Here is a 43,279-nt window from a genome sequence, read left to right as displayed (position 1 = left end):
AGGCAGTCGAGCACGTCTTTCGGTATGGCCATCGGTTCCTCCAGTGGTTACGGGTTGTAACCGACGATGACCATTTACACAAAGTTTTTTACACCCTCAAAGCAAGCTGGCTGCTGCCTTGTTTGCTTTGTTCCTGGGGAGTTTCGGCATCCACAAGTTTTACCTGCGCCGTGTCGGCTTGGGTATTTTGTATCTGCTCTTCTGCTGGACCTTTATCCCGTCGCTCCTGGGTTTCATCGACGCCATACTCCTGCTGATCATGAGTGACGAAGATTTTAATCGGAAGTATGGCACCATCTGACATCTTGGAGAGGGTTGTATATGGCACTATCGACTGTGGAAATCAGTGACCTTCGCGCCGCAAAGAATATCCTCGAAAATCCCGGCCTTGCTGCCAAGGTCAGCAATTTCGTCGGCTCTCCCATTGAAAAGGGGCTCAAAAAACTGCCGGAATCGTGGAGTGCGGCGGTCAATGACGTCGCGCGTAACTCCATCGAGAAGGCCCTCGATGTCGCCCTGTTGACCATGGATAGAAATGAGCGAACCTCCTCATCGAACTGGTGGCATAAACTGGCCGTGGTTGCTACCGGCGCCGGAGGCGGCGCCTTTGGCTTGCCGGCATTGGCCATCGAGCTGCCGATTTCGACAACGATTATGCTGCGATCCATTGCCGACATTGCTCGCAGCGAAGGAGAGGATTTGCATTCACCAGACACCAGACTGCAATGTGTTCAGGTTCTGGCCCTTGGCGGTCCCTCCAGGCGTGACGACGGGACAGAGTCAGGCTATTTTGCCGCCAGGGCCGCCCTCCCCAGGTCGATCTCGGAAGCGGCGGCGCATGTCGCCAAGAAAGGGCTGTCACAAAAGAGCGCTCCCGCACTTGTCAAATTGATTGCGCAGGTTGCATCACGATTTTCGATGGTTGTCTCGGAAAAAGCGGCGGCTCAGGCCGTTCCTGTGGTTGGGGCATTCGGTGGTGCAGTCATAAACAGTTTGTTTATAGATCATTTTCAGGACATGGGACGGGGACACTTCATCATTCGCAGGCTGGAGCGACTGCATGGTCAGGAAGAGGTCCGTCGGCTTTACGGGGAGTTGTGATCAATGCCTTGCGAGGGCCTTCCCACATCAATCACGCGAATCTCATCCTGCAAATCATTCATTTCACTCCTCCCCTCAATGGAACACTGTCCCGACCCCCAATCCAAAACCAAAACGGACACGTGATGCGTCCGGACTCTCCTCCGGTTTCCAGAGATGGAGTTCCTGCGCCGTCAACAGCGGGTAGAGATAATCGATCTCGTCGAGGCGGGCCTGCACCTGGCCGGCGACCTTGCCCACCAGCGTGACCAAGCGCCCTTGATAGACGGCCGGTTCGCTGAAGGTGGCGACCTGGACAAGGAAGCGTCCGCCGGAGTTGTCGGTGGCGGTGATCCTGCCGTTACGGTCAGTGGCAAATTGCACCACCTCCAGTTCACTCCCGGCACTGCTGTTGCGCACCGCGACGATTGCCCCGCCGAGGAGAAGATAGCGCCCCATATAGCGGTCGGGGTCCTGGCGCAGGGCCGTGAAGGTGATGTCGCGGTCCACCAGTTCGAGGGAAGGCTGGCTGATCGGTAAGGTGCAGGCGGTGCAGCCAAGCAGGGCGGTGATGAGCAGGGCGAACAAACGGCGCATGGCAGACCTCCAAAAGATTGAGTTAGTAAAAGGCATTTTGCACACCACTCTTCGCTTTATCTGTCTTTATCCGTGTCATCCGTGTCATCCGTGTCATCCGTGTCATCCGTGTGAAATTGCCTTTTCAGGTTTCTCTCAGTCTGCCAGTCGTCGCGCTGCTGTCAAGTGCATCTTGAAATCCGCAGCCGGCAATGGCATGTTAGCTGTCACGTAATCTATTACATCATTCTCACCGTGACGGGAAATCCCATGAGCGAAAAAGACATCCGCTACCAACAGATCTGGCCGGAAGAATTATCCCTCGCCCTCTGGCTTGCTCCGGTCTCCATGCTCCTTTTCTGGAGCGCCTGGGCGGCGGAGGTGTCCCTTTTGATCCGTCTGGCGATCGGGGGTGTCGCCTTGTTGGCTCTGCTGATTGCCGGCGCGGCGCTGATCCGGACCTCGGTCCTCGTAACCACCGATGGCCGTCTGCATCTTCGCAAGAGCATCGCCGGCCTGCCGGTCACATTGATCCATCTCGACGCCGCTGCCATCATCCGGGTTGAACTGACGCGTCAGGTCACCGGTCATTCCGCTACGCCAAGATTTCGTATGGATGTTGTCCATGCAAAAGGGAAGGCTTTTGTGGTGGCGGGTATCAAAGGTGGCGGGTTGAAGGATCAAGCCGTTTGCCTGGCTGAGGCGTTGCATTGTCCGATGCAAAAGGTCGGCGATTAGGCGCTGTTCCGGCCAAAATCTTTACGCCCGGCAGCCATGCAGGTCGATGACGATGGCGGAACAGTCGTCCTCAGGGGGGTCGGAGACGCCGAAATCGCTGAGGGACTGGAAGAGGAGGCAAAGAAATTCGTGGTGATCGGTGCCGGCGGTTGTTTGCAGCAGTTCTTTCAAACGTTCGAGACCAAAGGGCTCGCCACTGGCGTTGGCGGTTTCGATGATGCCGTCGGTATACAAAAGGAGGCGATCTCCCCGGGCAAAGCTGTAGGATTGCAGCTGGATCTCCGGCATCTCGAAGAAACCGATGGGCGGGCCGGTGGAGTGCAGTTCTTCGACCTTTCCATCGCGGAGGACCAGAGCAGGAACCTGGCCGGCATTGACATAATGCATGGCGAAGGTGCGTGGATCGATGATCCCGTAGAAAAGGGAGGAGGAGAAGTACTGGTCGATGGTCTCCGAGCGGCGGGCAAACTCGATGAGGAAGCGGTTGACCTGCTGCACCAGTTCGAGTGGCGCACAGCTGCCGACGGCGACGGGATGAATGAAACCATAGATCAGGGACATGACCATCGACGCATGCAGGCCATGGCCGGTGACATCACCGATAAAGAGGGTTTGGCATTCATCGGGCATATTGATGATATCGAAGTAGTCGCCGCCGAGTCCCGACGCCATCCGGTTCTTGACGCCGCTGCGGCACCAGTTGCAGGAAGGTGAACTTTTTGGCAGCAGGAGCTGTTGGACCTTCTCGGCCAGCTCCATTCCTTCACTGAGAAACTTTCCCCGCACCCGGCTGTCCTTGAAGGTACTCGGAAGATTCAACGCACTCCTGGCTAATCCGTCATTGTATGCCATGGCACACCTCGTCACATGAGCATTTTTTTTTGTTCCTTACCACCCGGCCGCACCGATCAGGGGGACGAAGCGGACCGGGCAGAGTTCTTCACTGTGGTAATCATTTTCACCGCGCCGCCTGACCCGGACCAGCATCTGCAGGAAGGAGGTCGGGCCGATGGGGATGACCATCCGTCCGCCCGGGGCGAGTTGCTCGAGAAGTGCTTCCGGCAGTTTCGGCGCCCCGGCGGTGACAACGATAGCATCGTATGGGGCATGTTCCGGCCAGCCGAGGGTGCCGTCCCCTTCATGGACGACAATATTGCTGTAGCCGAGTGCTGTTAATCGTTCTCGAGCATTAGCGGCTAATCTCCCCAGCCGTTCGACGGTGTAGACCGTCGTGGCAATCCGGCTCAACACTGCGGCGGCGTAGCCGGAGCCGGTACCGATCTCCAGCACCCGGTCGGTGGGGGACAGCTCCAGCGCTTCGGTCATATAAGCGACGATGTAGGGCTGCGAGATCGTTTGCTCTTCTTCAATCGGCAACGGGTGATCGGCATAAGCATGGGCCGCAAGTTCCGGGGCGACAAATTCCTCCCGCGGCACCTCGCGCATCGCCCGCAGCACCGCTGTATCCGTAATGCCGCGGCCGATCAGATCCTCGCGGAACATGACGTCGCGCGCTTCTTCCTTTCTCGTACTCCAGGGCACCCGGATCGTCACACTCTCCCCTCTCTTCAGCGTTTGTAGCCGAGCCGGCGCATCAGTGCGTGGCGTTCCTGTCGATCGAAATCGGTCTCCACCCCCTTGGGCGGCGCCCCGTCGATGACGCCGAGAATTCCCCACCCCTGAAGAGTAGAGGCGACGATGACCTGCAGGGGGTTGGCGGTGGCACAGTAGATGGTGCAGACCTCAGGGCAGTGCTTGATCTGATTGAGGACGTTGATCGGAAAGGCCTCGCGCAGCAGGATGCAGAAGACATGGCCGGCGCCGATCGCCTTGAGGGCGGTGATGCAGTCCCGGGTCAGATCGTCGTCATTCCCTTCCGTGCGGATCAGGCAGGGACCGGATGCCTCGGTAAAGGCGATGCCGAAGCGGGCCTGCGGTACCGCCGAGACGATGATTTCATAAAGATCTTCCGCGCTCTTGATGAAGTGGGTCTGGCCGAGGATGATGTTGCATCCTTCCGGATACTCGATCTTGACGTTATGGATTTCGAGTTGCATAACTCCTCCTTGGCCGGTAACTTTCCGGCCGGTTCGGGATCACATACCGATGCCGGCAATGGCAGTGCCACAACCGGGGCAGACCCCGTTGCGGATGCGGTTGGTGCCGATGGCAAAGCCGTAGCGTTCGATGAGCAGGGCGGCACAGGACGGACACCAGGTGTTCTCTCCCCCCTCGCCGGGGACATTTCCTTCGTAGACATAGCGCAGACCGGCGGCGCGACCGATCTCCCGCGCCCGGCGCAGGGTGGCGAGGGGGGTGCGGGGGCGGTCCATCAGTTTGTAAGTGGGGTAGAACTGGCTGACGTGCCAGGGGGTGTCGACCCCGAGGTTGGCAACGATGAAGCTCGCGAGTTCCTGCAGCTCCTTTTCATCGTCATTGAGGCCGGGGATGATCAGGGTAGTGAGCTCGATCCAGATCCCCTGTTTGCGATACTCGATAATCGAATCGAGAACCTCAGACAGGCGGGCATGGACGATGTCGCGGTAGAAGTTTTCGGAGAAGCCCTTAAGATCGATATTGGCGGCGTCGAGCCAGGGAGCGATGGTGGCGAGGGCTTCGGGGGTGATGTAGCCGTTGGTGACGAAGATGTTCTTTAGGCCGGCTTCATGGGCGATTCGGGCGGTGTCATAGGCAAATTCAAAGAAGATGGTCGGTTCGGTGTAGGTGTAGGCAATGGAGGCACAGCCATGCGCCATAGCTTTTTTCACCACTTCGGATGGAGTGCGTGCCATCCCCCGGATCGGCGTCTCCTTCTCAACCTGCGAGATTTCGTAGTTTTGGCAGTGGCGGCAGCGGAAGTTGCACCCCACCGTGGCGATGGAGTAGGAACGGCTTCCCGGCTGGAAATGAAAAAGGGGTTTCTTTTCGATGGGGTCGACGTTCTCGGCGCAGAGCTTGCCGTAGACGAGACTGTAAAGGATGCCGTCCTGGTTCTCGCGGACCCCGCAGTGACCGCGGGCGCCGTCGGCAATCAGGCAGCGGAAGCGGCACAGGCCGCAACGCACCCGATTGTCCTCCCGTTCTTCGTAGAACATCGCCTCCTGCATGAACTCCTCCTGTCAATCTTGATTGTATTTAACCAAAGCTTAACAGTGAAATGGTCAAGAGCAATCACCCCAAAGTTGCAAAGATGGGGAGATCGTAAAAAACAGTTGTGCGGCGGCACCTTGCCTTACGCCAGTATCCCCTTGACGATCACCTCCACCGCTTCTTCGGGGGTGAGGCCGTGCGCCATCAAGGTCTCCAGCTGACGTTGATCGACACTGCCGATCGCCGCTTCGTGGGTGACCTTGGCGCCGGGATGGGTGACGTGAACAATGGGGATCGCCTTGGCGACGGCGCGGTCCTTGACGATCTCCAGGCAGTCGACATGGCCGCGCGCTCCGGCGGCATGCCCTTCGGTGATGCCGGTCACTTCCCCTTGTGCGTCATCCTCCAGCGCGATGCGGGTTTTGATCAGGCCGCGGGCATTCCGGCCGGCGAGGACGATCTTCTCCGTGATCTGCACCTGGTCGTTGGCGTGGGCAAAGACCCGCGCCAGCAGTTCGCAGACGGCAGCCTCGCCAACCTCCACGCTGTAGTCGATGGCGAGTACCCCGACACGGCCGACAATCAGGGTGAAATCGGATGAGTAGCGGCCGGCGCGGGCGATCTTGACCTGCGCCTTAGGCACCACCTTCACCCCGCCGTGCGGGCCGTGGTAGTGGGTTTCTCTGTAGCAAAGCTGCGCCTCTTCGCCGATCTCTATCTGCGCCTCCATGAGGTGGCGCACTTTGACGGCATCCGGCAAGAGGCAGTGGGCGATAAAGGTGGCGCTTGCCCCCTTCTCCAGCATCACCTCCATGGCGATACGCTGGGTACCGCGCTTATGGAGGACGCCGAAACAGAGGTGGAGAGGGTTGGTCAGCTTCACTCCGGCGAGGATGCGTACCCGAGCGCGGATGCCGTCACGTTGTTCTTCAGTTTCGACCTCCAGTCCCGCTACCGAACGGGCGCTGAGAATGCTGTGTCCCACCGCCAGCAGATGGGGGGTCTTTGTATCGCCAAGGATCGCCTGATCGCCGCCGGCGACGCCAAAGGCGCTCATCAATCGCTCGAAATCAGTCATGGCTGCACACTTCGCCGTCACAGAGCTGACAGCGCCTTTCTTTGTAGAAGGTCGTCACCTGTGCCGGTGTTCCGGAGTAAACGATCCTGCCGCCGCAGAGTTGCGAGGCGCGGTCGGCCTGCAGGGCGATCTCTTCGCGGTGGGTGATGAGGAGGACGGCTGCCCCCATCGCCCGGAAGGCGTTGATGACATTGAGGAGATCGGCAGTGGAGAGCATGTCGATGCCGGAATCGGGTTCATCAAGGATGGCGCATCGCGGCTGCAGGGCGAAGATCGAAGCGAGTTCAATGCGCTTGCGCTCACCGCCACTCAGTGATTTGTCGACTAGTCGCCGCAGGTAGAGCTCCGGCTCCAGTCCGACCAGTCGCAGGGCCGCACCGGCATCGCCTCCCTTGTCCCGCAGCAGCAGATAATCCCGCACCGACAGCCCCTCGAAGCGGACCGGTTCCTGCCACGCCAGGGCAATGCCGAGACGGGCGCGCTCATGCAGCTTGAGTTTGTTGATCCTTTGCCCGGCAAAGATGATCGCTCCACGGTTCGGCGCATATCCTTCGCAGCCCATGATCAGATAAGCGAGGCTGCTCTTTCCGGTGCCGTTGGTACCGAGGAGGGCATGGACCTCGCCGGCTTCGACGGTCAGTGACAGGCCGGCAAGGATCAGCCGTTCCGGGGTGCGATAGCTGATGTCGTGCAGTTCCAGCAGGGCCATAAATCTTTCCTCTGCTCAGGATTGGGGGGGCAGGGTCGTCAAGGAAGTATAGCGGGCTTTCCTCCTTCTGCCACTGCTGCACCGGGGGTGAAAACAGCAACGCCGCCATTCAGCATGATGCTGGATGGCGGCGTTGTTGAGAAGGTGTGTGTGGGGCGATTATTTCATGCGGCTCACCCGCCGACCGACCTTGATCGCCGGTTTCTCTTCCACGACTTTTTTCTTGCGGGGAGGGGTCGCTGACGGAGCATTGGCTTTCGCCAGCGCGACGCGCTTCTTGGACTTGGTTGGTCCCGCCGCTGTCTTGACCTCTTTGGCCTTGACGCTGCGCCGCACCGCAATCTGGGGAAATTCGGCGATGGTTTGGCGCGGGATGGTGTATTTCAGCAACTTCTCGATGGCGGTCAGCAAGGGCTGCTCTTCGCGACAGAGCAGAGAGAGGGCGACGCCGTTCTCGCCGGCGCGACCGGTGCGGCCGATGCGATGGACATAATCTTCCGGAACCTGCGGGAGATCGTAGTTGACCACATGCGGCAGATGTTCGATATCGAGTCCGCGCGCTGCCACATCGGTCGCCACCAGAACGCGGAATTCCCCCTTCTTGAACTCCGCCAGGGTGCGGGTGCGGATCGACTGGCTCTTGTTGCTGTGGATGGCGGCGGCCTTGATGCCGTCGAAGAGGAGTTCTTCGGTGAGTTTGTCGGCGCCGTAGCGGGTGCGGACAAAGACCAGGACCTGATTCCATTCCCCCTTGCGGATCAGATGCGACAGCATCTCCCTTTTGCGGCTCCGCTCCACCGGATAGATCGTCTGGACCACGGCATCGGCGGTAATCTGCCGGCGCGCGACTTCGATCCGCTTCGGTTTGTCAAGGAGTTCGTCGGCTAATTCCTTGATACTGTTCGAATAGGTGGCGGAAAAGAGCAGGGTCTGGTGGTTCTCCGGCAGATACTCCGCCACTTTGAGGATAGCGTCGATAAAGCCGAGATCAAGCATGCGGTCGGCTTCGTCGAGGACGAGAAACTCGACAATGGAAAGATCGATAGTTTCGCGTTCGGCATGATCGAGGAGGCGTCCCGGCGTGGCCACGACCATATCGACGCCGCGCTCCAGGCGTTCGATCTGCGCCTGGATGTTAACGCCGCCGTAGATCATCGTCGAGCGCAACGACAGGCGCCGTCCGTAAAATTGCAGATCTTCACTGACCTGGGCGGCGAGTTCGCGGGTCGGCACCAGTACCAGGGCGCGGGGCCGACGGTGTTTCTCCTTGGGGAACTCCTTACCGAGCATCTGCACGATCGGCAGGGCAAAGGCCGCGGTCTTGCCGGTGCCGGTCTGGGCGCCGGCGAGGAGGTCGTGGCCGGCAAAGATCACCGGGATCGCCTGGGTCTGGATCGGGGTGGGGGTGGTATAGCCCTGGGTGGCAATGGCGCTGAGGAGTTCGGCGCGCAGGCCGAGAGATTCAAAAGACATGAAACATAATCCTTAAATTAAACGATGCGTTGGCAACGGGGCGGCAGGCTGGCGTCGTCCAGGGTAAATTCAGGGAGACGGAGACCACACTGTAACCCTGATAGCGTAACTTTCCAATTTTATTTCGCACGTTTTTAGTTGATTTATGCTTTAACAGCGGAAGGTCGCCAGTTTTTTGTATCCGCAGCTTACATTAACGAAGAAATATGATGATTTACTTGTTTTAACTGTTGATTCAGCGCAAGAGGAAAGGCATATTGTGCGGTAGTGAATTTTCGTATGAAGTGGTTTTGGATCAGTCCGGTTATATTCCGGGACTGTTTGAGTGAATAGAATTTTCGAAGAGGATGATATGGCTTCTTCGTCCCCTTCCCTGGTAAGGCGCATATGACGGTGGTTTCTTCACACATCAGCGCGCGGGAGATGAGGTCTCTTCTTTCGTCTCCGCATGTGGCCGCCCAGTTACTCGGAGCGTGTCAGGGGGAAGCCTTTTCTCCGCAGGACCTGCAGCAGATCATTTTGCAGGATAGTGTTTTTTGCGCCAAAGTTCTTAACGCTGCTGTCATTACCTGCCCCGACCGGATCGATCCGGGAGCGCCTCTCTCCTCAGCCCTTGCGGGTCTCAGCCTTCCTGTTATCAAAAATCTTGCGATTCAGTCCGCCAAGCACTTGGTGGAAACCAGCTTCACTGCCAGGCAAGTTCAGTTTATGCGGGAACTCTGGTTCTATTCGCAGGTCGGAAGTATTTCCGCCCGTTGTCTGGCAGAAGCGATTTCCTACCCCGATCCGGAAGAAGCGCAACTGACCGGTCTGCTTCTGAATGTCGGGATGATGACACTCTTTTCGCAGCATCCGGAAAAGTATCTGCACGATATCGGCAGTTCCCTCAGCAGCAAGGAGGTCCGGGGTCAGGAGCAGATCAGCTTTGCAACAGACCATCTGCAGGTTGCCGACGCGCTGATTTCCGGTTGGCAGCTTGAATCATTCATGGCCGATGCCGTCAGTTTTTTGCATCTGGATATTGCCCGCTGTCAGGAAGCGAGTCCCCTGATCCGCATCGCCCGACTGTCTCTGGAGATTTGCCGCAGTCCCTTTGTGCTGAACGAAAAGATTCTGTCGGCCGCTGATCAGCTTTTCGGTTTTAACAAGAGCGCGACGAAAGATCTTTATACCCTGGCCGGGAAGAGCTATCGCAGCTTGTCACCTTTCAACGGCGATGAGGAAGATGGGCTAAAAGAGATCGGTCGAATGCAGAAACGTTTGACCTCGCTGGTCTTTAACCTTGCCGAGCAGGAAGGGATAAGTACGCAGCTTTTCGATGCTGCCGGAGTTGAATCTTTTGTCGCGACCGCCCGCCATCTCTATCTTCATAATACGACGGCGCAGGAAGCGGTTTTCTTTACGGTCGAAGCGAAAAGTTCTAAACTCATCGGGTTGCCGTCCGCTAAGCAGGCTCGTCTTGTCGGTGAGCTGACGACATCATTAAGCTCCGGAAGCTTGCTCGCTGCCGCTTTACGCAGCGATAAAATCCGCCATTCCTTCGACTTTGACAGCTTCAATCTTTCGCTGTTCGACCGCCAGCTCATCCGCGTCTGCAAGGGGCAGGGGGTGGTCTGCCTGCCGTTGCGACTGGGGGGGCAGCTGCTCGGAGGCATCGCTCTCGGTCTGGAGAATAAGTCGGAAATAGAATTTTTCAATTCATCCCGGATACAGATGCTCAACGCTGCTGTCGCCAGGGCGCTGGCGTCCTTGCTGGCAGGTCGAGCGGCAACGTCCGGGGCGCAAACGGCTGGCGATGATGCCAACCTGATCCCCAAACTGGTCCATGAAGTCAGCAATCCCCTGACGATTATTAATAATTACATGAGTGCTGTCGGCACGCTGTTGACCGGGACAGAGCATGAAGAGATTTTCCCGGCCATCGAAAATGAAATTAAGAGAATCGGAGAAATTCTAAAGTATTACAGCCAGTTGAAAGACACGCAACAAGTGCCTGAGTCAGCCGTCGACCTCAATGCACTGCTCTCTTCTGTGGTTGAAAGTCTGAAGCCGACCGTCTTCTCGCCGAAAAAGATTGAAATTTTCACGGATTTCGATCCTTCCCTGTGGTCGGTTAAAACCAAATCCCTGCTGATCAAACAGATTTTTGTCAATCTTTTAAAGAACGCTGCCGAGGCGCTGGATAAAAACGGAAAGATATCATTGGTGACGCGTCTTTATACCACTGCGAATGGCCGGCATTATGTCGATATCAGGGTGCAGGATAACGGACCGGGGATCGCTGCCGAGGTCAAGGAGAAGCTCTTCTCCCCCGTGACCAGCACCAAGGGTGAAGGGCATGCCGGTCTCGGTTTAAATATTGTTAAGGGGATGGTTGATGATATCGGTGCAACGATCAGTTGTCACAGTTCCGCAGAATTCGGCACCAGTTTTAATCTGGTGATACCAGCGATTGATGGGTGAAATTTTTTCTGTTTTGACAATTATGGTGGAATGTAATTTATGAGTGAAATACAGGCGATTGCCTCCGGGGCACAGCTAAAACCGAAAATTCTGATTGTCGATGATGATGCCGCGATGCTGTCCAGTCTGCGACTGCTCCTCAAGGCCAATGGCCATAACGCAGAAGCTGCGCAGGGAGGGGCGGAAGCCATCGCGCGGTTGCAGACTTCGGATTACGATCTGATGCTGCTCGACCTGCAGATGCCCGGTATTTGCGGTCACGAGGTCCTTACGCATATCAGGAACAACAAAGTCGATACCAAGGTGATCGTCGTCAGCGGAGAGACTTCTTTCACCATGGTCAAGGATGCCTTGACCGAAGGGGCTTACGATTTTGTTCGTAAACCGTATGATGCCGGGGAACTTTTGACCACCATCAACAACGGTTTGCAGAGCCGCACCCTCGAACAGCAGCACAAGGCCATGGCTCGGTCTCTGGAGGAATCGGAAAAACTGCACCGTTACATTGTTAACAACTCACCGGATATTGTTTATGTGCTCGATAACAACGGGCTCTTCACCTTTATCAACGATCGCATAGAGATCCTGCTCGGTTATAAACGTGAGGATCTGATCGGAAAGCACTATTCGGTGCTGGTTCATGAGGAAGATCTTGCCGAGGCCAATTATGTCTTCCATGAGCGGCGCACCGGAGCGCGAGCCAGTAAAGATGTCGAACTGCGCCTGAAGATCAACGATGAAGCAAAGGAGTCTCGTTACTTTGAGACGCATGTGCTGCCGATTGCGCTGCATTCGATGGGGATGTACAACCCCCAGGGGTTGAATGGTGAAAGAGAATTTATCGGGACCTATGGCTGTGCCCGGGATATCACCGACCGCAAGCGTCACGAGGAGCTGATAAACTACCAAGCCTACCATGATTTGTTGACGAGCCTGCCGAATCGTGCCCTCTTTGAAGACCGGATCACCCTGGCGATTGCGCATGCGCGCCGCTACAGCGAGAATCTGGCGGTCATGTATCTGGATGTGGACCGGTTCAAGCTGGTCAACGACTCTATGGGCCACAGCATGGGGGACAAACTGCTCCAGATTGTCGCGGAGCGGATTACGCTGTGTCTGCGCGCTTACGATACTCTGGCCCGTTTTGGTGGTGACGAGTTTACCCTGCTTTTGCCGCGGATCAGGACAAAAGAGGATGCCGGTGCGGTGGCCCAGAAGATTCTCGATAACATCAGGGCTCCTATCTTTATCAACAATCAGGAAATATTCATCAGCGCCAGTATCGGCATCGCCATGTATCCGCATGGTGGTGAAACGATGGAAACTTTGGTGAAGAGCGCCGATATCGCCATGTACCACGTCAAATCAAATGGAAAGGACGGTTTCCGTTTCTTCTGTGAAAAGATGAACGATTCCTTTGTCAGCCATCTGGCAGTGGAGCGCGACCTGCACCGGGCCCTTGAGCAGAAGCAGTTTGAAATCCACTTCCAGCCGAAAGTCAACTCGCTCACCTGTCAGATCGTCGGCATGGAAGCACTTCTCCGCTGGTTCCATCCGGAAAAAGGGCTGGTGATGCCTAATGATTTCATTCCCCTGGCGGAGCAGACACGGTTGATTATTCCTATCGGCGACTGGGTGTTTCGCGCCACCTGTGAAGAAATCTGTCGCTGGCGCGAACAGGGACTGCCCAAGATTAAGGTCTCTATTAATATTTCGGCGATCCAGATTGAGCAGGATGATTTTGTCAAGAAGATCATGGGTACTTTGGAGGAACTTAATCTCAGCGGCGATTATATCGAAATCGAAATTACCGAGTCCGGGCTGATGAAAAACAGTGAAAGCGCCATTCAGAAGCTGTTGCGCCTGAGAGCCAGTGGCCTGACCATTGCCATTGACGATTTCGGAACCGGTTATTCATCCCTGAGTTATCTGCACAAACTGCCGGTCAATACCATCAAGATTGATCGGTCGTTTGTCAAGGATATCGAGCCGGACACCAGGCAGACCTGTATTGTTGATGCCATCGCTGCCATGGCGACGGGGCTGAAACTGCACATGGTGGCGGAAGGGGTCGAAACGGTTGCACAACTGACCTATCTGAAAAATCTTGGCTGTGTCGAGGTTCAGGGGTTTTTGTTCGGTAAACCGCAGTCGGCACAGGCGACTATGGAGTTAATGGCCGGGCGGCCGGACGGGAAGTTGGAGGCCTGTCTGGTTTGTTAACAGTGGCTGTTGTCCACTGTTTTTCGAAGGAACAGCAGGGGAATTGCCAAATTCTTTCGTTGTTCAGGAGGCGTTATGCCCTTTTCGCTCTCTCCCGCTCTGGCCGCCATTCAGCCTCCGCCGATTACCGAGGTTAAATCGTGGATCGCCGATCACACCTTCCCTCCGGAAAAACCACTTATTGACCTTTGTCAGGCCATCCCCGATTATCCCCCGGCCCAGACGATGATGAAGGCGCTGACTCCTCTGCTGCACGATCCGGATATTGCCAAATACTCCCCGGATGAAGGGCTCACCGCAGTCCGGCAGTCCATTGCCAACTGGTATGAACGCCGCTACGGCGCCGGGCCGCAGGCAACGGAAATCTGTTTGACGGTCGGTGCCAGTCAGGCCTTCTGGTTGGCGATGCTGACCCTTTGCCGGGCCGGGGATGAAGTCATCGTCCCTCTTCCCGCGTACTTCGATCATCCCATGGCCTTGGCTGCTTACGGGGTGGTGCCGCGTTATCTCCCTTATATTGAAGGTTCCGGCGGTCTCCCCGACCCGGCGCAGATTGCTGCGGCGATCACTGCAAGGACCCGTGTAATCCTCCTGGTTTCACCGAGTAACCCGACCGGTGCCATCCTGCCCCCGGCCCTGCTACGCGAACTTTTTGAGCTGGCGCAACGCCGCAATATTGCCCTGGTCCTCGATGAAACCTATAACACCTTTGTCCCGCCTGTCTCCCGCCACGACCTCTTCAGCACGCCGGAATGGGGCGATCACTTCGTTCAGATCGCCTCCTTCGGCAAGACCTACGCCCTCACCGGCTACCGCGCCGGGGCACTGGTCGCCAGTGAAACGGTAATCCATGCCGCCCTCAAGGTACAGGACAGCATGGTCGTCTGTGCGCCGCGTCTCACCCAGCATGCCATTGCCTGGGGCTGCGACCATCTCGATGCCTGGGTCGATGCCAATGCCCGCATGATGCAGGAGCGTCACGATCTTTTCAGGACGTCCTTCACCGTTGCCGGAAATCGTTTCTGCATCAGCGCCAGCGGTGCCTTCTTTGCTTGGGTGCGCCATCCCTTTACCGGCCAAAGCGGCCGGCAGGTGGCGCGGCGTCTCGCTCTCGAAGAGAATCTCATCTGTCTCCCCGGTGAGGCCTTCGGCCCCGGACTTGAGGGCTATCTTCGGCTTGCCTTCGGTAATATCACCGCCGGTGCGATTCCGGCGGCGGTGCAACGTTTCTGCGCGCTGTAGATCGCTCACCTTTTTGTTTTTATCCGGATGAAAACAGCACTGGGCGGTTTATTCTGGACATCACCCGATTGCCGCGTAGAATTAAAATCATCCTTCCCTGCCGGGATGGTAGCGCATCTAATCTGATGGGTGACTGCCGATGTCGTTAATCCTCCCGCCGCAAGGGCCTCGTAATCTCACTAGCCGTTTCTTCGCCCGCTTTCGGCGCAGTATCGACGCGAGCTTTTCCTCGGGGAATCGTGTTGTCCTGTTGCGAAGCGGCAGTGACTTTTTTCGTGATCTCTTTGCTTCCGTCGAGGCGGCGACGACCTCGATCTCTCTGGAATTTTATATCGTCCGTGCCGACCGCACCGGTCGTTTGCTGGCGGCGAGTCTGAAACGGGCAGTGCAGCGAGGGGTCATGGTCGAGTTCCTTTACGACTACATCGGCTCTTTCGATACTCCCGCCAGTTTCTTTGCCGTCCTCGAACAAGACGGTATCCGCTGCGCCGCTTTTAATCCTCCCCCCTTTCGGAACGGTCTCAGCTGGTTTGATAAACGTGATCATCGCAAAATTGCCATCATTGACTGCCGCCTGGCATACGCCTGCGGCCTGAATATCGGTGATGAGTACGCCGGGGACGATCCACTGCGAAGTTGGCGGGATATGGGGTTGCGCCTTGAGGGGCCGGCGGCCAAGGAACTCCATCAACTCTTTGCGGAGAATTGGCTGAGCACATCTGAGATCTTACCCATTTCCTGCAGCTGTTCGCTAGTTCCCCCTGCTGGTGGCGACGCCGCTGTGGCGATTGTCAGCGGCGGTCCACATCATAATCGTTCACGAATTCGTGACGCTTTTATGTTGGGGATGGCGAGTGCCGGCTCCAGTATCCGCATCGAAACGCCTTACTTCGTCCCCGGACCGCGCTTTCTGCGCGCGATGTTCCGGGCGGCGCGGCGCGGGGTGGTGGTGGAGATAATCCTCCCGGCGCGCAGTGATGTTCCGTTGCTACGGCTGGTAAATAGGAGCTATTACGGGGTGTTGCTCAAGGGGGGGGTCAAGGTCTACGAACGGCAGGGGGCGATTCTGCATGCCAAGGTGATGTTGATCGACAGCTCCTGGGCGGTGATCGGTTCGGCGAATCTCGATCAGCGCAGTTTTCATCGTAATTACGAAGTGAGTGTGATCGTCGCCAGTCAGGATTTCGGTCGTCAGGTGGAGGAGCTCATTGTAACCGAATTGGCGGCATCACAGCCGATTGAACTGTCGAAGCACGAGCGTCGCAGCTGGCTGATCCGCGGTCTGGAGTGGTTGCTGTTGCCTCTTAACTGGTTTCTGTAGGGGCACGGCGCGCCGTGCCCCTACGAAGGATTTACGCTTGCAGATGGGCGAGGACGGCGTCGGCGACCTGATTGGAGGCGTTGACGCAGTCGTTAAGCCCGACACCGAAGAAGGCATTGCCGGTGAGGAAGAGCCCCGGCGCCAAGGCGGCGCGGGCGCGCAGGGCCTCGACGCGGCGGCTGTGGCCGACGGTATACTGGGGGATGGCCTGGGGGTGACGGAAGATACGGACAAAGTCGGGGGCGGCGCTGATCCCCATGATCTGCTGGAGATCGCCCCGGACTTTCGTCAGGACGTCGCTGTCATTGAGGTTGATGGCGCCGGGATTGGTGGCGCCGCCCATCATCGAGCGCAGCAGGACCTTTCCCTGCGGGGCGCGATTCGGGAAGATGCTTGAATCCCAGAGGGTGCCGAGGGTGGCACGCCCCTCTTTCTTGGCGATGAGATAGCCAAAGGCGTCGAGGTTGCGGGAAATCTTTTCCCGCTCATAGCCACAGCAGATGACGTTCATCGGCGCATAAAGGATCTCGCGGAGGATCCGCGCCATCTCGGCATCGAAGCTGTCGGTTATCCCGGCCAGGGCATAAGCGGGGGCGGCAAAGATGACGATTTCGCTGTTGACGCTGCTGCCGTCGGCGAGGGTGAGTTCGAATCCGGCGCTCTGGCGGCGGATCGCCGTTACGGTTGTCCCGGTGCGCACCGGCCCGCTCAGGGAAGCGGCGGTGGCGTTGGTCAGATCCTGGATGCCGCCGACAAAGGAGGTGAGGATGCCGGCCGGACCGGCGGCGCTGGCCACGGCTTTGCCGGCCTTGACCTCGGCTTTCTTCTTCTTGGCGAGAAGAATCATCGCCTTGAGCAGGCCGCCGTACTGCTGTTCAAGTTCGCAGATGCGGGGGAAGCAGCTCTTGAGGCTCATGGTCTCGGGATCGCCGGCAAAGATGCCGGAGACCATCGGGCCGATGAGTTTGTCGAGGGCTTCAGGGCCGAGGCGGCGGCGGGCAAAGGATGCCAGGGTTTCGTCAACGCCGTCACGGCGCGGCGGGATCAGGAGTTCAGCGGCCAGGCGCATCTTGCCCGGCCAGCTGATCAGCTGCGATTTGAGAAAACTCGGCCCGTTCTCCGGGAGGCTGTGCAGTTGCCCGGTCGCATAGATGAAGCGCTTGCGGGCGTTGTCGTCAGAACGGAGCAGTTTTTCGCTGATGCCGAGGTGAGCGCAGAGCTCCAACGTCATCGGTTTGCTGTCGAGAAAGCCGTTCGGGCCCCATTCGCAGAGGAAGCCTTCTTCGTGCAGACTCCAGACCTTGCCGCCGGTGCGCTCTTCTTTTTCAAAGATCGTCACCTGAGCGGCAATGCCGGCGGCTCTGCTCAGTCGTTCTATCGCATGGGCGGCGGAAAGTCCGGAAATTCCCCCGCCAATAATGGCAATCTGTCGCATCGCATGGTCTCCAGGGTTTCTTAAAGAATTCCGAGGAAACTACCGCAGCGCGGGGAAAATGTAAAGGGAGCAAAAAAGACAAAAAAAGCCGGAAGAGCAGGAGGACCTCTTCCGGCAAACTTTAAATTTTGAGCTTCGCCTGTCGGGGTCAGGCGACTTTTTTCAAACGTTTGTGGTAACGCGGACGTTCGGCAAAGATAGAAAGGATCTCTTTTGTTTCCGGTATCCGTCCAGCGATGCGAACGGCATCATCAATCATCAGGGCCGGAGCAATATAAACACGGTGATCAATCATTTTGTGAGCATCATGATAAATATGAACTTCCGCTTCGATATCAGTCCGCTCCAATGCCTCTTTGACGTTTTGTAATACCCGGTCACCGGCTTCAACGCTCTTGGCATTAACGAGAATTTCGATCTTCATGATTCGCTCCTTTCTACCCTGCGGGCATAATTGCTGATTCATTTAGTAGTATATTATCACTTTTTTTCCGGAGTGCAAGGGAAAAATAACTAAAATAGTCGGTTATTCGTCGCCAATCTAAAGAGTGGATTAATTCCTTGGAAAAACTTACAGAAACTGGCTATAGTGCCGCAGCTTTTTTGACTACTCGCGCAGGATGTCACGCTTATGGATGATCAGGTTACCGAAAGTACGCCGAGCAACTTTATCCGCAATATTATCAGCGCCGATCTCAAAGAGGGGCGGCATCGCTCCATCGTCACCCGCTTTCCGCCGGAACCGAACGGCTATCTCCACATCGGCCACGCCAAGTCGATCTGTCTGAACTTCGGCCTCGCCCGAGATTTTGCCGGCTGCTGTCATCTCCGTTTTGATGACACCAATCCGGCCAAAGAAGAGGTCGAATATGAAGAGTCGATCAAGCGCGATGTCGCCTGGCTCGGTTTCGATTGGGGGGAGCACCTTTATTACGCTTCTGACTATTACGAAACGTTTTATCAGTGTGCTGAGGCGCTGATCAACGCCGGCAAGGCTTATGTCGACAGCCAGAGCGCCGAGGAGATGCGGCAGCGGCGCGGCACCCTCACCGAACCCGGGGTGGCCAGCCCCTACCGCGAGCGGAGCAGTGCTGAAAGTTTCGACCTCTTTCGTCGCATGCGGTCCGGTGAATTTGCCGATGGCACTCATATCCTCCGCGCTAAAATCGATATGGCGGCGCCGAATATCAACCTGCGTGATCCCGCCCTGTACCGTATCAAGCAGACCGAACATCATCGTACCGGCGCTGCCTGGTGCATCTATCCGATGTACGACTTTGCCCACCCGATCTCGGATGCCCTCGAAGGGGTGACCCACTCGATCTGCACCCTTGAATTCGAGGACCACCGTCCCCTTTACGATTGGGTCATCGATAATCTCACTCTGCCGGCGCGCCCGCGTCAGTACGAGTTTGCCCGCCTCAACCTGACCTATACGGTGATGAGTAAGCGCAAGCTCCTTGAACTCGTCAGTGACGGTCATGTCGCCGGCTGGGATGATCCGCGCCTGCCGACCCTGTCGGGACTACGGCGGCGCGGTTATCCACCAGCAGCGATCCGCACCTTCTGCGAGCGTATCGGTGTCGGCCGGAATGATAACTGGATCGATATGAGTGTTCTGGAAGATTGTGTGCGCGAGGAGCTCAACGACAGCGCGCCGCGGGTCATGGTAGTGCTGCGTCCCCTCAAGGTGGTGATCGAGAATTATCCGGAAGGGGAGGTTGAGCTGATGGAGGTGGCCAATCATCCGGCCAATCCTGACTTCGGTGTCCGTACCGTCCCCTTTGGCCGCGAGATTTATATCGAGCAGGACGACTTTGCCGAAGTGCCGCCGAAAGGCTTCTTCCGGCTGGCGCCGGGGAAAGAGGTACGGCTGCGTAACGCTTACTTTATCACCTGCACCGGGGTGGTGCACGATCCGGCCAGCGGCGCTATCGTCGAGCTGCGCTGCAGTTATGATTCTGCCAGTCGCGGTGGCTCTTCGCCGGACGGGCGCAAGGTCAAGGGGACGATTCACTGGGTCTCGGCCCGCGACAGTGCTGCGGCCGAGGTGCGTCTTTACGATCGCCTCTTCAGTGTACCGCAGCCGGGCGTCGGCAAAGAGGTCGATTATCTGCAGCAGATCAATCCCCATTCAGTGGAGATCCTGCGCGACTGCCGCTGTGAGCCGGGGCTGGCCACAGCTGATCCGCTGATCCGCTACCAGTTTGAACGCCAGGGCTATTTTTGTCTTGATGCGGCAGTGTCGGCAAGCGGCGTGCCGGTCTTTAATCGTATTGCTACCCTGCGCGATTCGTGGAGCAAGAGCGTTTAACAGCTCTTAGCCTTAGCGACTCTGAACGACGAAAGGCTCCGGCAAATACCGGGGCCTTTCGTCGTTCTCATCAGACAAGCTGCGGTTACAGGGACTTGTAGGCCTTGCGAGCTGCAGCGATGGTCTGATCAAGATCATCCTGACTGTGTGCGGCACTCATGAAGCCGGCTTCAAATTGACTCGGGGCGAGGTTGATCCCCTGATCGAGCATGGAGCGGAAAAACTTGCCGAAAGCGACAGTGTCGCTCTTTAACGCTTCAGTGAAGTTGGTGACGGGGCCTGCGGTGAAGAAGGAGCAGAACATGCCGCCGACCCGGTTCCAGCAGGTCGGAATCGGTGATTCCTTGGCAGCGTCTAACAGTCCCTTTTCCAGATAGTCGCTCTTCTCTTCGATAAGGTTGTAGAAACCGGGCTCCTTGAGGAGCTTCAGGGTGGCTATCCCTGCGCTCATCGCCAGGGGGTTGCCTGAGAGGGTGCCGGCCTGATAAACGCCGCCGAGGGGGGAGAGTTTCTCCATGATCTCGCGTTTGCCGCCAAAGGCACCGACCGGGAGTCCGCCGCCGATGATCTTGCCGAGACAAACGAGGTCACCCTGAACCTTGAAGCGTTCCTGGGCGCCGCCAAAGGCGACGCGGAAGCCGGTCATAACTTCGTCGATGATCAGGACGATCCCCTCTTCGTTACAGAGTTGCCGCAATCCTTCAAGGAAACCAGGGCGGGGGGCGACGCAGCCCATATTTCCGGCGATCGGCTCAACAATAATGGCGGCGATCTGACCGGAATTGACCCGAACTAGGTTGCGGGTCTCTTCAAGATCATTATAGGTAGCGGTGAGGGTGTGTTTGGCGAGGTCAACCGGAACCCCGAGGGAGGTCGGAACCCCGAACGTGGCAGCGCCGGAGCCGGCCTTGACCAGGAGGGAATCGGCATGGCCATGGTAGCAGCCGTCGAATTTGAGGATTTTATCCCGCCCGGTGTAGCCGCGCGCCAGACGGATGGCGCTCATCGTCGCTTCGGTGCCGGACGAAACCATGCGCACCATCTCGATATTCGGGTAGGCCTCGCAGACCATCTCGGCCAGTTCGATTTCAAGCTTGGTCGGTGCGCCGAAAGAAGCGCCGTTGCGCGCCGCCTTTTCGATGGCGCTGACAACCTGCGGGTGGCAATGGCCGAGGATCATCGGCCCCCAGGAGCCGACGTAATCAATATAAGCATTGCCGTCAATATCATAGATTTTTGAGCCGGCTGCGCGTTCGATGAAGATCGGCTCGCAACCGACCGAGCGAAAGGCGCGGACCGGGCTGTTGACACCGCCGGGGATAATCTGGTTGGCTTCTGCAAAGCATCGGGATGATTGATTGTGAATCATGTGACCCCCTGTTTCGGGTTGAAGTTAAGGCCGGAGTCGCCGTGAGGAAAGTTTTGATTAGCATGCAGTCAGTGTGCTGTCAAGGAGTTCTTCCTGTTGTGTAACTTGAATGGATTCAGCGGTACCTTAACAAGCACGCCGTCAAGTGTGGATAGGTCCAATTCAGACTCAGCGGGATTAGCTTTAATGATTTAAAAAAAACAAATCACCCGATATGCGTTGATAACTATATGTAAATACAGGTTAAATCAAGGTTGGATGGATGGCATTTTTTCCTTGACTTCAAGGATGAATTATCCTAACTTTGCTCCGCCAAAGCCGCCGGCAGAGGTGCGGTGTCAGCACGGAGTTTTGTTCTCGTGCTGACGACCGCTGCGATATAAATAATCCAGGAGGACTAAGATCGCATGTTGGATACTTATCTACCGATACTAGTGTTGCTCGGTATCTCTATGGCTTTTGCGCTGGGGTCGCTGGTCTTTTCGGGGCTCATCGGCATGAAGAAGCCGTCCGCGGTCAAGTTGGCACCGTATGAGTGCGGTATGCCGCCGGTCGGTACGGCTCGTGAACGTTTCCCGATCAAGTTTTATATTATTGCCATGCTCTTTATTGTCTTTGATATTGAGACGGTCTTTATGTATCCCTGGGCTGTTGTCTTCAGGGAGTTGGGGATGTTCGGTTTTGCTGAGATGGGCGTCTTTATTGCCATTCTTGTAGTCGGTTATGCTTATGTCTGGAGAAAAGGAGCGCTCGAATGGGAGTAGAAACGCTGGGCGATAACGTCATTACGACCTCTCTGGACAAGGTGGTCAACTGGTCCAGATCCCGTTCCCTTTGGCCGATGACCTTTGGTTTGGCCTGTTGTGCCATTGAGATGATGTCGACGGGTGCTGCACGTTTCGATCTTGACCGTTTCGGGATTATTTTTCGTGCATCTCCCCGGCAGGCGGACTGCATAATTATTGCCGGTACAGTTACCAGGAAGATGTTGCCGGTTATCCTGACTGTCTATGAGCAGATGCCTGAGCCGAAGTATGTCGTTGCCATGGGCGCCTGTGCTTGTTCCGGTGGCGTATTTGACACCTATAGTGTTGTGCAGGGTATTGATGAATATCTTCCGGTCGATGTTTATATCCCCGGATGTCCGCCGCGCCCTGAAGGCCTGTTGTATGGGCTTATCAAGTTGCAGGAGAAAATTATGCGCGAGCGTAACTCCTTTGGTGCAGCCATCGGAATCGGCGAAGTCATTAATGACGCATGATCGGTTCGTTGTGGCAACTTTAGTGACGATAAGGACAAGCAGATGAGCGTAGAAGCTATTGTCGAAAATTTAAAAGGAAAGTTTTCTTCTTCGGTACTTGAAGTTCTTGGGTTCCGTGGAGAAACAACGGTCATCGTCAAGAAAGAGCAGATCGTTGCCATCTGTCTTTACCTGAAGACAAGCGAAGGTTTCAACTTTTTGTGCGATCTTTGTGGTGTTGACTATCTTGGCAAGAAGGATGACCGGTTCATGGTTGTCTACAATCTTTACAATATCACGACCCATGAGCGTCTGCGCTTGAAGGTTGCTGTTGCCGAGAAAGATGCGACGGTCGATTCGGTCACATCAGTCTGGGGGACGGCAAACTGGCATGAGCGTGAGTGCTGGGATTTGATGGGTATTTCTTTTAATAATCATCCTGATCTCCGTCGTATTCTTATGCCCGCAGATTGGGTAGGGCATCCGTTACGCAAAGATTATCCGGTTCAGGGTCCTGGCCGCGCGCTCTATCAGGGCGGGCTCTCCTGATCAATCTTCCGCAGATCTAATTTAGACTGAAGAGGCAAGCGATGGCATCGACCGAAACCATGACAGTTAACATGGGTCCGCAGCACCCCTCCACACACGGAGTTTTGCAGCTGATTCTTGAACTTGACGGCGAAACTGTTATCAAGGCAACACCACATATCGGTTTTTTGCACCGCGGTGTAGAAAAACTTTCTGAAAACCGGACATATCATCAGGTGCTTCCCCTGACTGACCGTCTCGATTACCTGGCGCCGATGCATAACAATCTTGGTTATGTGCTGGCGGTCGAGAAGCTCTTCGGTATTACCGATATGATTCCGGAGCGTGCACAGACGGTTCGCGTCATGATGGCGGAAATCACCCGCCTGAAGAGCCACCTCGTCTGGCTTGCCTGTCATGCCCTTGATATTGGTGCTATGACGGTCTTTATCTACTGTTTTCGCGAACGCGAAATGATCATGGATATGTACGAAAAGCTCTCCGGGGCCCGTATGACATCCAATTATTTTCGTGTCGGCGGACTCTCTGCCGACCTCCCGGACGGTTTTGAAAAAGACGTACGCCACTTCATCGATGTTATGCCCGGTCATATTGATACCTACGAAGGTCTTCTCACCGGCAATATAATTTGGCAGAAGCGTATCCAGGGTGTCGGTGTCATCGATGCTGAGGCTGCCATTGATATCGGCTTGAGTGGACCGTCTCTTCGTGGTTCCGGTGTCGATTGGGATTTGCGGCGTGACAATCCCTATAGTGGCTATGAAAATTATGACTTCAAGGTCTGTGTAGAGCAGGGGTGCGATACCTGGGCGCGTTACCGTGTCCGTCTTGATGAGATGCGTGAATCGGTCAAGATTATTCGCCAGGCGCTCGATCGCTTGCAAGCCGGACCAATTATGGCTGACTGTCCGAAGATCTGTCTCCCGCCGAAAAAAGACGTCGTCAATACCATCGAAGGCCTGATCCATCAGTTCAAGATCATCAGTGAAGGTCCGAAACCTGAAGCCGGCGAAATTTATCAGGGTGTTGAAAACCCAAAGGGTGAGGTCGGTTTTTATCTTGTCTCGGACGGTTCAAGTAATCCCTATCGGATGAAGGTCCGCCCGGCTTCCTTTGTCAATCTTCAGGCCTTGCCGCAGATGGTGCAGGGACGCTTGATTGCTGACGTTGTTGCGATTATCGGAACACTCGATATCGTCCTTGGTGAAATTGACCGCTAAATCCCGGCGTTAAAGAGGGCTCTTATGAGTAATGTTGCGGAACAACAAGAGCAGGAACTAGAAATAGATCTCGCTGGTGCGAATGAAATTCTCGATCACTACGAGTTTATGCAGGGTGCTTTAATGCCGGTTTTACAGGCGATTCAAGAGCATTACGGCTACATTCCCGAACCGTGTGTCGATCTCGTTGCCGAGCGCCTTAATGTTTATCCCAGCCAGATTTACGGGGTTCTGACATTTTATGCTCAGTTTCACCTGGAGCCGCGCGGTAAATATATTATTCGCGTCTGCAAAGGGACTGCTTGCCATGTCAGGGGCGCCAACCGTATTGGAGATGTTGTCACCGAGCGACTCGGGATCGGCCACGCCGAGACGACAGCAGATCTCAAGTTCACCGCCGAGTACGTGGCCTGCATCGGTGCATGCGGCATGGCTCCGGTCATCATGGTCAATGATGCCACTTATGGCAGCCTGAATGTGCAGAAGATGAACGAAGTCATCGATAAATACCTGGCGAATGACTAGGCACGACGGGAACGAACCACTACCCAAACCTGTAGCGGAGATAGACGAGATGGCCGCACCTTCAGAACAAATTCAAGTACAAATCTGTACCGGAACCGGCGGGATCGCTTCCGGTTCCCTCGAAGTCGCTGCGGCCTTTGAGGCCGAATTCGCAAAGCATGGCGTTGAAGCCAAAGTTGGCAAGCGTTGTGATGTCAAACGTACCGGCTGTCGTGGCCTTTGTGCCAACGACGTCCTGGTCGATATCGTCATCCCTGGGCAGGGAGCGGTGACCTATGATTTTGTGACCTCCGACATGGTGCCGCAATTGGTTGAGGAACATATCCTTGCCGGCAACCCGGTTGTAAAGAAGGTCGCCGGTAAGTACTATACGGATTTTCTTGCCAAGCAGCAGCGCATTGTCTTCTCCCGTTGCGGGACGATCGATGCCGAAAGTTTTGACGATTTTATTGAGCATCAAGGCTTTAACGGTATACGTAAAGCAGTGACGATGAAACCGGAAGAAGTTATCGAGGAGGTCAAGAAATCTGGACTTCGTGGTCGTGGGGGCGGCGGTTTCCCGACCGGAATGAAATGGTCTTTCTGCAAGGCGACTCCCGGTAACCTGAAATATCTCATCTGTAATGCGGACGAGGGCGATCCCGGGGCCTTTATGGATCGTTCGGTCCTCGAAGGCGACCCGTACGGTTTGATCGAAGGGATGATGATCGGTGCTTATGCCATCGGTTGTACATACGGTTACGTTTATGTCCGTGCCGAATATCCCCTGGCAATCAAGCGGCTGCAAAAAGCGATCGACACCTGCTATGAAAAGGGAATTCTCGGTAAAGACTGCATGGGGCTTGGCTTTAAGTTTGATCTGAAGATCAAGGCCGGCGCCGGTGCCTTTGTCTGCGGTGAAGAGACGGCATTGATGGCCTCCATCGAAGGTCAGCGCGGTATGTCCCGTCCCCGCCCTCCATTCCCAGCCGTGCGCGGCTTGTGGGGGAAACCGACCAACATTAACAACGTTGAAACATTCGCCAACATTTCCTACATCTTTTATAACAGTGCAGAATGGTATGCCTCGATCGGAACCGAAGGGACCAAGGGGACCAAAATCTTTGCTTTGACAGGAAAGGTAAAACATACCGGTCTTGTCGAGGTCCCCGCGGGAACGACTGTGCGCGAGGTTATCTACGACGTTTGCGGTGGTATCGATAAGAACCGCAAGTTCAAAGCAGTACAGGCCGGTGGTCCTTCTGGTGGCTGTCTCCCTGCTGATGCCCTGGAAGCGCAGGTCGATTATGACTCACTGATCAAGGCCGGAGCGATGATGGGGTCCGGCGGTCTGGTGGTTATGGACGAAACGACTTGCATGGTCGACGTCGCGCGCTTCTTCCTGAACTTTACCCGTGTTGAATCTTGTGGCAAGTGTATTCCCTGTCGGATTGGTCTGAAGATCATGCTCGAAATCCTTGAGCGGATCTGCGCCGGAGAAGGGCGTGAAGGGGATATTGAGCTGCTGCTCGATATGGCCGTCGATATCAAGAAGAGTTCACTCTGTGGTCTCGGACAGACCGCCCCGAATCCGGTTATGTCGACCATCCGTTATTTCCGTGATGAGTATGAAGCGCATATTAAAGACAAATACTGCCCGTCCCATGTCTGTAAGCCGTTGCTCAAATTTTCGGTCATGGATAACTGTAAAAAGTGCGGTATGTGTAAAAGAGCCTGCCCGGTGGATGCCATCACCTGGGAAAAAGGGCAGCTGGCAGTGATCGATCTTGATAAATGCACACGGTGCACAACCTGTTACGATGCCTGTCCGTTCATGGCTATTGAGTAGCGCTTACCAGTAGAGGATACGAGGTCGATAATGGTAACTCTTACGATTGACGGTAAACAGATTACGGTTCCCCGGACCGCGACCATCTATGAGGCAGCGAAACAGGCCGGTGTAGAGATACCGGTACTCTGTTATGCAAAAAAGCTCCTCCCTTATGGGGCCTGTCGTGTTTGTCTGGTTGAAGTTGAGCAGATGAAGGGACGTCTGATCCCCTCCTGTACAACGCCGGTGACTGAGGGTATGGTTGTCCGTTCCACTTCCGATGAAATTAATAAAGTTCGCAAAACGGTCCTTGAATTCCTTCTGGTTAACCACGTCCTTGATTGTCCTGTCTGTGACAAGGCTGGCGAATGTGATCTGCAGGATCTTGCCTACGAATTCGATTGTAGCAGCAACCGTTTTGAGGGGGTCAAATTTGATCTTCCGAAAGATGAAGTCAATCCGTTGATCGAACGCAACATGAACCGCTGCGTCCTGTGCGGTAAATGTGTGCGCGTCTGTGATGAAATTGTCGGCTACGGTTCCTACTCCTTCATTAATCGCGGCTTCGAGACCAAGATCGCTACGGCTTTCGATCGCGGACTGAACTGTGAATTCTGCGGCCAGTGTGTGTCAATGTGTCCGGTCGGCGCCATTTTGCCCCGCCCCTTCAAGTTCAAGGCCCGTCCCTGGCAGTTAAAAGAAGTTGATTCTGTCTGCGGTTATTGCGGGAACGGCTGCACGGTTACCTTTGGCGTCCTCAAGGACAAAGTTGAAACCATCCGCTTTAACGATAAAAACGGTGTTAACGACGGTAACCTTTGTGTCCGTGGCCGTTTTGGTTACTCTTTTATTAACAGCAAGGATCGTTTGACCCAGCCGTTAGTGCGCAAGAACGGTAAACTCGTTCCTGCCTCGTGGGAGGAAGCACTGGCGGCTGTCGCCACCGGTCTGCAGAAAGCGCAAACGGGTAAGGGGATTGGTATTCTCGCCGGTGCCCGCCTCACTAATGAAGAATTCTTCCTGCTGAAAAATCTTGCCAAAACTCTCGGCACCGAAAATATCGACCACTCCGGCGGTGAATGCTACAAGGGGGTGACCGAAGGTCTCTTTGCAACTCTCGGGGTGACAGCTTCGACCGGCACCTATCCGCAGGTTGAGGAAGCTGAAGCGGTCCTGTGTATCCGTTCGGATTTTTATGAGACCCACCCGGTCTTCGGCATGGTTGTCAATCAGGCTGTCAAGCGTCGCGAAGCAAGCCTCTTTGTTATCTCTGATAAAAAAGGAAAGTTTACCAAGCTTCCCGGTGCCAAAACACTGCTGACCAAACCGGGGACCGAGGTGAATATCCTTAATGCTATGGCCTTTGTCCTCCTCGATGAAAATATTGCGGTGACAGAAGGGGTAGAGGGCATTGCCGAGCTGAAGACGGCATTGGCTGCCTATAGCCCGGAAGCCGTAGAGGCGCAGACCGGTGTTGATGCCGAACTGATCCGTGCTGCTGCCAGGCGGATGGTTACAGCAAAACGTGCAGCGATACTTCTTGCTTATGGCCTTCCTTATGCCGCCCAGAGTCGCGAAACTGCCATCGCTGCAGCAAATCTCGCACTGCTGACCGGGATTGCCGGCCGGGAAGGAAGCGGTCTTTACCTTTGCGGCGAAAAAGCCAACAGTCAGGGTGCCATCGATCTCGGGATTCTCCCCGGCTCCGGTGCCCTCGGTTCGAGCGCAATGCTTACCGGACAGGTGGATGCGCTTTATGTGATTGCTGAAGATCCGCTGAGTGTCTACCCAAATCGAAGTGCTCTCGAAGCGACTCTCAAGGAGTTATCCTTCCTTGTTGTTCAGGATATCTTCCTGTCACCAACCGCCGAGCTGGCGCACGTTGTCCTCCCCGCCACTAGTTATGCTGAGAAGGACGGAACCTTTACCAATGCTGAGCGCCGCATTCAGCGGGTTCGTCCCGGAGTCTCCTCGCCAGGCGAATCGCAGACGGATGGAGCGATCTTTGCTCAACTTGATTCCCGTTTGGGCGGCAAGATTGCTTATGCTGGAACTGAAGCGATATTCGCGGCAATAGACCTCTATAACGGGATCGATTTTGCGGGGATTGGTCCTCAGGGGACGGTCTGGGGCGGTGAGATTCTTTCGCTCCCCCGCCGTAAAGTCCAAGCGGTTCAAGGACAATCTCCTGTTGACGGCTTAGTGTTAGTGACCGGTAGCGCCCTTTATCACAACGGTACACTCTCGACTCATGCCAGCGGTCCTAATGCCGTTGAACATGAAGCGTACCTCGAGTTTGGTCGTGAAGATGCTGCTGCCTTGCAGGTTAAAGAGGGAGAAATCGTCACTCTTAAAGGCAATGGATCAGAAATAAGGATAAAAGTGAAAATCGGACAACGCCTCCCCAGGGGAGTCCTCTTTGCCCCTTATCACTTTGCTTCTGCCGGCCTCAATCGTATCTGGCACGGCGCCGCGGTCACGCCGGTGCAAGTCAGTAAATAAAGTTATTGCTGCGTATACCCTAAAGTACAGCGAAGGAAGAGGATAGACATGACACCTGAACTGTTGAGCCTGTCAAATGCACCCGGAATGTTCGTCGCAGTCATGCTGGTAAAGATTCTGGCTGTCTTCGGCGTGGTGATGCTGATGATTGCTTACGCTACCTGGCTTGAGCGTAAATTAATCGGGCATATGCAGACCCGTCTCGGTCCGACGATGACCGGGTGGTTTGGTCTGCTCCAGCCGATCGCGGATGGTCTTAAACTCTTCTTCAAGGAAGACATTATTCCGTCACAAGCGAGCAAGTTCTCTTTTGTTCTTGCGCCGATGATGATGGTTGTCCCTGCCCTGGTGACAGTTGCAATCATCCCCTTCGGTCCGGATATCACCCTCCTCGGCTACATTGTCCCGATGCAGATAGCTGACCTGAATGTCGGTATCCTCTTCATCCTGGCGATGGCTGGACTCGGTGTTTACGGTGTCGTCCTTGCCGGCTGGAGTTCAAACAGCAAGTATGCGCTCCTCGGCGGCATTCGCTCCACCGCCCAGGTCATTTCCTACGAACTTGCTGCCGGGATGGTAATTGTTGCGATCTTCATGCTCTCCGGCACTCTGAGCATGCGCGGTCTTGTCGCTGCACAACAGGGACCGCTCTGGGGGATTACCTCGCTCCCTTCCTGGATTCATAACTGGTACATCTTCTCGCAACCCCTTGCTTTCGGTATTTTTGTGATCTGCTCCCTTGCCGAAATCAACCGGACGCCTTTCGACCTTCCCGAAGCAGAGACTGAACTTGTTTCCGGTTTTGCAACGGAATATTCCTCAATGAAGTATGCACTGTTCTTCATGGCGGAATACGCGAACATGATCGTTCTCTCCGCGGTCATTTCGACTCTTTTCCTCGGTGGCTGGGACGGTCCATTCTGGGGCGTAGTCAACATTCTCATCAAGGTCGTCGGCTTCATGATGTTCTTTATGTGGATTCGCGCCACCTGGCCACGTGTCCGCTATGACCAGTTGATGTATCTCGGGTGGAAGATTTTTATCCCGCTGGCATTGTTGAATATCGTTGTAACCGGCTTCTTCATTCTGCTGTAGCAGTATCCAACCTAGAGAACGAGGATTGACCCATGTTCAAAGAATTTGCGCAAGGTCTGTGGATCACCTTCAAACATATGGCGCCGAAATACACAACGACGGTTGAGTATCCCGCGCAGAAGTTGCAGCCCTCTGAACGTTTTCGTGGTCTGCACCGCCTTGTGTTGCAGCACGACCGGGAAAAATGCGTCGGCTGCTACCTCTGCCCGACAGTCTGCCCGGCCAAGTGCATCACTGTCGAGACGGCGGAAAATGAAAAAGGTGAGAAATATCCGAAGGTCTACAAAATTGATCTGCTGCGTTGCATCTTTTGCGGTTACTGCGTAGAAGCCTGCCCGGTTGAGGCAATTGAAATGACCGGAAATTACGAGCTTGCCAACTACAAGCGCGAAGATTTTGAATTCACCAAAGAGCGCCTGCTCAAGTAACGATAGGAGCACTACCGATGGAGATCCTCTTTTTTCTCTTTGTAGCGTTTGTCGCGGTTGGTTCCGGCATCTTCGTCGTTACCTGTAAAAATCCGGTGAACAGCGCCATTGCTTTGGTGAATACCTTCTTTTGCCTGGCGACCTGCTACGTGATGCTCGATGCCCCGTTTATGGCGGCAATTCAGCTGATTGTTTATGCCGGGGCGATCATGGTTCTGATCATATTCGTCATCATGCTGCTTAATATCGGCACGGTTGATGTCGTCAAAAGCTCCCATGCTGTTGCCGGTGGCGCCCTGATGGCAGTGTTGATCGGTATTCAGGCTCTCTACATGCTGAATCGCGGCGAAGTTGCAAATATTGACGGGCCAATGACAGAGAGTGCCCTTCGCGAATTTGGTCATACCGAGCTTCTCGCCAGATCGCTCTTTACTGAATTCCTACTACCGTTTGAAGTGACTTCTATTCTGCTTTTAGTTGCGATCGTCGGCGCAGTTGTGCTGGCAAAGCGCGAAGTCTAAAGTCGAAGGGCAACAGGAGAGAGACCATGATATCTGTTAACTATTTTCTGGTGTTAAGTGCCATCCTTTTTTCCCTCGGCGTCTTTGGCGTCCTGACCAGAAAAAATGCAATCGTTGTCTTCATGTGTGTCGAGCTCATGCTCAATGCCGTGAACCTGACCTTTATTGCTCTGTCCCGTCATCTTGGTAATATGGATGGCCAGATCTTTGTTTTCTTTGTCATGGCCGTCGCTGCGGCTGAAGCAGCTGTCGGGCTTGCGCTGATGATTACATTCTTCCGTAATCGTGAGAGCCTCGATATCGATGATGCTAACACGTTGAAATGGTAACCGCGACCCGCTGCATTTAGGGACTTTGCGCTCGAAGGAGTTTTAGATGTACGACTATCTCTGGCTCATACCGTTCTTTCCGCTGGTGGGTTCCATCATCAACGGACTGTTCGGCAAAAAGATCAAGAACGAAGCGGTGATTGGCGGTTTTGCGACAGCCATGATCGGTCTTTCCTTTGTGGTCTCGGCAGGCTGCTTCTTCAGCTTGCTGAACGATCCGGTCAAGGTTCACGAACAGATCCTTGGCTCGTGGATGTCGGTCGGCCATCTGCAGGTTGAATGGGGTTTCCTTCTTGATCCCCTTTCGGCTTTGATGATCATGGTCGTCACCGGGGTCGGGACACTGATCCATCTTTACTCCATCGGTTACATGCATGGCGAAGAAGGCTTTTATCGCTTCTTTTCCTACCTCAACCTGTTCTGCTTCTGCATGCTGATGCTGGTTCTTGGCAACAATGCATTAGTGATGTTTATCGGCTGGGAAGGGGTCGGCCTCTGTTCCTATCTGCTGATCGGTTACTACTTCCACAAGAAGAGCGCCGGTGACGCCGCCAAGAAGGCCTTTGTTGTCAACCGGGTTGGTGACTTCGGCTTCCTCGTCGGTCTCGGCATCCTCTTCTGGACCCTCGGTTCCCACGGGGTCTGGACGGTGAAATTTACCGAAATCGCCGCCAATGCCCATCTCCTTGGTGCCGGCAGTACGGTAGTGACAATCGTTACCCTTTGCTTCTTCCTCGGTGCCACCGGCAAGTCGGCGCAGATTCCACTTTATACTTGGCTGCCGGATGCGATGGAAGGCCCGACACCGGTCTCCGCCCTCATCCATGCCGCGACGATGGTCACCGCCGGCGTCTACATGATCGGCCGCATGAACATCCTCTTTGCCATGTCGCCGACAACCATGCTGATTGTGGCGATGGTCGGAGCGGCAACCGCGATCTTTGCAGCCAGCATCGGTTTTGCCCAGAACGATATCAAGCGAGTCCTTGCTTACTCAACTGTTTCCCAGCTCGGTTTCATGTTCCTGGCGATGGGGGTCGGTGCCTTTACCGCCGGTATCTTCCACCTGATGACCCACGCCTTCTTCAAAGCCTGCCTCTTCCTTGGCTCCGGTTCGGTCATTCACGGTATGCATCATGGTCTGCACCATGCTCACAGTCATGATGATCCCCAGGACATGCGGAATATGGGCGGCCTTTCCAAGAAGATGAAGATCACCTACTGGACCTTCCTCATCTCGACCATCGCTATTTCCGGTATCCCCTTCTTTGCCGGATTCTTCTCCAAGGATGAGATCCTCTGGTGGGCCTTCGGTTCGACTCGCGGCCACTGGCTCCTTTGGTTGACAGCCACGGCGGCAGCGATGATGACAGCATTCTATATGTTCCGTCTTGTCTCCATGACCTTCTGGGGTGAGTGTCGTGCCAATCCCAAGGCAAAAGATCACATTCCCGAGTCCCCCTGGACGATAACTGTACCGCTGATCATCCTAGCCGGTCTGGCTGCGTTTGGTGGTTTTGTCGGTGTACCCAAGATTCTTGGTGGTTCGAATCACCTGGAACACTTCCTTGAGCCGGTCTTCGGCCATGCCCAGGAGACCTTCAACCTTTCAGCTCACGGTAGTCACGCGACTGAGTATGGCCTGATGTTCCTTTCCGTCGTTGTTGCGTCCATCGGTATCGGCATAGCCCTTTACATGTACAACAAACGTCCGGATCTCCCCGGAAAGTTTGTTGCGAAGTTCCCGGGCCTGCATCGCGCCGTCTTCAACAAATGGTATGTCGACGAAATTTATGATGCGCTCTTCGTCAATCCGACCAAAAAACTCGGCACCTTCCTGTGGAAAGGCTTTGATGTCAAGGTGGTTGACGGTGTGGTTAACGGTGTCGCAGCGACGGTCGAAGCCTGTGCCCGGGGTATGCGTTATACCCAGTCCGGACTGATCGCCAGTTATGCGATGACCATGGTCATCGGTGTCTTTGTCATCATCGCGTATTACGTCTTTAAATAGTTGCGTCTGGCAGCTTTCGATAGAGAACCAAGGAGCTGATACCCCATGCAAAATCTTCTCAGTTGGATGACTTTCTTCCCGCTTGTAGGACTCGCCATCCTGCTTTTCATGCCGGGTGCGAAAGAGAATGCCCTCAAGGTCTGGACCTTGGTGGTGACAATCATTACCTTCATGATCAGTCTGCCACTCGCATTTGACGATGTCTTCAAGACCTCGGCGGCGATGCACTACACTGAATTCAGCAAGTGGATCAGCATCGGCGATTTCTTCCAGATGAATTACAACGTTGGCGTCGATGGCATCAGCCTCTGGCTGGTGATGCTGACAACCTTCATCATGCCGATCGCCGTTCTCTCGACCTGGCATGCGGTCGACAAGAACGTCAAGGGTTTCATGGCAATGCTCCTGCTGCTTGAAACCGCGATGCTAGGCGCCTTCGTCTCCATCGATCTCTTCCTTTTCTACATCTTCTGGGAATTGATGCTGATTCCGATGTACTTCCTCATCGGTATCTGGGGTGGAAAAAACCGTATCTATGCAGCGGTGAAATTCTTCCTCTACACGGCCGTCGGCTCCCTGCTCATGCTGGTCGCCATCATCTATGTTTATTACTACGGGGTAAAGACCGGTATTGCCACGGACGGCTTCTCGATCGTCGAATTCTACAAACTCGGCATACCGGGCAATCTCCAGACCTGGCTCTTCCTCGCCTTTGCCTTCAGCTTCGCCATTAAAGTACCGATGTTCCCCTTACATACCTGGTTGCCGGATGCGCATACCGAAGCTCCGACCGCCGGTTCGGTCATCCTCGCCGCCGTTCTGCTGAAGATGGGTACCTACGGATATGTCCGCTTTGCTATCCCCCTCTTCCCTGAGGCGATGCAGACCTTCACGCCCCTCCTCGCGACCCTGGCCGTGATTGGCATCATCTACGGTGCCTTGGTGGCGATGATGCAGGACGATGTCAAGAAACTCGTCGCCTACTCGTCCGTCTCGCATCTCGGTTTTGTCATGCTCGGTGTCTTCGCCATGAACCTGCAAGGGATGGCGGGCGGCATGCTGCAGATGATCAATCACGGTATCTCGACCGGTGCACTCTTCCTTATCGTCGGCTTCCTATATGAGCGTCGCCATACCCGTGAGATCAACGAATTCGGCGGTCTGGCCAAGAAGATGCCGATCTTTGCGACGATCTTCATGATTATGACCTTCTCCTCAATCGGCCTGCCCGGGACGAATGGTTTTGTCGGTGAATTTCTTGCGATCCTTGGCGCCTTTGAAAGTGAGCTCCGCTGGTACGCAGTTGTCGCCACCACCGGGGTCATCTTTGCAGCAGTTTACATGCTCTGGATGTATCAGCGCGTTATGTTCGGTGAGTGCAACAATCCGAAGAACGCCGATTTGAAAGATCTCTCCGCTAGAGAGATTACCCTGATGGTGCCGCTGCTGGTCTTTGTCTTCTGGATCGGCGTTTATCCCAACACCTTCTTTGACAAAATGAATCCGGCTCTGGAGAATCTGATCAAGCAGGTCAAGAGCCAGCAGGTGGCCATGGTTATCCCGGCCAGTACAGGTGGACATTCTCTCGGTAATCCGCGCTTAACACATCCTGGTATGCCGCCGCAGGGTCACCAGTAACATTTACTGATCTGGAATTTATCGACTCCGGAGGAGCTCTTTCATGGAAAATCTGGTCCAAATCGCCATGCAGAACGTGAATTTCGATGCGATACTCCCTTCGCTCGTCCTCTGTTCTTTCGGCATGGTTCTATTGCTGATGAATGCTTTCATGCCCCGCGGCAAATCAACTCCGGCGGCATGGTTCAGCCTCGTTGCTATCGTTGTTACCGGCTTTGTCTCTATAGCGGCCTGGAATAAACCCGAATTCGGCTTTGCCGGCGGGGTGGCTCTCGACAATTATGCTACCTTCTTCAATATCATCTTCCTGGTTGCCGCCGGTTTGACAATCCTGATGTCGGATGATTATCTCAAGCGGGAAGGCTACCCGGTTGGCGAGTTCTACACGCTGATCCTCTTTGCAACCGCCGGTTCGATGTGGATGGCCTCAGGGACCAACCTGATGATGATCTTCCTCGGATTAGAGGTTCTTTCGGTCTCCCTTTATGTCCTTGCCGGTTTTTTCCGCGGTCAGCTCAAGTCAAATGAAGCAGGCCTCAAGTACTTCCTGCTCGGCGCATTCTCTACCGGTTTCCTCCTGTACGGAATTGCCCTCCTTTATGGCGTGACCGGCACGATCGATCTGGCACGTATGGGCGAGTTTATCTCTGCCAACCCGGGTGCGATCACCAATCCGATGGCAGTGGCCGGTCTCCTCCTCCTCTCCACCGGCTTCCTCTTCAAAATTGCCGCGGCTCCCTTCCACATGTGGACCCCGGATACCTATCAGGGAGCGCCGACCCCGATCACCGCGTTCATGAGTGCCGGTCCGAAAGCGGCTGCCTTTGCCGGTTTCATCCGTATCCTCATCCTCGGCCTTGGCGGCATGAAAGCAGAGTGGACATCCCTCCTCTGGATCATTGCTGTTCTGACCATGGTCGTCGGTAACGTTATTGCCATCTATCAGACCGACATCAAGCGAACCCTCGCTTATTCGTCGATTGCGCATGCCGGTTATGCACTGGTCGGGATCGTCGCAGCCAATGAGATCGGTGTCTCGGGCATCCTCTTTTACATGCTCGCCTACACCTTCATGAATCTCGGCGCCTTTGCTGTCCTGGTTCTGGTCGGTAAAAAGGGTGAAGAGAATCTGACCCTCGACGGCTTTGCCGGTTTTGGCTACAAGCGTCCGTGGCTGGCGATCGCCATGGTTATCTTCCTCTTCTCGCTGATGGGGATTCCGCCGACGGCCGGTTTTGCCGGTAAGTTTTATATCTTTGCCGGCGCGGTCAAGGCCGGTTATATCTGGCTGGCGGTCATCGGTGTCCTTAACTCCGCGGTCTCCCTTTATTACTACCTGCGGATCATGGTCGCCATGTACTTCAAGGCCCCGACCGAAGAGTTCGAGTGGGTCAAGATGTCGGCTCCGGTCGTCGCCTCCATCGTAATCGCCGTGGCCGGTGTCCTCTACATGGGAATCCTGCCGGGCGGTGTTATTGCTCTGGCGAAGAACGCGCTTTTCTAAAAGTTAACGGATTCAATGTTCCATCAAGCCCCTGACGCCCAGTTCAGGGGCTTTTTTTATCGCACAACTCTTGTCAGCATCATCCCTGCATGTTATTTAATGCCCTGCTGCTTAAAGGAGAGACTCTATGAAGATCACTGCGGATGAGGTGAAAAAGGTCGCCAAACTGGCGAAACTGACCCTCTCAGACCCTGATATCGAGCGCATGGCTGCGGATATGGATGCCATGCTCGCATATGTCGCGACCCTCGCCAATCTCGATACCGACGGGATTGTCCCGACCGCCCATGCCGTGCCGATGGCGAACGCTTTCCGCGCTGACCAGCTGCGCCCCTCACTGGAGCGGGATGCGGTTATGGCGGCGGCGCCGAAGAGTGCAGACGGCACCTTCCGGGTGCCGAAAGTTATTGAGTGAACGGATGAAACCTATGCCATTAATCGATTACAGTATTTCTCAACTGCAGACTCTGTTGCGCAGCGGCAAAATCAGTGCCTCGGAGCTGTGCGACGCTTATCTCGCCCGGATCGACGATGTTGACGGTGAGATCAACGCCTACATCACCGTTGCTGCTGAAACGGCCCGTACCGCCGCCCTCGCTGCGGATCGCGAACTGGCGGGCGGCGCCGCCCGGCCCCTGACCGGCATCCCGCTGGCGCTGAAGGATATCTTCGTGACCAAGGGGATCCGCACCACCTGCGCTTCGAAGATTCTTACGGATTACCTTCCTCCTTACGACGGGACAGCGGTACAGCGTCTCTACGACAGCGGCGCCGTTCTCCTCGGCAAGGTCAATATGGATGAGTTCGCCATGGGGAGCTCCAATGAAAACAGCGCATTTGGCGTGGTGCGCAATCCCTGGAACCGTGACTATGTCACCGGCGGTTCCTCCGGCGGCTCTGCTGCCTGCGTCGCCGCCCGTACCGCTGTGGCTGCCCTCGGTACCGACACCGGTGGCTCGATCCGTCAGCCGGCCGCGCATTGCGGCGTCGTCGGCCTCAAGCCGACCTACGGCCGCGTCTCCCGCTACGGCGTCATCGCTTATGCCTCCTCCCTCGACCAGGTCGGGCCGCTGACCCGCGACGTGCGCGACTGCGCGATCCTGACCCAGGCGATTGCCGGCTATGATCCCCTTGATTCGACCTCGGTTAATACCCCGGTCCCCGACTATCTCGCCAGTCTTGAGACGGGCGTCAAGGGGTTGCGCATCGGCCTCCCCCGCGAGTATTTCGGTGCCGGACTCGATCCCGAGGTCAAGGCGGCACTGGAGGAGGCGCAACGCGTCCTTGCCGGACTCGGCGCCGAGTTCGTCGAGATCTCACTGCCGCATACCGAGTATGCAGTCGCCTGTTACTACCTGATCGCCACCGCCGAGGCGTCGAGCAATCTCGCCCGCTACGACGGGATCCGTTTTGGATTGCGCGTCGATGAAGGGGAGGGGCTCAACGCCCTTTACTGCCGCAGTCGTGCCGCCGGTTTCGGCGCCGAGGTCAAGCGTCGCATCATGCTCGGCACCTACGCCCTCTCTGCCGGCTATTATGACGCGTATTACCTCAAGGCGCAGAAGGCCCGCACTCTGATCCGCAAAGACATCATCGACGCTTTCGATCAGGTTGATGTTCTCCTGTCGCCGGTGGCGCCGACTCCGGCTTTTCGCCTCGGCGAAAAGACCGCCGACCCGCTGCAGATGTATCTCTCGGATATCTTCACCATCCCGGTCAACCTTGCCGGGACCTGCGCCCTTAGCCTCCCCTGCGGGTTCTCGGCCGGCGGACTGCCGATCGGCCTGCAGCTGATCGGTCGGCCCTTTGCCGAAGCGACCCTGCTCCAGGCCGCCTATGCCTATGAACAGGCGACCGAGTGGCACCAGCGTCAGGCGATTTTGTAGGGGCGACTCGTGAGTCGCCCAGTCATTTGCCCCTGCAATGAAAAGGATTCTTCCCATGTCATCCAAATATGAAGTCGTCATCGGACTGGAAGTCCATGTCCAGCTCCAGACCCAGACCAAGATCTTCTGCGGCTGCTCGACTCGTTTCGGCAGTGAACCGAATACCCAGACCTGTCCGGTCTGCCTCGGCCTCCCCGGCGCCCTGCCGGTCCTGAACGAGAAGGTTGTCGAATTCGCGATCATGGCCGGGCTGGCGACCAATTGCACTATAGCCGAACGCTCGATCTTTGCCCGCAAGAACTACTTCTACCCCGACCTCCCCAAGGGGTACCAGATCTCCCAGTTTGAAGAGCCGATCTGCATCGGCGGCTGGCTCGATATCGAGACGGAAAAGGGGAGCAAGCGTCTCGGCATCACCCGTATCCACATGGAAGAAGATGCCGGCAAGCTCCTGCACGGCGAAGGGGCGGCAACCGGGCGCGACAGCTACGTCGATCTCAATCGCGCCTGCACGCCCCTCCTCGAAGTCGTCTCCGAGCCGGACATGCGCAGTGCCGACGAAGCCATCGCCTACCTCAAGCAACTGCGCCAGATCGTCATCTATCTCGGCGTCTGTGACGGCAACCTCGAAGAGGGCTCCTTCCGTTGCGACGCCAACGTCTCGATCCGTCCCTGGGGACAGCCGGAGTACGGCACCCGCGCCGAGATCAAGAACATCAACTCCTTCCGCTTTATCAAGCAGGCGATCGAATACGAGGTCGAGCGCCAGGCCGAGCTCATCGAAGACGGTGGCCGGGTGGTGCAGGAGACCCGCCTTTACGACGCCGAGAGCGGCACCACCCGCTCCATGCGCGGCAAGGAGGAGGCGCACGACTACCGCTACTTCCCCGATCCCGACCTCGTCCCCATACAGATCTCCCGCGAGCGGGTCGAAGAAGTGCGTGCTGCCCTCCCCGAACTGCCGATCGCCAAGATGGAGCGTTTCGTGAGCGAGCTCGGCCTTCCGGCGCGCGATGCCGAAATCCTCATTGCCGAACAGGAGATCGCCCGTTACTTCGACGCCTGCGTCGCTGCCGGCGCCCAGCCCAAGGCGGCGGCCAACTGGATCCTCGGCGATCTCAGCCGCAATCTCAACAACGCAGGGATCAGCATCACCGCCTGCAAAGTGACGCCGGCCCTCCTCGTCGGTATGCTCCAGCGCATCGACGATGGCACCATCTCCGGCAAACAGGCGAAGATCGTCTTCGAGAAGATGTGGGAGAGCGGGACAGAAGCCGACACCATCATCGACAGCGAAGGCCTGCGCCAGGTCTCGGACAGCGGCGCCATCGAAGGCTTTATCGCAACGATCATTGCCGCGAATCCCGCCCAGGTCGCCGATTACAAAGGCGGCAACGAAAAGATCTTCGGTTTCTTCGTCGGACAGGTGATGAAAGCGAGCAAAGGGCAGGCGAATCCCGCCGCGGTCAACGAACTCCTCAAAAAGAAGCTGGCTGAATAGTCAATAGAAGCAAGGGTAGTTTCACGCGACGACGCAACGGCGCAACGAAGGGCAAAAAGCCAACGGTCTAATGGCAGGCATGAATCATAAGCTCTCAGATTTCAGGATTCTCGTTGCGACGTAGCGGCGTTGCGTGAGGCGCTTTTACAGGAGCTAAGACGTATGCATAAGATCAAGGCCTTCTTTGACGAACACGACCACTTTGCCCGCCACGTCGGCATCGAACTCCTTGAGATCGAGCCGGGGATGGCGCGGGCCCGGATGGCGATTGCTCCGCACCACTTCAACGGCGCCAACACCGTGCATGGCGGCGCCATCTTTACCCTCGCCGATTTTGTCTTTGCCGTTGCCTCCAATTCCTACGGCCCGATGGCGATGGGGATCAACACCAGCGTCTCCTTTGTCAAGGCCGCCATCAGCGGCACCCTCTACGCCGAAGCCGAAGAACAAAGCCGCAATCCCAAACTTGCCACCTACACCGTCAACGTCACCGACGATAGCGGCGATCTCGTCGCCCTCTTTCAGGGGATGGTCTACCTGAAGAAGACACCGATCATCAGCCAGGACGCTCCTCAGGGATAACACCATGACTGAGCCCATGCCGGCCGAACTGCAGCAGGCCATTCAGCTGCTCTTTGCGGATATGACCTTTAAAGCCTCCGGCCCCTCTTTCTATCGCCTCGGCATGGTCGATATCAAAAAGGAGTACCGGAAGAAGGCGCTGCTTCTCCATCCCGACCGCTCCGAGCTCCTCGGCGAGAATCGTCGGACCCTCGAAGAGAAGTTCAAGCAGATCAATCACGCCTACGGCATCCTCAAGTCAGAATTTCAGGACAAATACTTTATCCTGCGGGTCAAATCCGTGCCGCGACCGGTCAGGGCCCGTCAGCCCGAAACTCCCGCCAGGGAGACCAGGAACGGTTTCAGCCATAGAGAAGCGCCGGCGCAGAAGAATAGCGGGAAGGAGTTCTTCTATATCGGCAACTCCCTCCCCAGGCGATCCCTGCGGCTGGGAGAATATCTCTTCTGCCGGCGGCTCATCTCCTGGGAGACCTTGATCAAGGCAATCGCCTGGCAATATCGCCATCGTCCGCGCCTCGGGGAGATTGCTCTCGATCTCGACTACCTCACGCACCGGGATATCCGCGAAATCCTGAAGAAAAAATGCCTGAATGAGCCTTTCGGCCAGGCTGCGGTTCGCCTCGGCTTTCTCAATGATTACCGCTGCCTGGTGCTGTTGGGCCGGCAGCGCCGTTATGGTGTGCCGCTGGGAAGGTTCTTCCTCGATCGCGGGATCGTCACGGAAGCTGAACTTGAGCGCTATGTCCAGGAAAACCGTTTGCACAATCTCCGCTACTACAAAAACAGTTATAAGCAATAGCTGCAGGGAGACGTCTTTGTTCTTTAAAGCTCGCCGCAAGGGGGAACTATGATCAACAAGTTGGCAATTTTTGAAGAGTACAAAATTCGCAGGATTTACGACGAGAAAGCGGAAATCTGGTATTTCTCGGTCGTGGATATTATTCAGGCTCTGCTTCAGCAGCCCGACTTTCAGGCAGCTCGAAAGTACTGGAACAAACTGAAGGAACGGATCGGCAAGGAGGGAAGCGAGTCGGTGACAAATTGTCACCGACTGAAACTGGAAGCTGCCGACGGGAAGAAGTACCTCACTGATGTTGCCACTGCCGAAACCCTACTGCGGCTGATCCAGTCTGTTCCCAGTCCCAAGGCCGAGCCGATCAAGCTCTGGTTGGCCAAGGTCGGTTACGAGCGGATGCAGGATATGGGCGATCCGGCGCGATCTCTCGACCGGGCCCGCGAGTACTGGCAGCAGCACGGGCGCAGCGAAAAGTGGATCCAGCAACGGATGATGGGGCAGGAGACCCGCAACAAGCTGACCGATTACTGGAAAGAACATGAGATCAGCAAGGAGTCGGAGTTTGCCATCCTCACCAATCTCATTCATCGGGAATGGGCTGGTGTCGGGGTCAAGGAACACAAGGCGCTCAAGAGTCTGAAGAGTGAGAATCTGCGTGATCACATGAGCGAGGCGGAGTTGATCTTTACCGCTCTGGCCGAGCTCTCCACCCGCCAGATCGCCGAAACGATGGTCGCCACCGGCCTGGCTGAAAACAAGATGGCCGGTAAAGCCGGCGGCGGCATTGCTCGAAAAGCGCGGGTAGAGTTGGAGGGGAAGACTGGCAAGAGTGTGGTGAGTGGAGAGCACTTTTTGCCGCCGGCGGCGGGGAATGTGCCTGAGCAGGTGGACTTTGATTTGAAGGCGGGGAAGAGACGGAAGAAGATGGCTTGAGGTGTTTACGTTGCGTCGTCGCTTAGAAGCGCCTACTTTTGGGGCGGCGTTGCGTGAGGCGATTTGGTGCCTGAAGGATCAAGAGCGGTTTCACGCGACGGCGCAACGGCGCAACGTCAGGCAGAAAGCGAGTTCTGGATTCTGATCATTGCCTTCCTGTCGTGAATACGGTACAAAATGACACCTTGTAATGTGGTATGGGGCAGGGAGTTCTATTTCATAATTCATCCTTCAACCGTCAAAATTATTTTTAGTGGGCAGGTTGAGAGGCGGCGGTCATGTCGCCGGAAGAAAGGAGTCTAATCATGGGTGTAGCTCTGAAGCTCGACGAAATGAGCCTTGCCGATAAGCTTGAAACGATGGAGACTCTGTGGGATGACCTCTGTCACCATGTGCAGGACGTTGCCGTCCCGGAATGGCATCGTGAGGTACTTGCCGAACGGGCAGCCGCTGTGAAGGAAGGCAAATCCCGGATCGACGACTGGGAAGTCGCCAAGGTGAAGATCCGTGAGTCATTGAAATGAACGTTCGCATTCTTGCTGAAGCTCAAGAGGATTTGGCAAGCGGTTTCCGATTCTATGAAGCTCAGGCTGGCGGCCTCGGCAGTTACTTCATCGATACGCTCTATTCCGACATCGATTCGTTATAGTTTTTTGGTGGCATTCATCTGGTTGTAGCAGATGACTATTACCGATTGCTATCAAAACGCTTCCCCTTTGCCATCTACTATCTCCGGGAAGGCGAGACGGTGATTGTCTATGCTGTGCTCGATTGTCGCCGGAGTCCGGCATGGATCAGGAAAAGGCTAAGGGACAATGATGTAAATGACGAATCATGAAGGAGGAATTATGAGTATTAAGCTCTAACGTCCTAGATTCTCTATCCTATTTCGTAATTCATAATTCAGCCTTCATAATTGCTTTTAGCGGGCAGGTTGAGAGTGAGGGTGCATGTTTACAACCAGGATGCAAGTAGCGCTAACGCCGCCTTGATCAGCAGAGGGCCTGTAAAGGATTTTGTGTAAATGGGTTTGTCGGTTAATAAGTCGGCATCCTGTCGCCGAAGATGATCGTAAACTGATTGAGTGCCGATTTCCAG

The 43,279-nt window shown here is 55.6% G+C and carries 40 protein-coding genes and 1 pseudogene; 30 read left to right on the top strand and 11 right to left on the bottom strand.

Annotated elements, in window-relative coordinates:
• The first annotated feature begins 106 nt into the window (after positions 1–106).
• On the top strand, positions 107–301 hold the full coding sequence (locus CVU69_12680) for a hypothetical protein (protein ID PKN11441.1): 195 nt from the start codon (positions 107–109) through the stop codon (positions 299–301).
• Between the two features lie 20 nt (positions 302–321).
• On the top strand, positions 322–1,101 hold the full coding sequence (locus CVU69_12675; GenBank protein PKN11440.1) for a peptidase: 780 nt from the start codon (positions 322–324) through the stop codon (positions 1,099–1,101).
• A gap of 75 nt (positions 1,102–1,176) precedes the next feature.
• On the opposite strand, the gene CVU69_12670 is transcribed toward CVU69_12675, so the two are convergent.
• The gene (locus CVU69_12670) at positions 1,177–1,713 is read right to left on the bottom strand and encodes a hypothetical protein (protein PKN11439.1); all 537 of its coding nucleotides are present in this window, start codon (positions 1,711–1,713) and stop codon (positions 1,177–1,179) included.
• A 213-nt stretch (positions 1,714–1,926) separates the two neighbouring features.
• On the opposite strand from CVU69_12670, the gene CVU69_12665 reads away from it, so the two are divergent.
• On the top strand, positions 1,927–2,394 hold the full coding sequence (locus CVU69_12665) for a hypothetical protein (protein ID PKN11438.1): 468 nt from the start codon (positions 1,927–1,929) through the stop codon (positions 2,392–2,394).
• A 21-nt stretch (positions 2,395–2,415) separates the two neighbouring features.
• Here CVU69_12665 and CVU69_12660 read toward each other — a convergent pair whose 3' ends face one another.
• From CVU69_12660 to CVU69_12630, 7 genes are all read right to left on the bottom strand, one after another.
• Positions 2,416–3,246 (bottom strand): serine/threonine-protein phosphatase, encoded by an 831-nt coding sequence (locus tag CVU69_12660; protein PKN11437.1) that lies wholly within the window; start codon positions 3,244–3,246, stop codon positions 2,416–2,418.
• A 36-nt stretch (positions 3,247–3,282) separates the two neighbouring features.
• Positions 3,283–3,897: a protein-L-isoaspartate O-methyltransferase gene (locus CVU69_12655; GenBank protein PKN11436.1), complete on the bottom strand. Its 615-nt coding sequence runs from the start codon at positions 3,895–3,897 to the stop codon at positions 3,283–3,285.
• Between the two features lie 65 nt (positions 3,898–3,962).
• Positions 3,963–4,451 carry an adenosine monophosphate-protein transferase gene (locus CVU69_12650; protein PKN11435.1) on the bottom strand — a complete coding sequence of 163 codons (489 nt, stop codon included), beginning with the start codon at positions 4,449–4,451 and terminating at the stop codon, positions 3,963–3,965.
• Positions 4,452–4,490: 39 nt separating this feature from the next.
• On the bottom strand, positions 4,491–5,501 hold the full coding sequence (gene amrS / locus CVU69_12645) for an AmmeMemoRadiSam system radical SAM enzyme (GenBank protein ID PKN11434.1): 1,011 nt from the start codon (positions 5,499–5,501) through the stop codon (positions 4,491–4,493).
• 125 nt (positions 5,502–5,626) lie between these two features.
• Entirely contained in the window at positions 5,627–6,562 is a 936-nt protein-coding gene (locus CVU69_12640; protein ID PKN11433.1) for a FeS assembly protein SufBD, read from the bottom strand.
• Positions 6,555–7,271 carry an ABC transporter ATP-binding protein gene (locus CVU69_12635; GenBank protein PKN11432.1) on the bottom strand — a complete coding sequence of 239 codons (717 nt, stop codon included), beginning with the start codon at positions 7,269–7,271 and terminating at the stop codon, positions 6,555–6,557. Before CVU69_12635 ends, CVU69_12640 begins: the two co-directional genes overlap by 8 nt.
• A 159-nt stretch (positions 7,272–7,430) precedes the next feature.
• Entirely contained in the window at positions 7,431–8,744 is a 1,314-nt protein-coding gene (locus CVU69_12630) for an ATP-dependent RNA helicase RhlE (GenBank protein PKN11431.1), read from the bottom strand.
• A gap of 387 nt (positions 8,745–9,131) precedes the next feature.
• Here CVU69_12630 and CVU69_12625 point away from each other — a divergent pair, with 387 nt between their 5' ends.
• The 4 genes from CVU69_12625 (at position 9,132) to CVU69_12610 (ending at position 15,993) form a co-directional block, all read left to right on the top strand.
• Positions 9,132–11,207: a hypothetical protein gene (locus tag CVU69_12625; GenBank protein PKN11430.1), complete on the top strand. Its 2,076-nt coding sequence runs from the start codon at positions 9,132–9,134 to the stop codon at positions 11,205–11,207.
• Positions 11,208–11,246: 39 nt separating this feature from the next.
• Positions 11,247–13,430, top strand: a complete 2,184-nt coding sequence (locus CVU69_12620; GenBank protein PKN11429.1) for a two-component system response regulator — start codon at positions 11,247–11,249, stop codon at positions 13,428–13,430.
• 75 nt (positions 13,431–13,505) lie between these two features.
• Complete coding sequence (locus CVU69_12615; GenBank protein PKN11428.1) at positions 13,506–14,672, top strand: aminotransferase class I and II; 1,167 nt, start codon at positions 13,506–13,508, stop codon at positions 14,670–14,672.
• Positions 14,673–14,811: 139 nt separating this feature from the next.
• Positions 14,812–15,993 (top strand): cardiolipin synthase B, encoded by a 1,182-nt coding sequence (locus tag CVU69_12610; GenBank protein ID PKN11427.1) that lies wholly within the window; start codon positions 14,812–14,814, stop codon positions 15,991–15,993.
• A 31-nt stretch (positions 15,994–16,024) separates the two neighbouring features.
• On the opposite strand, the gene hemG is transcribed toward CVU69_12610, so the two are convergent.
• Both hemG and CVU69_12600 read right to left on the bottom strand, forming a co-directional pair.
• Positions 16,025–17,428: a protoporphyrinogen oxidase gene (gene hemG, locus CVU69_12605; protein PKN11426.1), complete on the bottom strand. Its 1,404-nt coding sequence runs from the start codon at positions 17,426–17,428 to the stop codon at positions 16,025–16,027.
• A gap of 148 nt (positions 17,429–17,576) precedes the next feature.
• Positions 17,577–17,852: a thioredoxin family protein gene (locus CVU69_12600; protein ID PKN11425.1), complete on the bottom strand. Its 276-nt coding sequence runs from the start codon at positions 17,850–17,852 to the stop codon at positions 17,577–17,579.
• A 207-nt stretch (positions 17,853–18,059) separates the two neighbouring features.
• Between CVU69_12600 and CVU69_12595 the strand changes: the two genes are divergently transcribed.
• Positions 18,060–19,742, top strand: a complete 1,683-nt coding sequence (locus CVU69_12595; protein PKN11424.1) for a glutamine--tRNA ligase — start codon at positions 18,060–18,062, stop codon at positions 19,740–19,742.
• Between the two features lie 85 nt (positions 19,743–19,827).
• Here CVU69_12595 and hemL read toward each other — a convergent pair whose 3' ends face one another.
• A complete protein-coding gene (gene hemL, locus CVU69_12590; protein ID PKN11423.1) occupies positions 19,828–21,111 on the bottom strand; it encodes a glutamate-1-semialdehyde-2,1-aminomutase in 1,284 nt (427 codons plus the stop codon).
• Positions 21,112–21,518: 407 nt separating this feature from the next.
• Between hemL and CVU69_12585 the strand changes: the two genes are divergently transcribed.
• From CVU69_12585 to CVU69_12480, 22 genes and pseudogenes are all read left to right on the top strand, one after another.
• Entirely contained in the window at positions 21,519–21,875 is a 357-nt protein-coding gene (locus CVU69_12585) for an NADH-quinone oxidoreductase subunit A (protein PKN11422.1), read from the top strand.
• Complete coding sequence (locus CVU69_12580) at positions 21,866–22,372, top strand: NADH-quinone oxidoreductase subunit B (protein PKN11421.1); 507 nt, start codon at positions 21,866–21,868, stop codon at positions 22,370–22,372. The genes CVU69_12585 and CVU69_12580 overlap by 10 nt, the downstream gene beginning before the upstream one ends.
• Positions 22,373–22,414: 42 nt before the next feature.
• Positions 22,415–22,900: an NADH-quinone oxidoreductase subunit C gene (locus CVU69_12575; protein PKN11420.1), complete on the top strand. Its 486-nt coding sequence runs from the start codon at positions 22,415–22,417 to the stop codon at positions 22,898–22,900.
• 41 nt (positions 22,901–22,941) lie between these two features.
• Positions 22,942–24,120 carry an NADH-quinone oxidoreductase subunit D gene (locus CVU69_12570; GenBank protein ID PKN11419.1) on the top strand — a complete coding sequence of 393 codons (1,179 nt, stop codon included), beginning with the start codon at positions 22,942–22,944 and terminating at the stop codon, positions 24,118–24,120.
• A gap of 24 nt (positions 24,121–24,144) precedes the next feature.
• Complete coding sequence (locus CVU69_12565) at positions 24,145–24,645, top strand: NADH-quinone oxidoreductase subunit NuoE (GenBank protein ID PKN11418.1); 501 nt, start codon at positions 24,145–24,147, stop codon at positions 24,643–24,645.
• A gap of 49 nt (positions 24,646–24,694) precedes the next feature.
• Positions 24,695–26,473 carry an NADH-quinone oxidoreductase subunit NuoF gene (locus CVU69_12560; protein ID PKN11417.1) on the top strand — a complete coding sequence of 593 codons (1,779 nt, stop codon included), beginning with the start codon at positions 24,695–24,697 and terminating at the stop codon, positions 26,471–26,473.
• A gap of 30 nt (positions 26,474–26,503) precedes the next feature.
• A complete protein-coding gene (gene nuoG, locus CVU69_12555; GenBank protein ID PKN11416.1) occupies positions 26,504–28,957 on the top strand; it encodes an NADH dehydrogenase (quinone) subunit G in 2,454 nt (817 codons plus the stop codon).
• 48 nt (positions 28,958–29,005) lie between these two features.
• Positions 29,006–30,052, top strand: a complete 1,047-nt coding sequence (locus CVU69_12550; protein ID PKN11415.1) for an NADH-quinone oxidoreductase subunit NuoH — start codon at positions 29,006–29,008, stop codon at positions 30,050–30,052.
• Between the two features lie 32 nt (positions 30,053–30,084).
• The gene (locus CVU69_12545) at positions 30,085–30,480 is read left to right on the top strand and encodes an NADH-quinone oxidoreductase subunit I (protein ID PKN11414.1); all 396 of its coding nucleotides are present in this window, start codon (positions 30,085–30,087) and stop codon (positions 30,478–30,480) included.
• Between the two features lie 17 nt (positions 30,481–30,497).
• On the top strand, positions 30,498–31,001 hold the full coding sequence (locus CVU69_12540) for an NADH-quinone oxidoreductase subunit J (protein PKN11413.1): 504 nt from the start codon (positions 30,498–30,500) through the stop codon (positions 30,999–31,001).
• Between the two features lie 26 nt (positions 31,002–31,027).
• Entirely contained in the window at positions 31,028–31,330 is a 303-nt protein-coding gene (locus CVU69_12535) for an NADH-quinone oxidoreductase subunit NuoK (GenBank protein PKN11412.1), read from the top strand.
• A gap of 46 nt (positions 31,331–31,376) precedes the next feature.
• Positions 31,377–33,341: an NADH-quinone oxidoreductase subunit L gene (locus CVU69_12530; protein PKN11411.1), complete on the top strand. Its 1,965-nt coding sequence runs from the start codon at positions 31,377–31,379 to the stop codon at positions 33,339–33,341.
• A 45-nt stretch (positions 33,342–33,386) separates the two neighbouring features.
• Positions 33,387–34,979: an NADH-quinone oxidoreductase subunit M gene (locus CVU69_12525; protein ID PKN11410.1), complete on the top strand. Its 1,593-nt coding sequence runs from the start codon at positions 33,387–33,389 to the stop codon at positions 34,977–34,979.
• Between the two features lie 43 nt (positions 34,980–35,022).
• Positions 35,023–36,483, top strand: coding sequence for an NADH-quinone oxidoreductase subunit N (locus CVU69_12520; GenBank protein PKN11409.1), 1,461 nt, complete (start codon positions 35,023–35,025; stop codon positions 36,481–36,483).
• Between the two features lie 127 nt (positions 36,484–36,610).
• Positions 36,611–36,898, top strand: coding sequence for an Asp-tRNA(Asn)/Glu-tRNA(Gln) amidotransferase GatCAB subunit C (gene gatC, locus CVU69_12515; GenBank protein ID PKN11408.1), 288 nt, complete (start codon positions 36,611–36,613; stop codon positions 36,896–36,898).
• Positions 36,899–36,911: 13 nt separating this feature from the next.
• Complete coding sequence (gatA, locus tag CVU69_12510; GenBank protein ID PKN11407.1) at positions 36,912–38,369, top strand: Asp-tRNA(Asn)/Glu-tRNA(Gln) amidotransferase GatCAB subunit A; 1,458 nt, start codon at positions 36,912–36,914, stop codon at positions 38,367–38,369.
• A gap of 55 nt (positions 38,370–38,424) precedes the next feature.
• The gene (locus CVU69_12505; GenBank protein ID PKN11406.1) at positions 38,425–39,870 is read left to right on the top strand and encodes an Asp-tRNA(Asn)/Glu-tRNA(Gln) amidotransferase GatCAB subunit B; all 1,446 of its coding nucleotides are present in this window, start codon (positions 38,425–38,427) and stop codon (positions 39,868–39,870) included.
• A 162-nt stretch (positions 39,871–40,032) separates the two neighbouring features.
• Positions 40,033–40,452, top strand: coding sequence for a phenylacetic acid degradation protein (locus CVU69_12500; protein ID PKN11405.1), 420 nt, complete (start codon positions 40,033–40,035; stop codon positions 40,450–40,452).
• Between the two features lie 4 nt (positions 40,453–40,456).
• The gene (locus CVU69_12495; protein ID PKN11404.1) at positions 40,457–41,251 is read left to right on the top strand and encodes a hypothetical protein; all 795 of its coding nucleotides are present in this window, start codon (positions 40,457–40,459) and stop codon (positions 41,249–41,251) included.
• A gap of 48 nt (positions 41,252–41,299) precedes the next feature.
• Positions 41,300–42,181 carry a hypothetical protein gene (locus tag CVU69_12490; GenBank protein ID PKN11403.1) on the top strand — a complete coding sequence of 294 codons (882 nt, stop codon included), beginning with the start codon at positions 41,300–41,302 and terminating at the stop codon, positions 42,179–42,181.
• A 305-nt stretch (positions 42,182–42,486) separates the two neighbouring features.
• Positions 42,487–42,705: an addiction module antitoxin RelB gene (locus CVU69_12485; protein PKN11402.1), complete on the top strand. Its 219-nt coding sequence runs from the start codon at positions 42,487–42,489 to the stop codon at positions 42,703–42,705.
• Positions 42,702–43,019 (top strand): annotated as a pseudogene (locus tag CVU69_12480) (hypothetical protein). The gene CVU69_12485 and the pseudogene CVU69_12480 overlap by 4 nt, the downstream one beginning before the upstream one ends.
• The last annotated feature ends 260 nt before the right edge of the window (positions 43,020–43,279 follow it).

Source organism: Deltaproteobacteria bacterium HGW-Deltaproteobacteria-4, from assembly GCA_002841765.1.
Classification (GTDB): domain Bacteria; phylum Desulfobacterota; class Desulfuromonadia; order Desulfuromonadales; family UBA2197; genus UBA2197.
The sequence above is the reverse complement of the archived record's forward strand: the minus strand, read 5'-3'. Positions and strand labels throughout refer to the sequence as shown.

Bases quoted from the DNA above. Each gene is read 5' to 3' on its own strand.
- gatC (PKN11408.1), top strand. From the start codon at position 36,611: ATGAAGATCACTGCGGATGAGGTGAAAAAGGTCGCCAAACTGGCGAAA.
- CVU69_12595 (PKN11424.1), top strand. From the start codon at position 18,060: ATGGATGATCAGGTTACCGAAAGTACGCCGAGCAACTTTATCCGCAAT.
- nuoG (PKN11416.1), top strand. From the start codon at position 26,504: ATGGTAACTCTTACGATTGACGGTAAACAGATTACGGTTCCCCGGACC.
- CVU69_12550 (PKN11415.1), top strand. From the start codon at position 29,006: ATGACACCTGAACTGTTGAGCCTGTCAAATGCACCCGGAATGTTCGTC.
- CVU69_12620 (PKN11429.1), top strand. From the start codon at position 11,247: ATGAGTGAAATACAGGCGATTGCCTCCGGGGCACAGCTAAAACCGAAA.
- CVU69_12490 (PKN11403.1), top strand. From the start codon at position 41,300: ATGATCAACAAGTTGGCAATTTTTGAAGAGTACAAAATTCGCAGGATT.
- CVU69_12630 (PKN11431.1), bottom strand. From the start codon at position 8,744: ATGTCTTTTGAATCTCTCGGCCTGCGCGCCGAACTCCTCAGCGCCATT.
- CVU69_12640 (PKN11433.1), bottom strand. From the start codon at position 6,562: ATGACTGATTTCGAGCGATTGATGAGCGCCTTTGGCGTCGCCGGCGGC.
- CVU69_12545 (PKN11414.1), top strand. From the start codon at position 30,085: ATGTTCAAAGAATTTGCGCAAGGTCTGTGGATCACCTTCAAACATATG.
- CVU69_12535 (PKN11412.1), top strand. From the start codon at position 31,028: ATGATATCTGTTAACTATTTTCTGGTGTTAAGTGCCATCCTTTTTTCC.
- CVU69_12505 (PKN11406.1), top strand. From the start codon at position 38,425: ATGTCATCCAAATATGAAGTCGTCATCGGACTGGAAGTCCATGTCCAG.
- CVU69_12585 (PKN11422.1), top strand. From the start codon at position 21,519: ATGTTGGATACTTATCTACCGATACTAGTGTTGCTCGGTATCTCTATG.
- amrS (PKN11434.1), bottom strand. From the start codon at position 5,501: ATGCAGGAGGCGATGTTCTACGAAGAACGGGAGGACAATCGGGTGCGT.
- CVU69_12600 (PKN11425.1), bottom strand. From the start codon at position 17,852: ATGAAGATCGAAATTCTCGTTAATGCCAAGAGCGTTGAAGCCGGTGAC.
- CVU69_12575 (PKN11420.1), top strand. From the start codon at position 22,415: ATGAGCGTAGAAGCTATTGTCGAAAATTTAAAAGGAAAGTTTTCTTCT.
- gatA (PKN11407.1), top strand. From the start codon at position 36,912: ATGCCATTAATCGATTACAGTATTTCTCAACTGCAGACTCTGTTGCGC.
- CVU69_12610 (PKN11427.1), top strand. From the start codon at position 14,812: ATGTCGTTAATCCTCCCGCCGCAAGGGCCTCGTAATCTCACTAGCCGT.
- CVU69_12580 (PKN11421.1), top strand. From the start codon at position 21,866: ATGGGAGTAGAAACGCTGGGCGATAACGTCATTACGACCTCTCTGGAC.
- CVU69_12650 (PKN11435.1), bottom strand. From the start codon at position 4,451: ATGCAACTCGAAATCCATAACGTCAAGATCGAGTATCCGGAAGGATGC.
- CVU69_12530 (PKN11411.1), top strand. From the start codon at position 31,377: ATGTACGACTATCTCTGGCTCATACCGTTCTTTCCGCTGGTGGGTTCC.
- CVU69_12615 (PKN11428.1), top strand. From the start codon at position 13,506: ATGCCCTTTTCGCTCTCTCCCGCTCTGGCCGCCATTCAGCCTCCGCCG.
- hemL (PKN11423.1), bottom strand. From the start codon at position 21,111: ATGATTCACAATCAATCATCCCGATGCTTTGCAGAAGCCAACCAGATT.
- CVU69_12540 (PKN11413.1), top strand. From the start codon at position 30,498: ATGGAGATCCTCTTTTTTCTCTTTGTAGCGTTTGTCGCGGTTGGTTCC.
- CVU69_12525 (PKN11410.1), top strand. From the start codon at position 33,387: ATGCAAAATCTTCTCAGTTGGATGACTTTCTTCCCGCTTGTAGGACTC.
- CVU69_12670 (PKN11439.1), bottom strand. From the start codon at position 1,713: ATGCCTTTTACTAACTCAATCTTTTGGAGGTCTGCCATGCGCCGTTTG.
- CVU69_12520 (PKN11409.1), top strand. From the start codon at position 35,023: ATGGAAAATCTGGTCCAAATCGCCATGCAGAACGTGAATTTCGATGCG.
- CVU69_12655 (PKN11436.1), bottom strand. From the start codon at position 3,897: ATGTTCCGCGAGGATCTGATCGGCCGCGGCATTACGGATACAGCGGTG.
- CVU69_12665 (PKN11438.1), top strand. From the start codon at position 1,927: ATGAGCGAAAAAGACATCCGCTACCAACAGATCTGGCCGGAAGAATTA.
- CVU69_12635 (PKN11432.1), bottom strand. From the start codon at position 7,271: ATGGCCCTGCTGGAACTGCACGACATCAGCTATCGCACCCCGGAACGG.
- CVU69_12560 (PKN11417.1), top strand. From the start codon at position 24,695: ATGGCCGCACCTTCAGAACAAATTCAAGTACAAATCTGTACCGGAACC.
- CVU69_12660 (PKN11437.1), bottom strand. From the start codon at position 3,246: ATGGCATACAATGACGGATTAGCCAGGAGTGCGTTGAATCTTCCGAGT.
- CVU69_12675 (PKN11440.1), top strand. From the start codon at position 322: ATGGCACTATCGACTGTGGAAATCAGTGACCTTCGCGCCGCAAAGAAT.
- CVU69_12570 (PKN11419.1), top strand. From the start codon at position 22,942: ATGGCATCGACCGAAACCATGACAGTTAACATGGGTCCGCAGCACCCC.
- CVU69_12495 (PKN11404.1), top strand. From the start codon at position 40,457: ATGACTGAGCCCATGCCGGCCGAACTGCAGCAGGCCATTCAGCTGCTC.
- CVU69_12500 (PKN11405.1), top strand. From the start codon at position 40,033: ATGCATAAGATCAAGGCCTTCTTTGACGAACACGACCACTTTGCCCGC.
- CVU69_12485 (PKN11402.1), top strand. From the start codon at position 42,487: ATGGGTGTAGCTCTGAAGCTCGACGAAATGAGCCTTGCCGATAAGCTT.
- CVU69_12625 (PKN11430.1), top strand. From the start codon at position 9,132: ATGACGGTGGTTTCTTCACACATCAGCGCGCGGGAGATGAGGTCTCTT.
- hemG (PKN11426.1), bottom strand. From the start codon at position 17,428: ATGCGACAGATTGCCATTATTGGCGGGGGAATTTCCGGACTTTCCGCC.
- CVU69_12565 (PKN11418.1), top strand. From the start codon at position 24,145: ATGAGTAATGTTGCGGAACAACAAGAGCAGGAACTAGAAATAGATCTC.